Origin of the sequence: Ewingella sp. AOP9-I1-14, assembly GCF_052375995.1 — a bacterium.
GTDB classification, from domain to species: domain Bacteria; phylum Pseudomonadota; class Gammaproteobacteria; order Enterobacterales; family Enterobacteriaceae; genus Ewingella; species Ewingella allii.
In genome coordinates this window covers 1-57,362 of sequence record NZ_JBQSVA010000003.1, presented here as the reverse complement: position 1 = coordinate 57,362, position 57,362 = coordinate 1, and the positions used below count along the sequence as shown (strand labels likewise).

General features: G+C 53.9%; 52 protein-coding genes. 35 read left to right on the top strand and 17 right to left on the bottom strand.

Going from position 1 to position 57,362, the window contains the following annotated elements; translation table 11 throughout:
• Nucleotides 1–425: 425 nt before the first annotated feature.
• From fhuA to fhuB, 4 genes are all read left to right on the top strand, one after another.
• Nucleotides 426–2,654, top strand: coding sequence for a ferrichrome porin FhuA (fhuA, locus tag ACT3RT_RS10240; RefSeq protein ID WP_496200538.1), 2,229 nt, complete (start codon nt 426–428; stop codon nt 2,652–2,654).
• 93 nt (nt 2,655–2,747) lie between these two features.
• Complete coding sequence (gene fhuC, locus ACT3RT_RS10235) at nt 2,748–3,590, top strand: Fe3+-hydroxamate ABC transporter ATP-binding protein FhuC (protein WP_496202940.1); 843 nt, start codon at nt 2,748–2,750, stop codon at nt 3,588–3,590.
• 1 nt (nt 3,591) lies between these two features.
• Nucleotides 3,592–4,494 (top strand): Fe(3+)-hydroxamate ABC transporter substrate-binding protein FhuD, encoded by a 903-nt coding sequence (gene fhuD, locus ACT3RT_RS10230; protein ID WP_496202939.1) that lies wholly within the window; start codon nt 3,592–3,594, stop codon nt 4,492–4,494.
• Entirely contained in the window at nt 4,491–6,479 is a 1,989-nt protein-coding gene (gene fhuB, locus ACT3RT_RS10225; protein WP_496202938.1) for a Fe(3+)-hydroxamate ABC transporter permease FhuB, read from the top strand. The genes fhuD and fhuB overlap by 4 nt, the downstream gene beginning before the upstream one ends.
• A gap of 63 nt (nt 6,480–6,542) precedes the next feature.
• Here the strand turns inward: fhuB and hemL are convergent, their stop codons facing one another.
• Complete coding sequence (gene hemL, locus ACT3RT_RS10220; protein WP_396131656.1) at nt 6,543–7,823, bottom strand: glutamate-1-semialdehyde 2,1-aminomutase; 1,281 nt, start codon at nt 7,821–7,823, stop codon at nt 6,543–6,545.
• A gap of 173 nt (nt 7,824–7,996) precedes the next feature.
• On the opposite strand from hemL, the gene clcA reads away from it, so the two are divergent.
• Both clcA and erpA read left to right on the top strand, forming a co-directional pair.
• A complete protein-coding gene (clcA, locus tag ACT3RT_RS10215; RefSeq protein WP_353501038.1) occupies nt 7,997–9,463 on the top strand; it encodes a H(+)/Cl(-) exchange transporter ClcA in 1,467 nt (488 codons plus the stop codon).
• An 88-nt stretch (nt 9,464–9,551) separates the two neighbouring features.
• On the top strand, nt 9,552–9,926 hold the full coding sequence (gene erpA / locus ACT3RT_RS10210) for an iron-sulfur cluster insertion protein ErpA (protein WP_072009848.1): 375 nt from the start codon (nt 9,552–9,554) through the stop codon (nt 9,924–9,926).
• A 109-nt stretch (nt 9,927–10,035) separates the two neighbouring features.
• Here the strand turns inward: erpA and ACT3RT_RS10205 are convergent, their stop codons facing one another.
• From ACT3RT_RS10205 to mtnN, 3 genes are all read right to left on the bottom strand, one after another.
• Nucleotides 10,036–10,284: a hypothetical protein gene (locus tag ACT3RT_RS10205; protein WP_353501039.1), complete on the bottom strand. Its 249-nt coding sequence runs from the start codon at nt 10,282–10,284 to the stop codon at nt 10,036–10,038.
• Nucleotides 10,285–10,633: 349 nt separating this feature from the next.
• Nucleotides 10,634–11,446, bottom strand: a complete 813-nt coding sequence (gene btuF / locus ACT3RT_RS10200; RefSeq protein ID WP_496202937.1) for a vitamin B12 ABC transporter substrate-binding protein BtuF — start codon at nt 11,444–11,446, stop codon at nt 10,634–10,636.
• A complete protein-coding gene (mtnN, locus tag ACT3RT_RS10195; protein ID WP_485903119.1) occupies nt 11,443–12,150 on the bottom strand; it encodes a 5'-methylthioadenosine/S-adenosylhomocysteine nucleosidase in 708 nt (235 codons plus the stop codon). Before mtnN ends, btuF begins: the two co-directional genes overlap by 4 nt.
• A gap of 198 nt (nt 12,151–12,348) precedes the next feature.
• Here mtnN and dgt point away from each other — a divergent pair, with 198 nt between their 5' ends.
• From dgt to ACT3RT_RS10165, 6 genes are all read left to right on the top strand, one after another.
• The gene (gene dgt, locus ACT3RT_RS10190) at nt 12,349–13,869 is read left to right on the top strand and encodes a dGTPase (protein ID WP_496202936.1); all 1,521 of its coding nucleotides are present in this window, start codon (nt 12,349–12,351) and stop codon (nt 13,867–13,869) included.
• Between the two features lie 233 nt (nt 13,870–14,102).
• Complete coding sequence (gene degP, locus ACT3RT_RS10185; protein WP_353501043.1) at nt 14,103–15,551, top strand: serine endoprotease DegP; 1,449 nt, start codon at nt 14,103–14,105, stop codon at nt 15,549–15,551.
• Between the two features lie 186 nt (nt 15,552–15,737).
• On the top strand, nt 15,738–16,895 hold the full coding sequence (locus tag ACT3RT_RS10180; RefSeq protein ID WP_496203049.1) for a CdaR family transcriptional regulator: 1,158 nt from the start codon (nt 15,738–15,740) through the stop codon (nt 16,893–16,895).
• A gap of 116 nt (nt 16,896–17,011) precedes the next feature.
• Nucleotides 17,012–17,932 carry a 2-hydroxy-3-oxopropionate reductase gene (gene garR / locus ACT3RT_RS10175; protein WP_496202935.1) on the top strand — a complete coding sequence of 307 codons (921 nt, stop codon included), beginning with the start codon at nt 17,012–17,014 and terminating at the stop codon, nt 17,930–17,932.
• A 95-nt stretch (nt 17,933–18,027) separates the two neighbouring features.
• On the top strand, nt 18,028–19,173 hold the full coding sequence (locus ACT3RT_RS10170; protein ID WP_496202934.1) for a glycerate kinase: 1,146 nt from the start codon (nt 18,028–18,030) through the stop codon (nt 19,171–19,173).
• A gap of 213 nt (nt 19,174–19,386) precedes the next feature.
• Entirely contained in the window at nt 19,387–20,664 is a 1,278-nt protein-coding gene (locus tag ACT3RT_RS10165; protein WP_496202933.1) for an amino acid deaminase, read from the top strand.
• Between the two features lie 80 nt (nt 20,665–20,744).
• Here ACT3RT_RS10165 and celB read toward each other — a convergent pair whose 3' ends face one another.
• The 3 genes from celB to barA form a co-directional block, all read right to left on the bottom strand.
• Nucleotides 20,745–22,094 (bottom strand): PTS cellobiose transporter subunit IIC, encoded by a 1,350-nt coding sequence (gene celB, locus ACT3RT_RS10160; protein ID WP_496203048.1) that lies wholly within the window; start codon nt 22,092–22,094, stop codon nt 20,745–20,747.
• 116 nt (nt 22,095–22,210) lie between these two features.
• Nucleotides 22,211–22,561, bottom strand: a complete 351-nt coding sequence (locus tag ACT3RT_RS10155; RefSeq protein ID WP_496202932.1) for a PTS lactose/cellobiose transporter subunit IIA — start codon at nt 22,559–22,561, stop codon at nt 22,211–22,213.
• Nucleotides 22,562–22,922: 361 nt separating this feature from the next.
• A complete protein-coding gene (barA, locus tag ACT3RT_RS10150; protein ID WP_485903124.1) occupies nt 22,923–25,670 on the bottom strand; it encodes a two-component sensor histidine kinase BarA in 2,748 nt (915 codons plus the stop codon).
• A 66-nt stretch (nt 25,671–25,736) separates the two neighbouring features.
• On the opposite strand from barA, the gene rlmD reads away from it, so the two are divergent.
• The 5 genes from rlmD to eno all read left to right on the top strand — a co-directional run bounded on the left by rlmD (nt 25,737) and on the right by eno (nt 33,635).
• Nucleotides 25,737–27,110: a 23S rRNA (uracil(1939)-C(5))-methyltransferase RlmD gene (gene rlmD, locus ACT3RT_RS10145; RefSeq protein ID WP_496202931.1), complete on the top strand. Its 1,374-nt coding sequence runs from the start codon at nt 25,737–25,739 to the stop codon at nt 27,108–27,110.
• Between the two features lie 27 nt (nt 27,111–27,137).
• The gene (gene relA, locus ACT3RT_RS10140; RefSeq protein WP_353501051.1) at nt 27,138–29,381 is read left to right on the top strand and encodes a GTP diphosphokinase; all 2,244 of its coding nucleotides are present in this window, start codon (nt 27,138–27,140) and stop codon (nt 29,379–29,381) included.
• A 93-nt stretch (nt 29,382–29,474) separates the two neighbouring features.
• A complete protein-coding gene (gene mazG, locus ACT3RT_RS10135; RefSeq protein WP_496202930.1) occupies nt 29,475–30,281 on the top strand; it encodes a nucleoside triphosphate pyrophosphohydrolase in 807 nt (268 codons plus the stop codon).
• A gap of 345 nt (nt 30,282–30,626) precedes the next feature.
• Nucleotides 30,627–32,264, top strand: a complete 1,638-nt coding sequence (gene pyrG / locus ACT3RT_RS10130) for a glutamine hydrolyzing CTP synthase (RefSeq protein ID WP_034787426.1) — start codon at nt 30,627–30,629, stop codon at nt 32,262–32,264.
• Nucleotides 32,265–32,339: 75 nt separating this feature from the next.
• A complete protein-coding gene (eno, locus tag ACT3RT_RS10125; protein WP_353501053.1) occupies nt 32,340–33,635 on the top strand; it encodes a phosphopyruvate hydratase in 1,296 nt (431 codons plus the stop codon).
• Nucleotides 33,636–33,722: 87 nt separating this feature from the next.
• Here the strand turns inward: eno and ACT3RT_RS10120 are convergent, their stop codons facing one another.
• Entirely contained in the window at nt 33,723–34,550 is an 828-nt protein-coding gene (locus ACT3RT_RS10120; RefSeq protein WP_485903148.1) for a MurR/RpiR family transcriptional regulator, read from the bottom strand.
• Between the two features lie 177 nt (nt 34,551–34,727).
• On the opposite strand from ACT3RT_RS10120, the gene ACT3RT_RS10115 reads away from it, so the two are divergent.
• The 3 genes from ACT3RT_RS10115 to queE all read left to right on the top strand — a co-directional run bounded on the left by ACT3RT_RS10115 (nt 34,728) and on the right by queE (nt 37,732).
• Nucleotides 34,728–36,281 (top strand): PTS transporter subunit EIIC, encoded by a 1,554-nt coding sequence (locus tag ACT3RT_RS10115; protein WP_485903127.1) that lies wholly within the window; start codon nt 34,728–34,730, stop codon nt 36,279–36,281.
• A complete protein-coding gene (locus tag ACT3RT_RS10110) occupies nt 36,278–36,976 on the top strand; it encodes an N-acetylmannosamine-6-phosphate 2-epimerase (RefSeq protein ID WP_485903128.1) in 699 nt (232 codons plus the stop codon). The genes ACT3RT_RS10115 and ACT3RT_RS10110 overlap by 4 nt, the downstream gene beginning before the upstream one ends.
• Nucleotides 36,977–37,060: 84 nt before the next feature.
• The gene (gene queE / locus ACT3RT_RS10105; protein ID WP_353503903.1) at nt 37,061–37,732 is read left to right on the top strand and encodes a 7-carboxy-7-deazaguanine synthase QueE; all 672 of its coding nucleotides are present in this window, start codon (nt 37,061–37,063) and stop codon (nt 37,730–37,732) included.
• Here the strand turns inward: queE and queD are convergent.
• Nucleotides 37,729–38,088 (bottom strand): 6-carboxytetrahydropterin synthase QueD, encoded by a 360-nt coding sequence (gene queD / locus ACT3RT_RS10100; RefSeq protein WP_353501056.1) that lies wholly within the window; start codon nt 38,086–38,088, stop codon nt 37,729–37,731. The genes queE and queD overlap by 4 nt on opposite strands.
• A 167-nt stretch (nt 38,089–38,255) precedes the next feature.
• Between queD and ACT3RT_RS10095 the strand changes: the two genes are divergently transcribed.
• From ACT3RT_RS10095 to ACT3RT_RS10080, 4 genes are all read left to right on the top strand, one after another.
• Nucleotides 38,256–39,317: a hypothetical protein gene (locus tag ACT3RT_RS10095; RefSeq protein ID WP_485903129.1), complete on the top strand. Its 1,062-nt coding sequence runs from the start codon at nt 38,256–38,258 to the stop codon at nt 39,315–39,317.
• A 342-nt stretch (nt 39,318–39,659) separates the two neighbouring features.
• Nucleotides 39,660–41,462, top strand: coding sequence for an NADPH-dependent assimilatory sulfite reductase flavoprotein subunit (gene cysJ / locus ACT3RT_RS10090; RefSeq protein WP_485903149.1), 1,803 nt, complete (start codon nt 39,660–39,662; stop codon nt 41,460–41,462).
• Nucleotides 41,463–41,489: 27 nt separating this feature from the next.
• A complete protein-coding gene (gene cysI / locus ACT3RT_RS10085; protein ID WP_353501058.1) occupies nt 41,490–43,226 on the top strand; it encodes an assimilatory sulfite reductase (NADPH) hemoprotein subunit in 1,737 nt (578 codons plus the stop codon).
• Nucleotides 43,227–43,256: 30 nt separating this feature from the next.
• Complete coding sequence (locus tag ACT3RT_RS10080; RefSeq protein WP_034787438.1) at nt 43,257–43,988, top strand: phosphoadenylyl-sulfate reductase; 732 nt, start codon at nt 43,257–43,259, stop codon at nt 43,986–43,988.
• Between the two features lie 115 nt (nt 43,989–44,103).
• On the opposite strand, the gene ACT3RT_RS10075 is transcribed toward ACT3RT_RS10080, so the two are convergent.
• Nucleotides 44,104–45,162, bottom strand: a complete 1,059-nt coding sequence (locus ACT3RT_RS10075) for an aminopeptidase (RefSeq protein ID WP_496200546.1) — start codon at nt 45,160–45,162, stop codon at nt 44,104–44,106.
• A 282-nt stretch (nt 45,163–45,444) separates the two neighbouring features.
• Here ACT3RT_RS10075 and cysG point away from each other — a divergent pair, with 282 nt between their 5' ends.
• From cysG to ACT3RT_RS10025, 10 genes are all read left to right on the top strand, one after another.
• Complete coding sequence (gene cysG, locus ACT3RT_RS10070; protein ID WP_485903131.1) at nt 45,445–46,869, top strand: siroheme synthase CysG; 1,425 nt, start codon at nt 45,445–45,447, stop codon at nt 46,867–46,869.
• Nucleotides 46,870–46,878: 9 nt separating this feature from the next.
• Nucleotides 46,879–47,787: a sulfate adenylyltransferase subunit CysD gene (gene cysD / locus ACT3RT_RS10065; RefSeq protein WP_034787444.1), complete on the top strand. Its 909-nt coding sequence runs from the start codon at nt 46,879–46,881 to the stop codon at nt 47,785–47,787.
• Between the two features lie 12 nt (nt 47,788–47,799).
• Nucleotides 47,800–49,227, top strand: a complete 1,428-nt coding sequence (gene cysN, locus ACT3RT_RS10060; protein ID WP_496202929.1) for a sulfate adenylyltransferase subunit CysN — start codon at nt 47,800–47,802, stop codon at nt 49,225–49,227.
• 1 nt (nt 49,228) lies between these two features.
• Nucleotides 49,229–49,849 (top strand): adenylyl-sulfate kinase, encoded by a 621-nt coding sequence (gene cysC / locus ACT3RT_RS10055; protein ID WP_353501062.1) that lies wholly within the window; start codon nt 49,229–49,231, stop codon nt 49,847–49,849.
• A 60-nt stretch (nt 49,850–49,909) separates the two neighbouring features.
• Nucleotides 49,910–50,266 carry a DUF3561 family protein gene (locus ACT3RT_RS10050; protein WP_353501063.1) on the top strand — a complete coding sequence of 119 codons (357 nt, stop codon included), beginning with the start codon at nt 49,910–49,912 and terminating at the stop codon, nt 50,264–50,266.
• A gap of 245 nt (nt 50,267–50,511) precedes the next feature.
• The gene (ftsB, locus tag ACT3RT_RS10045) at nt 50,512–50,850 is read left to right on the top strand and encodes a cell division protein FtsB (protein ID WP_034787453.1); all 339 of its coding nucleotides are present in this window, start codon (nt 50,512–50,514) and stop codon (nt 50,848–50,850) included.
• A gap of 2 nt (nt 50,851–50,852) precedes the next feature.
• Nucleotides 50,853–51,572, top strand: a complete 720-nt coding sequence (ispD, locus tag ACT3RT_RS10040) for a 2-C-methyl-D-erythritol 4-phosphate cytidylyltransferase (protein WP_485903133.1) — start codon at nt 50,853–50,855, stop codon at nt 51,570–51,572.
• The gene (ispF, locus tag ACT3RT_RS10035) at nt 51,572–52,045 is read left to right on the top strand and encodes a 2-C-methyl-D-erythritol 2,4-cyclodiphosphate synthase (RefSeq protein ID WP_353501065.1); all 474 of its coding nucleotides are present in this window, start codon (nt 51,572–51,574) and stop codon (nt 52,043–52,045) included. The genes ispD and ispF overlap by 1 nt, the downstream gene beginning before the upstream one ends.
• An 18-nt stretch (nt 52,046–52,063) precedes the next feature.
• Nucleotides 52,064–53,110: a tRNA pseudouridine(13) synthase TruD gene (gene truD / locus ACT3RT_RS10030; protein ID WP_496200562.1), complete on the top strand. Its 1,047-nt coding sequence runs from the start codon at nt 52,064–52,066 to the stop codon at nt 53,108–53,110.
• A gap of 179 nt (nt 53,111–53,289) precedes the next feature.
• Nucleotides 53,290–54,480: a tyrosine-type recombinase/integrase gene (locus ACT3RT_RS10025; protein ID WP_496202928.1), complete on the top strand. Its 1,191-nt coding sequence runs from the start codon at nt 53,290–53,292 to the stop codon at nt 54,478–54,480.
• Here the strand turns inward: ACT3RT_RS10025 and ACT3RT_RS10020 are convergent.
• The 7 genes from ACT3RT_RS10020 to ACT3RT_RS09990 form a co-directional block, all read right to left on the bottom strand.
• On the bottom strand, nt 54,461–54,643 hold the full coding sequence (locus ACT3RT_RS10020; RefSeq protein ID WP_486033960.1) for a helix-turn-helix transcriptional regulator: 183 nt from the start codon (nt 54,641–54,643) through the stop codon (nt 54,461–54,463). The genes ACT3RT_RS10025 and ACT3RT_RS10020 overlap by 20 nt on opposite strands.
• Nucleotides 54,644–54,861: 218 nt before the next feature.
• Nucleotides 54,862–55,422, bottom strand: a complete 561-nt coding sequence (locus ACT3RT_RS10015; protein ID WP_496202927.1) for a hypothetical protein — start codon at nt 55,420–55,422, stop codon at nt 54,862–54,864.
• Between the two features lie 59 nt (nt 55,423–55,481).
• Entirely contained in the window at nt 55,482–55,724 is a 243-nt protein-coding gene (locus ACT3RT_RS10010) for a hypothetical protein (RefSeq protein WP_496202926.1), read from the bottom strand.
• A complete protein-coding gene (locus ACT3RT_RS10005) occupies nt 55,721–55,960 on the bottom strand; it encodes a DUF4060 family protein (RefSeq protein ID WP_100935370.1) in 240 nt (79 codons plus the stop codon). The genes ACT3RT_RS10010 and ACT3RT_RS10005 overlap by 4 nt, the downstream gene beginning before the upstream one ends.
• Nucleotides 55,960–56,253, bottom strand: coding sequence for a DUF5405 family protein (locus ACT3RT_RS10000; RefSeq protein WP_496202925.1), 294 nt, complete (start codon nt 56,251–56,253; stop codon nt 55,960–55,962). The genes ACT3RT_RS10005 and ACT3RT_RS10000 overlap by 1 nt, the downstream gene beginning before the upstream one ends.
• On the bottom strand, nt 56,243–56,461 hold the full coding sequence (locus ACT3RT_RS09995) for a hypothetical protein (RefSeq protein ID WP_496202924.1): 219 nt from the start codon (nt 56,459–56,461) through the stop codon (nt 56,243–56,245). The genes ACT3RT_RS10000 and ACT3RT_RS09995 overlap by 11 nt, the downstream gene beginning before the upstream one ends.
• Nucleotides 56,462–56,521: 60 nt before the next feature.
• Nucleotides 56,522–57,046, bottom strand: coding sequence for a hypothetical protein (locus ACT3RT_RS09990; RefSeq protein WP_496202923.1), 525 nt, complete (start codon nt 57,044–57,046; stop codon nt 56,522–56,524).
• A gap of 97 nt (nt 57,047–57,143) precedes the next feature.
• Between ACT3RT_RS09990 and ACT3RT_RS09985 the strand changes: the two genes are divergently transcribed.
• The coding region (locus ACT3RT_RS09985) for a helix-turn-helix domain-containing protein (RefSeq protein ID WP_496202922.1) at nt 57,144–57,362 on the top strand (219 nt) is incomplete at its 3' end.

Sequence of the window (57,362 nt, the reverse complement as noted above, 5' to 3'; positions counted from 1 at the left end):
CTGCTAAAACGCAGTATCGCGCGGGGGAAGGGCCGTACTGTATTTTGTTTTCACAGGATGCTCAACGTTGTTTTATTGCTCTCTTTAGTCCTTTTAACCATTTCCATACTGTGAAACCGCGATTTTAAACGCTTTTTCACCCCCGCGACGATGCATTCAGCGCTTTGAAATTGGGGCATACATTCAGCAGCTAATTTTTACCCTTGGGTAACATTAAAAATATTTATTCTTCATCGGCTTCACATGCCATTTCGAACATTTACCCATCGTATTTACCCCTGTATTACATAGGGCTATTTTCTATTCGTTCACACTTTGTCCGGACTTAATGCGCTTGCAGAAGGGTATGGGTTACGCATATTATCCGACGTTCATAATAATAATTATCGTTTACATTCCCATTCAACATCTCCAGAGAACAGCAAATGGCACATCAGCGCACACTTTCAATGACTGCATCAAAAGGGTCTTTTCAGCGTGGAACTTTGGCATTAACTATCGCCGCCGCATTGGGAACGACAGCGTTTCAAGCCACCGCGGCTGAGACCAGCACCACCCCGGCGAAAAGCGATACTATCGTGGTCACCGGCAACGCCGCGGCTAACGTAGCGCCGGAATCAGCCTGGGGGCCTTCGCCGACCATCGCGGCGAAACACAGCGCCACCGGCACCAAAACCGACACGCCGATTGTTAAAACCCCGCAGTCAATTTCTGTTGTGACCCGTGAAGAGATGGACATGAAGCAGCCAACCACGGTGAAAGAGGCGCTAGGCTACACGCCGGGCGTGTTCGCCAGCCGTGGAAGCTCTGCTACCTATGACGCGATTGCCATTCGCGGGTTTACATCAGTAAACACCAACCAGTATCTGGACGGGATTAAGCTTCAGGGCGACAACTACTCTGAAGTTTCCATGGATCCGTACTTCCTTGAACGCGTTGAAGTGCTGCGTGGCCCATCTTCCGTGCTCTATGGCAAAAGTAATCCGGGCGGCGTGGTGGCAATGGTCAGCAAACGTCCAACAACTGAGCCATTGAAAGAAGTGCAATTCAAAATGGGTACAGACAATCTGTACCAAACCGGTTTTGATTTTAGCGATGCCATTGATGACGCGGGCATTTATTCCTACCGTTTGACCGGCGTCGCGCGTAGCCAAGATACTCAGCAGGTGATGTCGAAAGAGCAGCGTTACGCGATTGCTCCGTCATTTAGCTGGCGTCCGGATGATAAAACTGATTTCACCTTCCTGAGTAACTTCCAGAACGACCCGAATACTGGCTTCTATGGCTGGCTGCCGCGTCAGGGCACCGTGGTGCCTTACTATGATGCCAACGGCAAGCCACACAAGATTTCTACTGACTTCAACGATGGCGAAGCGGACAACAAACTGTCGCGCGATCAGAAGATGGTGGGTTACAGCTTCGCCCATGAATTTAACGATACGTGGACCGTGCGTCAGAACCTGCGCTATACCACGATCAGCAGCGATTTCCGTGGCGTCTATGGCAATGGCTATATTGCACCGGGCCAAATGAGCCGCGCATTTGTGCAGTCGAAAGAAGAACTTAACAACTTCGACGTTGATACTCAGGCGCAGGCCAAGTTCGCGACGGGTTCAGTGGATCACACCTTGCTGACCGGCGTGGACTACATGCGTATGCGTAATGACATCGACGCCTACTATGGCAGCGCGAACCCGCTGGACTTGGGCAATCCACAGTACGGCAATGCCGGCGTGAAGTTGAACTTCCCGTATCAGATTCTCAACCGTCAGGAGCAAACGGGTCTTTATGCACAGGATCAAGCTGAGTGGAATAACTGGATCCTGACCTTAGGCGGCCGTTACGACTTCGCTAAAACCTCAACGTTGACTCGCAGTGCAAACACCACTGCTGAGATTAACGATGAGCAATTCACTTGGCGTGGTGGTCTGAACTACCTGTTTGATAACGGTATTTCACCGTACTTCAGCTATAGTGAATCCTTCGAGCCAAACCCAGGTGCTTCCGCTGAAGGTAAACCTTTCGACCCTTCGATTGGTAAGCAGTACGAAGCTGGGATCAAATACATTCCTGACGATCGCCCAATTAGCCTTACTGCGGCGATCTATCAGCTGACTAAAACTAAAAACCTGACGGCCAATCCGGATCCAGCCTTCTCTTCCTTCAGCGTGCAATCGGGTGAAATCCGTTCTCGCGGTGTTGAATTGGAAGCCAAAGCTGCGGTAAACGCCAATATCAATTTGACGGCGTCATACACCTACACCAATGCGAAATACACCGAAGACACGGCTTATCAGGGCAAGCGTCCGGCAGAAGTGCCACGCAACATGGCGTCTCTGTGGGCTGATTATACCTTCCACGAAACGGCACTTAGCGGCCTGACTGTTGGTTCCGGTGTGCGTTATGTGGGGGATAGCTCCAGCTTCTATACCACTGGTGCGCAAAACAATCAGACTTTCGACGTGGCATCCTACACCTTGGTTGATGCGACCATTAAGTATGACTTAGGTCGCTTTGGTATGCCGGGTTCGTCTGTTGGCTTGAATGTGAACAACCTGCTGGATCGCGAATATGTCGCCAGCTGCTATCGTGATTATGCCTGTTATTGGGGTTCTGACCGTCAGGTCGTTGCCACAGCAACATTCCGCTTCTGATAGCCTGACGTAATAACGGAAAGTGGGCACGGAACCTCGTGCCCTTTTCCGTTTCATGTTTCTTCGAATCTGACGTAAAGAGCTGCTAACTGAATGTCTGAAAATATTAGGCCAAACAACGCCGTGAATCGTTCCGCCGCGCAAACTGACTCTCATGCGAATGACAGTACGTTCAGCCTGAAAGAGGTGAGTTTCACCGTTCCCGGACGCACGCTGCTTGCGCCGCTGTCGCTGACTTTCCCGAAGGGAAAAGTGTGCGGGTTAATTGGTCATAATGGCTCGGGCAAATCCACTTTGCTTAAAATGCTAGGTCGCCATCAGTCTGCTTCTGCCGGGCAAATTCAGTTGAATGACACCCCGCTTGAGCAGTGGGATAGCAAAGCCTTTGCGCGTCAGGTCGCCTATTTACCGCAACAACTGCCCGCCGCCGAAGGCATGACGGTGCAAGAGCTGGTGGCGATTGGCCGCTACCCCTGGCACGGCGCGTTGGGGCGTTTCAAACATCAAGATCGTGAGAAAGTCGAAGAGGCTATTTCACTGGTTGGCTTGAAGCCTTTCGCCCATCGTTTGGTGGATAGCCTGTCCGGCGGCGAACGCCAGCGCGCGTGGTTAGCCATGATGGTGGCGCAGGACAGCCGCTGCCTGCTGCTCGATGAACCCACTTCTGCGCTGGACATCGCCCATCAGGTTGATGTGCTGGCCCTGATCCATCGCCTCAGCCAAGAGAAAGGGCTGACGGTGATTGCCGTCTTGCACGATTTGAACATGGCGGCGCGCTACTGCGATTATCTGATGGCACTGCGCGGTGGCGAATTAATTGCCCAAGGCACGCCGGAAGAGATGATGCGCGGCGACGTGCTTGAGCAAGTTTATGGTATCCCGATGGGCATCCTCCCGCACCCAGCCGGTGGCGCACCGGTAAGCTTTGTATATTGATATGTCTGAGATTTTCCCTGCACCTGATCTAAATCGCCGCCGCCTGCTACAGGCGTTGGCGCTCTCTCCGCTGCTGGCGGCTATTCCTTCTTTCGCCGCCACGCGCCCTGATTTGAGCAAAATTATTGCCCTTGAATGGCTACCGGCCGAGCTGCTGATTGCCCTCGGCGTGACGCCAATGGGCGTGGCGGATATCCGCAATTACAACCTGTGGGTGGATGAGCCAAAACTGCCCGCTCAGGTGATTGATGTCGGCCAGCGCATGGAGCCGAACATGGAGCTGATGCAGCAGCTAAAACCCTCGTTGCTGCTGGTGTCCCAAGGCTATGGCCCGAATGCCAAACAGCTGGCGCCGATAGCGCCGGTGCTGGGTTTAACGGCCAACGACGGCAGCCCGAATCCGCTCCAGCAGGCGATTCGCTCGCTCAACAAGCTGGCAAATTACCTCGACTTGCAGGACCGCGCCGCCCAGCACCTGAAGATGTATCACGACTTGCTGGACACCACCCGCACTCAGGTGCAGCCCTTCGCGCAAAAGCCTATTCTGCTGTTCTCCTTCCTCGACACGCGCCATGTTTTAGTTTTCGGCAAGGGCAGCCTGTTTCAGGAGATCATGCTCGACTTAGGCCTGACCAACGCATGGCATGGCGAAAGCAGCTTCTGGGGTAGCGTGAGTGTCGGCATTGAACGTCTGGCGGCGGTTAAAAACGCCCATGCCATCTGCTTCGGGCACGGTGACGCCGACGTCTACGAGCAGGTTTCCCGCACGCCGCTGTGGCAATCCATGCCCTTTGTGCGCGAAAAGCAGCTAAGCATGGTGCCTGCCGTCTGGTTCTACGGCGCGACCTTCAGCGCGATGCGTTTTTGCCGCATTCTGACCGCCACGCTGGGGAAAGCATCATGAATCGTCGCTCTCTCAGCGTAACGCTAAGCTTACTTATCCTGCTGACGCTGGTCAGCGCGGCCCTCAGCTTCTACAACCTGCGCCAGCAACTGCCGTTCGATCAGTGGAGTCAGGCGCTGTGGCAGCCGAGCATCGATAACGTCAATCAGATGATGTTCCATTACAGCACGCTGCCGCGCGTGGCAGTGGCGCTGCTGGCCGGAGCGTCCTTGGGGCTGGTCGGGCTGTTATTCCAACAGGTACTGCGCAATCCGCTGGCGGAACCCGCCACCCTCGGCGTTTCGGCGGGTGCGCAGCTCGGCCTGACGGTATCCATTCTATGGGCACTGCCCGGCGGCGAGCTGACACAGCAATTTGCCGCAATGATTGGCGCGATAGTCATCGGGCTGCTGGTGTTTGGCATTGCGTGGGGCAAACGCATGTCGCCGGTGACGCTGATCCTTGCCGGATTGGTGCTCGGCCTGTACTGCGGCGCGATAAACGGCCTGTTCGGGCTGTTCAATTACCAGCGGCTGCAAAGCTTATATATGTGGAATACCGGCTCGCTGAATCAGCAAGACTGGAGCGTGGCGAGTTTCCTGCTGCCCCGGCTGATTATCGTTTGGGGGCTGGCGTTTGTGTTGCAGCGCCCGATGACGCTGCTCGGCTTGGATGACGGCATTGCCAAGAATCTGGGGCTGGGGCTGAACGTCGCGCGCCTCAGCGTGCTGGCGCTGGCGATTCTGATGAGTGCGCAGATTGTTAACGCCGTGGGCATAGTTGGCTTTATCGGCCTGTTCGCGCCGCTATTAGCGAAGATGCTCGGGGCGCGCCGCCTGACGTCAAGGCTGATCCTCGCGCCGCTGATTGGTGCTCTGCTGCTGTGGCTGACCGACCAAATCATGCAATATCTGACACAGGTCTGGATGGAAATTCCCACCGGGGCGGCCACCGCGCTGGTCGGCGCGCCGCTGCTGCTGTGGCTGCTGCCGCGTCTGCGCAACAGTATGTCGCCGCCGCCGATGGATCAGGGCGACCACGTTCCAGAAGAGCGCCACCACTTGGTGCGCTGGGTCGGGCTGGCGCTATTACTGCTAGTAGTGGGCGTTGCCGTCGCGCTGATGGCCGGGCGCGATGCTAATAGTTGGAACTGGTCCACTGGCGCGCAGCTTGATGCGCTGCTGCCTTGGCGCACACCGCGCGTGGTGGCTGCACTGTCTGCCGGGCTGATGCTGGCATCGGCCGGTGTGCTGATTCAGAAGCTAACCGGCAATGCCATGGCGAGCCCTGAAGTGCTGGGGATAAGCTCCGGCGCGGCCTTCGGCGTGGTGCTAATGCTGTTCCTCGTCTCCGGCGACGCCTTTGTCTGGCTACTGCCAGCGGGAAGCGCGGGCGCGGCCATTACGCTGCTGGTGATTCTGGTTTCATCCGGGCTGAAAAGCTTCTCCGCCGAACGCATGCTGCTGACCGGTATTGCGCTTAGTACGGCCTTCAGCACGCTGATGGCGCTGCTGCTGGCCAGCGGCGATCCGCGCATGGGCGGCCTGCTGACGTGGATCTCCGGCTCGACTTACTCGGTGACCATGGCACAGGCGTGGCGCACGGCGGCCATTGCTGCCGTATTGCTGGTGTTGGTGCCTTTCTGTCGCCGCTGGGTGAGTATCTTGCCGCTGGGCAGCGTGACGGCTAAATCGGTGGGCATGGCGCTGACGCCTTCTCGCTCGGCGATTTTGCTGCTGGCTGCGGTAATGACCGCGGCCGCGACGCTGACCGTCGGGCCACTGAGCTTTATCGGCCTGATGGCGCCGCATATGGCGCGGATGCTAGGCTTCCGCCGCGCTATTCCTCAGTGGATGGTCGCCAGTATTTTGGGTGGACTGCTGATGGTGTTTGCCGACTGGTGCGGGCGAATGATTATCTTCCCCGACCAAATTCCTGCCGGGCTATTGGCCACCTTTATCGGCGCGCCGTACTTTATCTATTTGCTGCGGAAGCAGGGAAGGTAGTATCCAACTCAGAAATACAAAAAGGGGCCAATTGGCCCCTTTTTTAATGCTGTTTTGCAACAATCAAAGCTTAGCGAAGCAGCGGCGCGCCGCGTCGATGGTGCGCTGAATGTCTTCCTGAGTGTGAGCCAGAGACATAAAGCCAGCTTCGAAAGCAGAAGGAGCCAGATAGACGCCTTCTTCCAGCATCAGGTGGAAGAACTTCTTGAAGCGCTCGACGTTGCACTTCATCACGTCCTGATAGCTGGTGACGGTTTCTGATTCGGTGAAGAACAGGCCGAACATGCCGCCAACGTGGTTTACCACGAACGGAATGTTCTCTTTCTGCGCGGCATCCACCAGACCTTCGGCCAGACGGGTAGTCAGCTCGGTGAGGGTTTGATGCACGCCCGGCTGGGAAACCTGCGTCAGACAGGCGATACCGGCGGCCATGGCAATCGGATTACCTGACAGCGTACCTGCCTGATAAACCGGGCCGGTTGGCGCCAGCGCGTCCATCACTTCACGGCGTCCGCCGAATGCGCCGACCGGCATGCCGCCGCCAATGATTTTGCCCAAGCAGGTCAGGTCAGGCATCACGTTATAGTGCTCCTGAGCGCCACCCAGCGCGACGCGGAAGCCGGTCATCACTTCATCGATAATCAACAGCGCGCCAAACTCGTCGCACAGCGCGCGCAGGCCCGGCAGGAATTCTGGCAGTGGCGGCACGCAGTTCATGTTACCGGCCACTGGCTCAACGATGATACAGGCCACGTCGTCAGGGTATTGCTCGAACACCGCGCGGACGGAATCCAGATCGTTATAGGTACAGGTCAAAGTATGCTTGGCGAAATCAGCCGGTACGCCCGGCGAATTTGGCTGGCCCAGCGTCAGTGCGCCAGAACCGGCTTTGACCAGCAGGCAGTCGGCATGGCCGTGATAGCAGCCTTCGAATTTGATGATTTTGTCGCGATGGGTGAAGCCACGGGCCAGACGAATAGCGCTCATGGTGGCTTCGGTACCGGAGTTCACCATGCGCACCATGTCCATGCTCGGCACCAAATCGGTGACCAGCTCGGCCATTTTGACTTCCATCTCGGTTGGCGCGCCGAAGCTTAAACCGCGCTGCGCCGCTTCGATCACGGCGTTGCGGATCTCGGCGTTGTTGTGGCCAAGCACCATTGGGCCCCATGAGCCGACATAGTCGATATACGCCTTGCCATCGGCATCAAACAGGAAAGCGCCATCAGCACGCTCAATGAATAAAGGGACGCCGCCCACGCCTGAGAACGCGCGAACCGGTGAGTTTACGCCACCTGGGATTAGCGCCTGCGCCTGCGAAAACAGGCTTTCTGACTTACTCATATACGGCTCCTGGATTGTGCTGCTTTTGTAGAAAAGGGAAATAATGCGCCCATTCTAAAGAAGTGGGGCGCGTTATGAAATCGCTTCGCGCCGTTGGTCTGGTATTCCGTTTTCCGAAATTGGGATTTTTGTGGTTAAATCTGCCCATCTTATTAGCCTATTCCTGCAAATTCATGACTGATACCTCGTCCCACGACTCTGCTAAAGATGCTGCTCTGCGCGGGCCCCGCAAGCGCAGCGATGTTCTGCGCTATTTTCTGCGTCGAGATAAAACGCCCGTCGCGATTCTGGTGGTCGCGGCGATAGTCGGCACCGTCGCCGGTCTGCTTGGCGTGGCTTTCGAAAAGGCGGTGGATTGGGTGATCCACCTGCGCCAATCGGGTTTAGGCGTGTTTAGCGATCATTGGATCTTGCTGCTGCCGGTAGCCTTTATCGCCTCGGCGTTACTGGCCATGCTGGGCTATTTTTTGGTCCACCGTTTTGCGCCGGAGGCCAGTGGTTCAGGCATTCCTGAGATAGAAGGGGCGCTGGAAGAGTTGCGGCCGGTGCGCTGGTGGCGGGTGATCCCGGTGAAATTTATCGGCGGTATGGGCACGCTTGGCGCAGGCATGGTGCTGGGTCGCGAAGGGCCGACGGTGCAGATGGGGGCCAATATCGGCAAGATGATGGTGGATATTTTCCGCCTGCGCAGCGCCGAAGCGCGCCACTCGCTGCTGGCAACCGGTGCGGCGGCGGGCCTTTCCGCAGCCTTCAATGCCCCTCTGGCGGGCATTCTCTTTATCATCGAAGAGATGCGTTTGCAGTTCCGCTACAGCCTGATTTCCATAAAAGCGGTGTTTATCGGCGTGATTATGTCGAGCATCGTGTTCCGCATTTTCAACGGCGAAGGCGCGGTGATTGAAGTCGGCAAGCTGGCCAATGCGCCACTCAACACCCTGTGGCTCTATCTGGTGCTGGGCATGGTGTTTGGCATGGTCGGCGTGGCGTTCAACGCGTTGATATTCCGCACTCAGGATATGTTCGCCAGAATGCACGGCGGCAAGCTGCGCAAAGTGCTGATCATTGGCGGCCTGCTGGGCGGTTTCTGCGGAGTCTTGGGGCTGTTCCTGCCCGAAGCCGCCGGAGGCGGTTTTGCGCTGATCCCCCTCGCGGCGGCGGGGAAATACACGCTGGGCATGCTGCTGTTTATCTTTCTTATACGAGTTGCGACCACGCTGCTGTGCTTTGCCTCAGGCGCGCCCGGCGGGATTTTTGCCCCCATGCTGGCACTCGGCACATTGCTCGGCACGGCCTTTGGTAGCGCCAGTCTGGCGATGTTCCCGCAGTACGGCATTGAGCCTGCCACCTTCGCGATTGCCGGCATGGGCGCGCTTTTTGCCGCCAGCGTCAGAGCGCCGCTGACCGGGATAGTTTTGGTGTTAGAAATGACGGATAATTATCAGCTGATTTTACCGATGATTATTACCTGCCTGGGTGCCACCCTTCTGGCACAGTTCCTTGGCGGTAAGCCCTTGTATTCCGCCATTCTTACCCGCACTTTACAGCGGCAGGAGCGGGAAAATGCTGCCAAGGCGGAGAGTAAAGAAGCTGACCAGAGCATAAATAGACAGGACGACGGCGCGAAAACCGCTCATACTTGAACCATAACGCTACCTATTAGATAATTAGGTCATTATTCAGACAGTCAATCCGGCGGCCTGAACAGAATACGGATTGGGAGTAAAAAAGATGAGTGAAGCAACAATGAGTGATCCAACCGAAGTGGAAACCAGTGCCTTGCCTCTGCAATTCACCGAAGCGGCTGCCCACAAGGTTAAAAACCTGATCTCTGACGAAGAGAATCCGGATCTGAAACTGCGTGTTTATATCACTGGCGGCGGCTGTAGCGGCTTCCAATACGGTTTCACTTTCGATGACAAAATCAACGATGGCGACATGACGATTGAAAAATCTGGCGTGGCGCTGGTGGTTGACCCGATGAGCCTGCAATATCTGGTGGGTGGCTCGGTTGATTACACCGAAGGTTTGGAAGGTTCACGTTTTATCGTGACTAACCCGAACGCTAAAACCACCTGTGGTTGTGGTTCATCGTTCAGTATCTAACGATTTGCTCATTTCTGAATCTGATTCGGCAAGAATTAAGAAGCATTAAGAAGAATTAAAAGTTTAAAAAGCCCGTTTGCCTTTCAGGTGAAACGGGCTTTTTTGTGCTTTACCATTCTATGGTCACTAACTTCGAGCCTACCGAAACCCCCGGAATAGCCTCTAATTGACTCTCACTGATGCGCGGCTGACCAAAACTCTGCTGCGCGCATCTTACCGAAGGTTGTGCATTTGCCACGCTGACTTCACAGGTTGGCAGGATGGTTAAACTGACTTGAATCTCTCCACTGGTCATGCCCGCCATCGCCGCGATAGGGCTCAGTATAATCAGCGTACTCAGCAATATTTTTCTTATCATGGTTCATTCCAGGTGTGTGTCGTCATCAAAATCTAAAAAAAACATCCAAACGCTGAAAACAGTTATCGGCCACTTACCCCGTCATCTTTAAATTTATTAAAGAAATACAAGGTTTTGGCATCAAGTTATAATGGGTTCTTGTGATGCGTATAATGAGGTGTATTTAGAGTTATCTTTTTGAAATTTATAAATATTTGAAAAATATTTATTGCTGTTTCTGGCAATTAATTTCAGGGCGACATCATACCAAATGCAGCGAATGATAATATTGATTTTGTGCAACAAATAATCAATTCAGAAAGGGACTACAGAAGGCGAGGAAGGGGACTACAAGTGAGTGAGCGGACACTCACTCTGGATCGATGGGCTGTAGCGTGCTACAAAGTTGTTGCGCTGCCAGGATGATGCGCGGGGCTGCGCGGCTAAACCAGTCGGCATTGAGGTTGACCACCGGGACATTCAGCGCGGGCTGCCAAAATTCGCTAATAGTTTGTTTTTGCTGTTTATCGCCGGTTATCACGATTGCGTGAGGCTGACGCACTAAAACCTGCTCTCTGCTCACTTGCGGCCAAGGCGCACGGCTATCTTCAAAAATATTTTTCCCACCACATAGCGAAACCACTTCACTTTGCAGCGTAGCTTTTGAAACGCTAAACAGCGGCTGGGTGCCAAACTGAATAAATACCGGCAGGGGCTTGGTTCGCGCATATTGCTGCTTTAACCGATCGCGCTGTTGGCGAAGCTGAGCCGCGGCGTTCTGCGCCAGCGTTGGATTTTCGCTGTAATCGGATAACTGTTCGAGAGTTTGCGCTATCTGTTCGATGCTTTCTGGGTCGAGATACAGTACGCGAATCCCCAATGAGGAGAGCTGATCGAGAGGGCGCTGCGGATTGCCGCCTCGCCAGGCTAAAACCAAGTCCGGCTTGAGGGCTAAAATTCGTTCGACATTGACACCTTGCCAGCTGGCGACCTGTTCAATGCTTTTGGCCTGCGGCGGGAAGTCGGAGTAAGCGCTCACGCCGACCAGCTTGTCACCCAGACCTGCGGCGTAAGCCAGTTCAGTCAGGTTAGGTGCCAGGCTGATGACGCGCTGGGCAGGCTGTGCAATGGCCACCGTCGGCAGCCATAAGCACAAGATTATGCACAGAAACCTTGGGATCACGCGCGGTCGCTGTTGGCCAGAGAGGTCAGCATCGCGTCGATCATCAGGCTTGATTGCTCAGCCGCAACAACTAAGAACTCTTCGAAGCTCAGGTGTGATTCAGCATCCGCCACGTCGGAGATCGCGCGAACCACCACGAACGGCGTACCGAACATATGGCAGACGTGGCCGATAGCGGCGGCTTCCATTTCGACCGCGGCAACGGACGGGAAGGTTTCACGAATACGAGCCAGTGGCGCTGCACCGTTAATAAAGGCATCGCCGCTGCACACTAAGCCGCGCACTGCGTTGAGGTCTAACTGGCGAATGCAGGTTTCAGCCAGTTCAATCAGCTCTGAGTCCGCGACGAAAGCCGCCGGGCAGCCCGCCATCTGGCCTGGCTCATAGCCAAAAGCCGTCACGTCAGCATCGTGATAACGCACTTCTTCGGAAACCACGATATCGCCCACTTTCAGCGTTTTCGCCAACCCGCCCGCAGAACCGGTGTTGATCACCACGTCCGGCTTGCAGTGTTCCAGCAGCAGCGTGGTGCCCATGGCGGCGGCAACTTTACCGATTCCTGATTTCAACAATGCCACTTCGACGCCATTTAGCTGGCCGGTGTAGATTTCACAACCCGCGCGCTCGATGGTTTTACGATTAGTGATTTTGTCGCGCAGCAGGGTGACTTCTTGTTCCATTGCGCCAATGATGCCAACTTTCATAGTAATACTCGCAGATGAGGTGGAAGGGGGCCGCTATACCCTGCAACTTGAATGATTTTGGGTACATATGTGCGGAATTGAAGCTTTTATAACAAGCACATTAAGCGATAGTCTATCATGGCTAGTGGCAAGATAATGCGTTTGGGAAGCTGGTAGGATGTCAGGTTGACACGTGAGTGGCTGAAAAGGGTAGCAAATATGTCCGGGATAGATTTTAAGAGTAAATTCAATTTCCAGCGTCCTTTCAGTCCGCCGGTTGCTGAGGCGCGTGATGAATATGACGTAGTTCGCCACTTTGAAAGCGATCGCGGCAGAATCATTAACTCGGCCGCCATCCGGCGATTGCAGCAAAAAACGCAGGTTTTCCCGCTGGAGAAAAACGCCGCGGTGCGCAGCCGTTTGACTCACTCGCTGGAAGTGCAGCAAGTGGGGCGGCACATTGCCAAAGAGATCCTCCATCGTCTACGCCGTCAGGGCAAACTCGACAAGCTTGGTCTCACGGAATTCACCGATCCCTTCGAAAGCGTGGTTGAGATGTCCTGCCTGATGCACGACATCGGCAACCCGCCTTTTGGCCATTTTGGCGAGTCCGCCATTAATAACTGGTTCGCCAAACGTATGGATACTGCCAGCTGCGGCACGGTCCCGCAGAGCAGCGACAACTGTACTTTTGACTTCTTACGGTTGCAGGAAGGCGAGGAGCAGGAGAACCTGCTGCGCAGCAATATTCGCCACGATCTGTGCAACTTCGACGGCAACGCGCAGGCCATTCGGCTGGTGTTTACCCTGCTGAAGCTCAACCTGACGTTTTCCCAAACTGCCTGCATTTTGAAGTACACCCGTCCCGCCTACTGGGCCGCGCCGATCCCGGAAGGGCAGGCTTATCTGATGAAAAAGCCGGGCTTCTATTTGGCCGAAGAGCCTTTCATTCAGCGGCTGCGCGGTGAATTAAACATGGGCGAATTCAGCCGATTCCCGTTGACCTATATCATGGAGGCCGCCGACGATATCTCTTACTGCATCGCCGACTTAGAAGATGCCGTCGAGAAGAACATTTTCACCGTCGAGCAGCTGTTTGAGCATCTGGAGCGCGAGTGGGGCGAGTGCGAAGAGAATGACTGGTTTGAGAAAGTGGTGCGCACCGCCTATCAGAAAATGGACCGGGCTAAGACTTTTCGTAACCCGGTAGATTATTTCTTTATGGAACTGCGCGTCCAGACCGTGAAGCAGTTGGTTCCTCACGCCGCCATTCGTTTCATTGATAATCTTCCTGCCATATTTGCCGGTAATTTTAATCAGGCATTATTAGAAGATGTAAGCCAAGCTAATAGATTGTTAAAAACATATAAAAGTGTGGCATTTAAACAGGTGTTTAATCATCACGAAGTCGAAGAGTTGGAATTACAGGGCTATCGGGTAATAAGTGGATTGCTGGATATTTACAGCCCGATTCTGGATATGCCTTTGGATGAATTCCGCCAGTTGGTTCGCGATGACACCCATCGCAAGTACCCCATTGAAACCCGACTGTTCCACAAATTGTCCGCCAAGCACCGTCTGGCCTATAATGAGGCGATTACCAAGCTGGAGTCGCAGTCTGAAAGTCAGAAAATTATTAGCGAATTTTATTATCGTGCGCGCATGATTCAGGACTATATCAGCGGAATGACAGATCTTTACGCTTACGATGAATATCGACGGTTGATGGCCGCTGAATAATATATTTAGCCGTATTTGCGGGGTGGTTAAGGTAAAGAAATCTCTATTTTTATAATGGACTGGTTAAAAAATAGGCTTTTGTAAATAACCACAATATTTTTTTACCATTGTCATTTCGACCTTAATGAACTTCCCGCTTTTAATTAAATCTCAGTATCACGACTACCGAGCAAGGTGATGCTTTCGTGTCACCATAAATAATTTTAAAAGCATATTTAAAGAGAATTCGACTGATGAAAAAAACTACTCTATTCCTGAGCGCTTTGGCGTTAAGTGTTGGACTGGCTGTGGCCCCTGTTTCATCGGCATTTGCCGCAGAAACGGCGTCTTCCAGTACCACTCAAGTTCCAAGTCTGGCACCTATGCTGGAAAAGGTGATGCCTTCCGTTGTTAGCGTAAACGTTGAGGGTAGCGCACCAACTAAAACGCCACGCATGGGCCAGCAATTCCAGCAATTCTTTGGTCAAAACTCGCCGCTGTGTCAGGACGGCTCGCCGTTCCAAGGCTCTCCGGTCTGTCAGGGCGGCCAAGGGGATGACGACTCTCAGCCAGCGCCTGAAGCGCAGAAACAAGAGTTCCGCGCACTGGGGTCAGGTGTGATCATCGACGCCGATAAAGGCTATGTGGTCACCAACAACCACGTGGTGGATAACGCCACCAAAATCAGCGTTCAGCTCAACGATGGCCGTAAATTTGAGGCGAAAGTGATCGGTAAAGATCCGCGCTCAGATATCGCAGTGATTCAGCTGATTGATGCCAAAAACCTGACCGCGATTAAAATTGCTGACTCCGAGCAGCTGCGCGTGGGTGACTACACCGTCGCCATCGGTAACCCATATGGTCTGGGCGAAACCGCGACTTCGGGCATCGTTTCCGCACTGGGCCGTAGCGGTTTGAACATCGAAAACTACGAAAACTTTATCCAGACCGACGCCGCCATTAACCGTGGTAACTCAGGCGGCGCTCTGGTGAACCTTAACGGTGAACTGATTGGTCTGAACACCGCGATCCTTGCGCCAGACGGCGGCAACATCGGTATCGGTTTTGCTATCCCAAGTAACATGGTGAAAAACCTGACCAAGCAGATGATCGAATTCGGTCAAGTGAAGCGCGGCGAGTTGGGCATCATGGGGACCGAGCTGAACTCTGAACTGGCGAAAGCCATGAAGGTCGACGCCCAGCGCGGTGCCTTTATCAGCCAAGTTATGCCGAAGTCTGCCGCTGAAAAAGCCGGTATCAAGGCGGGTGACGTGATCCTGAGCATGAACGGCAAACCAATCAGCAGCTTCGCCTCCTTCCGCGCTGATATTGGCACCCTGCCAATCGGCACCAAAGTGACGCTGGGCCTGCTGCGCGACGGCAAGCCGGTCAATGTTGAAGTGACTATTGAACAGAGCACGCAAACGGCCAAAGTTGACTCCGGTAATATCTTCACCGGTATTGAAGGGGCTGAGCTGAGCAATGGTCAGGTTGGCGATCAGAAAGGCGTGAAAGTCGATGCCGTGAAGCCGGGCAGTAAAGCAGCACGCATCGGCCTGAAAAAGGATGACGTGATTCTGGGCGTTAACCAGCAGAAAGTCGGCAATTTGGGCGAGCTGCGTAAAATCCTCGACAGCAAACCTTCCGTGCTGGCGCTGGATATTCAACGCGGTGACACTTCAATCTACCTGTTAGCGCAATAATCACGCGCTGATAAATCAGTCTATAAAGGCACGCTTCGGCGTGCCTTTTTTATTGGCGGCGGTGCAACGATGAAAGTTGGCGGAGTTCTGCGCGACGTCTCGCATTTCGCCGACATGAACCTGCCCATCGCCCGACGAATGAGTATGCTGGCAGCCAAGGGAAAACACGCAGGAGAGCGCAGGGAGATGGCGGCATATTTATTCGATCAACCTTTGGCGCAGCAAATCGTTGATCGCACAATGAAAATCATTGATAGCAACGTCAACGTGATGGACAGCCGGGGAAGGATTATCGGCAGCGGCGACGCCGAGCGCCTTGGCGAACTGCATGAAGGCGCGCTGCTGGCGATTTCCCAGCAACGCATAGTGGACATTGATAACGAAGTGACGCGCCATCTGCACGGCGTTCGTCCCGGCGTTAACCTGCCGCTGCGGGTTGACGGACAGATTGTCGGCGCCATTGGGCTGAGTGGTGACCCGATGCGTCTGCGGCAATATGGCGAGCTGGTCTGTATGACGGCGGAAATGATGCTCGAGCAGGCGCGCTTGCTCAATATGCTGGCGCACGACAGCCGCATTCGCGAAGAGCTGGTGCTGAATTTGATTCGTGCCGAGCAGCCCCCTGAGGCGTTAGCGAAGTGGGCGCAGCGGTTGGGCATCGACTTGCACCAGCCGCGCGTTGCCGTGGTGGTGGCGGTAGACGGCGGGCAGCTTGGCGTCGAGCACGCTATGGCAGAGCTGCAACAGTTACAGGTTTTGCTCTCAACCCCGGAGCAGGACAATCTGATTGCCAGAGTTTCTCTAACCGAAATTGTGGTACTCAAACCCGCACTCGGTGCGGCCAAACGCTGGGACCCACAGGCTCAGCGCCAGCGGATAGACGCCCTGCTGTTACACATGCAGCAAAACAGTGACCTGCGAATTCGCGTGGCGCTCGGCAACTATTTCACCGGGCCGGGCAGTATCGCGCGGTCCTACCTCACGGCCAAAACCACCCTGGCGGTGGGGAAACGGCGCGCGCCGGAGCAGCGCAGCTACTGCTATCAGGACCTGATGCTGCCAGTGCTGCTAGACGGTTTGCGCGAAGGCTGGCAGGCTGACGAACTGGCTCTGCCGATGGCCCGCCTGAATGCCGAAGATAGCAGTGGCCTGCTGCGCCGCACGTTAAACCTCTGGTTTGCTCATAACGTTCAGCCCGTCGCCACGGCTAAAGCTCTGTTTATTCATCGCAATACTCTCGAAAATCGTCTAAACCGCATCTCTGGCCTGACCGGGCTGAACTTGTCGAATTTTGATGACCGCCTGCTGCTGTATATCGCCCTGCAACTCGATAACACGGCCTAAACCTGCATAACGGGATAGGTCTCACAGAGCATTGTGCAAATGCCAGACGAAAGAGGCGAACTTCGCCGTCGGCTTTGGGCTTCTGCCCACTGCCGGCGGGAAGGCCGTTTTTTATAATGGCTATCTTCTTGATACTCAACGAGGCTCGCAGCATGAAAATTGGATTTATTGGTTTAGGGATAATGGGCAAGCCCATGAGTAGAAATCTGCTCAAGGCGGGTTATCAACTGGTGGTGTTGGACCACAATCATGAGACGACGCAGCAGCTGGTGAAAGCCGGAGCCACCAGCGCCGCCACGCCAAAAGCCGTGGCCGAGCAGAGCGACATTGTTATCACCATGCTGCCGAACTCTCCACAGGTAAAAGAGGTGGTGCTGGGTGAGAATGGCATCATCGAAGGGGCGCGTGCCGGGCTGGTGGTTATCGATATGAGCTCTATCGCGCCGCTCGCCAGTCGGGAAATCAGTCAGGCGCTGGCGGAAAAGCAGGTCGCGATGCTTGATGCGCCGGTGTCCGGCGGTGAGCCAAAGGCCGTAGACGGCACGCTGTCGGTGATGGTTGGCGGCGATAAAGCCGTGTTCGAAAAATGCTATGAACTGATGAAAGCCATGGCTGCCTCGGTGGTGCATACCGGTGACATAGGCGCAGGTAATGTCACTAAGTTGGCGAATCAGGTGATCGTGGCGTTGAATATCGCCGCCATGTCCGAAGCGCTGGTGTTAGCCACCAAGGCGGGCGTCGAGCCGGAGCTCGTTTTTCAGGCCATTCGCGGCGGGTTGGCGGGAAGCACGGTGTTAGAAGCTAAAGCGCCAATGGTGATGGACAGAAACTTCAAGCCTGGGTTTCGTATTGATTTGCATATCAAAGACTTGGCTAACGCGCTGGACACTTCACACAGCATTGGTGCGCAGTTGCCACTCACAGCTCAGGTGATGGAAATGCTGCAAGCTTTGAAAGCCGATGGGTTGGGGCAGTCTGACCACAGCGCAATTGCACGCTATTATGAAAGCTTAGCGAAGATAGAAGTGACCCGGTAGTTAACCGAGAAAGCGGCGCTAAACTGGCGCCGTTTTCTTGTGTGACTAGATACATTCATCAACAGGACGCTTTTCTCGAGCGGCGCGTGTCGTGCATGAAGATAGTTATCGCACCTGATTCATTTAAAGAAAGCTTATCGGCGCTAGAGGTAGCGAAAGCCATTGAAAGCGGTTTTCGGGAAATTTTCCCCGACGCCCACTACGTCAAATTGCCGGTTGCCGACGGCGGCGAAGGCACGGTGGAAGCCATGGTGGCCGCGACTCATGGCAAAGTGGTGAAAGTCAAAGTGACCGGCCCATTGGGAGAGCCGATTGAGGCATTCTTTGGCCTGTCTGGCGATAGTAACGTCGCCTTTATCGAAATGGCGGCGGCCAGTGGCTTAGAAAGCGTGCCGCAGGCGAAACGCAACCCGCTGAAAACCACCTCTTTCGGTACCGGCGAGCTGATTCGCCATGCTCTGGACCATGGTGTCAAACATTGCATCATCGGCATTGGCGGCAGTGCCACCAACGACGGCGGCGCGGGCATGGTGCAGGCGCTGGGAGGGAAGCTGTTGGATACGCAAGGCCAGCAGATTGGTCAGGGCGGCGGCGCGCTGGAGCAGCTTAGCAGTATTGATATCAGCGAACTGGACCCCAGAATCAAAGATTGCCGATTCGAAGTGGCCTGTGACGTGACCAATCCGCTGACGGGAAAAAATGGCGCATCGGCGATTTTCGGCCCGCAAAAAGGGGCGACGCCAGAAATGGTCAAGCAGCTTGATGGCTATCTTGCTCACTTCGCCAAGCTGATTAAGGGCAGCCTTAATATTGATGTGGACAGCCTACCGGGGGCGGGTGCCGCCGGAGGTATGGGGGCCGGGCTGCACGCCTTTTGCGGGGCGCAGTTACGTCAGGGGATTGAGATTGTGACCGAAGCGCTGGGGCTAGAGGCGTTAGTGAAAGACGCCACGCTGGTGATCACCGGCGAAGGGCGCATTGATAGCCAAAGTATCAATGGCAAGGTGCCAATCGGCGTCGCGCGGGTGGCGAAACGCTATAACAAGCCGGTCATTGGTATCGGCGGCAGCCTGACCAAAGATGTAGATGTGGTTTTCGACCATGGCTTGGATGCGGTGTTTAGCGTGCTTTCTTCTATCTGTACCTTGGAAGACGCGCTGGCGAATGCCGCCGAAAACCTACACAACACGGCGCGCAATATCGCCGCCACCATCAAGCTGGCGCAGACGCTGCCTGAATGAGTGCCCGCCAGCCAGCCCCTGAATTGGCACCTGATAACTCGGCGTGCCGATTTTTGGGCTTTACCCCAGACCTGCGCGTGCGCTAGGTTTGCACTATTGATTCGCAGATAACGCCAAACGAGAGCCATCATGTCCGAGCCTGACTTCTCCCAGCCGTATGATTTTTCATAACTCTATGATTTATCTTCGCTTTATGACTTCTCCTCCCAGCCGGTGAATACCCAAACCAAAGGCTTAGGCACCTTGCCGGATGAACCGCAGATGGCGGACATCGGCCAGCAGGGTTGGAATATTCTGCGAGAAGAGGTCAGCCTGCCGGTGGCGGTGCTGTTGGATGAGCGCATAGAGCATAATTTGGCGTGGATGAGCGAGTTCATTAGCCGCTACCACCTCAAGCTGGCGCCGCATGGCAAAACCACCATGAGCCCCGAGCTTTTCCAGTTACAGCTTGATAGCGGCGCGTGGGGTATTACGCTGGCGACGGCGCCGCAGGTCAATGCGGCGTTTCAGCACGGCGTGCGCAGGGTCATCATGGCTAATCAGCTGGTCGGCAAAGCCAATATGGCCGTGATCGCCGGGCTGTTGGCACAGGACAGCGAGTTTGATTTCACCTGTATCGTTGACTCAGCGGCCAACGTCGACGCCCTCGGCGAGTATTTTACTTCTCGCCAGCAGACGCTGCGGGTGCTGTTGGAATATGGTCTGGCCGGCGGGCGCACCGGCGTGCGCAACGCCGAGCAGGAGCTGGAGGTGTTAGAGGCTATCCAGCGCTGGCCGCGGGCTATTTCGCTGGTGGGGGTAGAAATTTACGAAGGGGTGATTAATGAAGAAGCGCCCATTCGCGCTTTCCTGCAACACGTGATGCAACGCACCGAGGCTCTGGCGCAGAACGGTGCCTTTGCCGAGCCGACGGTGATTCTCACCGGCGCAGGCTCCGCGTGGTTTGACGTGGTGGCCGAAGAGTTTAGGCGTGATAGCCAGTATCTGGACAGCCAGCAGCGTTTCACGCTTGACGTTATCTTGCGTTCAGGCTGCTACCTGACCCATGACGCCGGTATTTATCAGCAGGCTAATCAGCGAATTCAGGCCCAAAATCCGGTGGCGCGCCAGATGAACAGCAGCCTGCAACCTGCGCTACAGGTGTGGGCTTACGTACAGTCACTGCCTGAGCCGGGCAGGGCGATCATCGGTCTGGGCCGTCGCGACGCCGGGCCGGATGCGGGTTTCCCGGTCGCTGCCGGGCATTTTCGCCCGCAAAGCAGCCATTCGGCAGGCTACACTACGGTTGTGCCGGTAAATAAGTCATGGGAAATCATCAAGATGATGGACCAACACGCCTTTATGACCGTGCCCGCAGGGGCCGATATTCAGGTCGGCGACATGCTGATTTTCGACATTTCCCACCCTTGCCTGACCTTCGACAGATGGCGTCAGCTGCTGCGAGTGAATGAACAGTGGGACGTGACCGGCGCGGTAACTACCTGGTTCTAACAAGTTTGAAACCTAAAAGCCCGACGCTGGCAGACAGTCGTCGGGCTTTTTTGTTTCTTCAGTTTGCTACAGCAGTAGTATCAGCGGGCGGTTAATTGCCCTGCGGCGGTTTGCGCTTTCTCCGCTTCTAACTGCGCGGCCTGATGCTCTTCTTTATACTTCAACTTGTCCCAGGCGCGGAAGAACGGATAGTAAATCACCAGCGAAATCCCCAAATTCACCACCTGAATCACTGTGCCAGAAATATGCCCGCCGGTGGCCAGATAGCCACTGATGAAGATTGGTGTCGTGAACGGTAGCGCAATCCCTACCGGCGGCGTCACCAGCCCGGTAGCCATTGCGGTATAGGTGACAATCACCAGAATCACCGGGGTCAGAATAAACGGAATGGCGAAGTACGGGTTCATCACCAGCGGAATACCAAACACCATTGGCTCGCTAATATTAAACAGGCAGCCCGGCGCGGCAATTTTCCCCAGCTGTTTCATCTGCGCGCTGCGGGCGCGCAGCAGCATGAAGATAACTAGCCCCAGCAAGGCTCCGGTGCCCCCCGGCGCTATCCATAAGTCGTAAAACTGCTGAGTAATAATGTGCGGGATCGGCTGGCCGTTCTGGAAGGCCGTCAGGTTTTCGGACATGTTAGACAGCCACACCGGCTGAATAAACACCAGCACGATGGCGTCGCCGTGCAGCCCCACCATCCACAGCAAACCTATCAATATCACCGAGAAAATCATCCCCGGCAGCGTACCGCCAATGTGGTGCATCGGGATGCCGATAAGGGTGGCAATCATATTGTTGATATTGCCGAACGGCGTGGCTTCAACCCCCAAACGCAGGGCCAGCACCACCGCCATGACGGCAAAGCCCGGGATCAGCGCCAAAAAGGATTTCGCCACCGCCGGTGGCACGCCCGCAGGCATGTTGATCACCAGATTGCGGTCGTGGACGAAACGATAGATTTCAGTCGAAAGAATCGCGATGACGATGGCCACAAACAGCCCCTGACTGCCGATGAAATTCATTGGCAACACGCCTTTAACGATCTGTTCAGTCGCGCCATTCAGTGGCTGGAAAAGGGTGTTTTGCGGAATGGTCAGAATGAACGCCACCAGCGAGACGGCGCCGGTGGTCAGCGGGTCCAGCGTTTTGTATTTCTCCGCCAGTCGGTAGGCGATGCCGAAGCTGGAGATAATCGCCATGATGTCGTAGGTCGCTTTCACCGGGTAAAGCAGCTTTTCGCGCCAAGCCGCGCCGAACACCTCGCCCATCATGTTGGCGTAGCTTGGAATTGGCAGGTAGGCGAAAATCAGGAAGAAGGAGCCAATCAGCATGAATGGCATGTTCAAAATGATGCCGTCGCGCACCGACAGGACGTGCTTTTGCGAGGCTATCTTCAAAGCAAAAGGCAAAACATAACGTTCGAGCAGGACATTCGGTTTAGACACTACACACCCCCGAGCGGATTATTTCCGCATTATTATTTGTTAATGGCTATTTTTGTCAGTGCTTGGCTAATTAAAACGATGTATTGCGTGAGGTCAGGCTAGCAATGGCTGGCCTGAAATGTGTTTACCTTAGTTGTAGGTGCTGGCGGTAAACGGCGGTAAAGCTCAATCATATCAATGGCTAAATCCTGAATGACCATCGCATTCATCAGGTGGTCCTGCGCGTGGACAGTGATTAGATTGACCGGGATTTTGCCGCAGCCTTCATCCAGACCGATAAGCTCAGTTTGCATGCCGTGGGCTAAAGATACGGCCTGACGCGAGTCGCCCATGGCCTGCTCTGCGGCAGGGAAGTCACCACGGCGGGCGTGTTGTAACGCCATCATGGCATGGCTACGGGCGCTTCCTGCGTGAACCAACAACTCCATGATTGTGTTTTCCAGATCCATGCGTTTTTCCTCTACTTAAATCAGAGACAGTCATCGGTGGGATTGTCTGGTTTCAGGTCTCGTCGTCAGGAAGACAGACTACGATTGGCGCCTCATAAATAAAAAGAGAGCGCTCTCATTTTTGAATCAAAAAAATCAGCTCGCGCAAAAATACCGACTTCAGCCCAGAAATAGAGTGAGGGAAAACTGCGCAACTGATGAATAGAGTTAAACCAAAGTGATCGGGAGTTGTAAATACCTCCCGACCATAGGATTTTTATATGAGGAAAAAATAACGCTTAATTTCAGCGGGTTAGTGTGGACGCGAACAGAAACTATTTTCCGTAAGTGAGATCTCAAGCAAATGTTGATGTCGCATAATTTACCGTTTCAGGTGCAGTTGCGCTTCGCGGGTCACATTTTCAATTTCGTCCAGCAGCTCGAACCATTCCGGCTCCAGGTCGCTCGCTGGGATGTTTTTACGCAGTTGCTGTTCAAGGTAAAAACAGAGCTGTTTCAAACGCGGCACGCCGCTGTAACTACAGCTGCCGTGCAGCTTATGGATCAGCGACAGAATGTCTTCGTCCGGCTCACCCTGCGCCACGGCGTTCACCCGCTCAGTGACCTGCGGGAGAAAATCGACCAGCATTTGCAGCAGATCGCGCGCCAAATCCTCTTTGTTAGCAGACTGGCGCAGGGCCAGTTGCCAATCCAGCGTGCTCATCGGCATGCTGCCGCTCTGCTGATTCAGCGGGGATTCCTGCGGCGTCTGGTGGGAGTAATGGCGCGCCAGCACGCGTTTTAGCATGCTCTCATCAATAGGTTTCGCCAGATAATCGTCCATGCCCACTTTGAGCAGCTGTTCACGCTCGCCACTCAGCGAGTGGGCGGTGACGGCGACAATAGGCGTTTTTGCGTGGTGCGGCATCTGGTGAATGATTTCACTGGCGCGAATACCATCGATGTTTGGCATCTGAATATCCATCAGGATGATATCCAAATCGTTATTACGTGCCATGTCGATGGCTTCTTCGCCGCTATGGCAGAGCAGGGTGGTTTCCACCAATTCTTCCAGCAGAGTCCCAATCAGCTTGAGGTTCGCCGGGTTGTCATCCACCGCCATGGCCGTCAGGGGCAGGCGGTCAGAACGCGCGCCGTCCACGTTCAGGAGTGGCGGGGAATAAGGCGTTGCAAGCAGCAGCGGCAGCAGGCGAATACTGGAGATAGGCTTGATTAAACAGGCTCGTACCCCACGATTTTTAAGGGACTCAGCATCAACCTGGAATTCGCTCGGCAGTGCCAACATCAGCCTGTCAGTCATCTTTAACACTTTCTGCAGGCGCTCGTCGTAGTCAGAAAGTTGGTGGTCGAGTTTCACCGGAATGCTGCACAGCATCAGGTCGTAATAAGGGTCAGGCAGTGCTTGAATGGTCGTGCGATGCACCACGTCGAGCGGCGTGGATTGCAAGATTTCCAGCGTGGCTTTCGCCGCCGCTGGGTTGGCTTCCACATAGGCCAGGCGCTTACCTTCCAGACAGGACATGGAAAGCGGCGTGATGTGTCGGTTGTCATTCAACTCAAGGGTGATGTGGAACCAGAAGGTCGATCCGCGATTAATTTGGCTGTAGAAGCTGATGTCGCCGCCCATCTCCTTGACCAGCCGCTGAGTGATAACCAGCCCCAGCCCGGTGCCGCCGTGGCGACGGGAAATACTGGCATCGGCCTGACGGAATGCCTGGAAGAGCTGCGATTGTTGGCGCTCAGATATTCCGATCCCTGTGTCATGAATTTGTACTTCCAGCTCCACTTGCAAATTGTTCTGCGAGCGAACTTCCACATTGATATCAATGTTGCCATTTTCGGTGAACTTGATGGCATTACCGAGTAAATTAGTGACAACTTGCTGCAAGCGCATCGGGTCGCCAAGGACACTTTCCGGCACGTTATTGTGCACATTGAGCGTCAGCTCTAGCCCTTTTTCATGGGCAGTGTGTGCCAGCAATACCACCACTTCATCCAGCATTTCACGCAGGGAGAACGGGATATGCTCCAACACCAGTTTGCCGGCTTCCAGTTTCGAGAAGTCGAGCACGTCGTTAATAATTGTCAGCAGGTTATTGGCAGAACGTTCAATGGTTTGCAGGTAATCGGCCTGCGTCGGCGACAGCGGCGTTTTCAGGGTCTGGCGAGTGAAGCCAATCACCCCGTTGAGCGGGGTACGCAGCTCGTGGGACATATTGGCGAGGAACTCGGACTTAATACGGGCAGCTTCCTGCGCACGCTTTTTCGCCAGATCCAGTTCCACGTTTTGGATCTCCATCTGCTCCAGCGTCTCTCGCAGATCCGAGGTGGCCTGATCGATGTTCTGTTGCACCTCTTCATGGTAGGCAGTCAACGACATGGCCATCGAGTTAATGCCGTTTTTCAGCATGCTCAGCTCACCCAGCATGTTGCCTTCGACGCGGCTATCGAGCTGGCCGCGACGAATACGGTCAACGGTATTGACCATGTTGCGAATTGGGCCAGTCACGTCGCGCATCAGGCGGTAAGCGAACAGCGTGGCGATACCCAGACAGAGCAGCAGCAACATGGTGGAGACAAAGGCCTCCTGATACTGCTGTAGGCGAACAGAGCTGAGATCCAGATCAATAGCGATGTAGCCGAGAGTGCGCGCAGGCGAGGTGTGGAAGGCGTCGTCATCCGCCGCCGTGTGGTTTTCCGCCAAAATCGGCGTGCGCAAAATCAGTGAGTCTCCCATGCGTTTTTGGGTGAGTTCGCGCGGAATATCGCTAACTGAAGCCACCTGCAACTTGTTGCCTTCGCGCAACGAGTTTGAGGTAGCAAAGAGTTTGTTTTGCCCGTCGAACACGCTGATGGCGCGAACAATCTCTGAATGGTTGCGATGCAGTCGGCTGATTAAACGCGTTACCGGCTCTCGCTCACGGAAGGTCATGCCATATTCGCTGGCGACGGCCAAAGGCTCAATAATGCTGGAACCGGAGTCCGTTAATTGCTTCTGCAACTCGTTATAACGATGCACCACAAAGAAGGTGCTGAGCAGCAGACCAATCATCAAAGTCGGTGCCAGAATTAAAATCATCATCCGTGCGCGAAGGCTATATTTGGTCATGAGGTTCCAATGTGGGAGAATCAGCAGCTGAAAGACCTTAATTGACTCAGCGTGCAATCAACAATAATGGCCCAATTCTACTCTCCGAATCGTCGCGTGACGACCCGGCAAACAATAACTGTGACTGCCACCGACCTTGATGCATTTGGTCAGGGTGTGGCGCGCCACAATGGTAAGGCGATATTTATCAGCGGCTTGCTGCCCGGCGAACAGGCCGAGGTGACGCTCACCGAGGATAAACGCCAGTATGCCAAAGGGCGTGTAAAACGCCTGCTGATCACCAGCGAACAGCGCGTGAAACCGGCCTGCCCACATTTCACTACCTGCGGCGGCTGTCAGCAGCAACATGCCAGTGAAGTATTACAGCAACAGAGCAAATCTGCGGCCTTATTACGCCTTATTTCACGCGAAACTGGGGTAGAAGCGCAACCTCAGCCGGTGATCGCTGGCCCGCAATATGGCTATCGTCGCCGCGCGCGACTGGGTTTACAGATTGCCGGAAGTGGGAAAGGCGGCGGGAAAGGCAAAAATAAAATGGCGTCTTCCTCATCTTCTTCTACGCTGGTGATGGGTTTTCGTCAGGAAGGCTCGAATGATCTGGTGGGGATAAATCGCTGTCCGGTGCTACGCCCTGAGCTGGAACGTCTGTTGGTGCCTTTGCAACACTGTCTTTCTCACCTCTCAGCGGCCCAACGTTTGGGGCATGTTGAACTGGTGCTGGCCGAAAATGGTCCATTAATCGTGTTGCGCCATCTCGATCCGCTGAAAGAGCAAGACCGCGCCAGCCTGTTGGCCTTCGGCGCAGAACACGGCGTGGCGGTATGGCTGGCGGCAGAAAGCGACAGTTTAGCGCTGCTGTGCGGCGAGCCGCCGTTCTATCAAATTGATGGCCTGACGCTGAAATTCAGCCCGCGTGATTTCATTCAGGTGAATGATGACGTCAACCAGCAAATGGTGGCACAGGCGATTGAATGGCTAGATCTCAATTCCGACGATCGCCTATTGGATTTATTCTGCGGCGTGGGTAATTTCACCCTGCCTTTAGCCAAGCGTGTAAAGCACGTCACTGGCGTAGAAGGTGTTGCCACGTTGGTGGCGAATGGGCAAGATAATGCCATTCGAAATAATTTGAACAATGCTGAATTCTTCCATGAAAATTTGGAAGAGGATGTCAGCCAGCAACCTTGGGCGGCACAGGGCTTTAATAAAGTGCTGCTGGACCCTGCAAGGGCCGGTGCTGCTGGCGTTATGACACATATTATTAAGCTGAACCCGCAGCGCGTGGTGTATGTCTCATGCAACCCCACGACTTTGGCGCGGGACAGCAAAATTTTGTTGGAGGCGGGTTATCGCTTAGCTCAGGTTCGCATGCTGGATATGTTCCCGCACACTGGGCATCTTGAGTCGATGGCTCTGTTTATCAACCCGTCTGTCGCCTGAATGGCAGCAGAAATGTAGGGAGAGGGTATGGTTGCGGTAAGAAGTGCACATTTGAACACGGCAGGCGAGTTTGCGCTCGACGACTGGATAACCAGTTTAGGCCTTTCTAGCCAGCAGTCATGTGAGCGTTTAGCCGAAACCTGGCGCTACTGCGAACAACAGACACAAGGCCATCCGGATGCCTCGCTGCTTTTATGGCGCGGGCTGGAGATGGTCGAGATCCTCTCTACCCTGAGCATGGACAACGACAGTATGCGCGCCGCGCTGCTGTTCCCCCTGGTTGATGTTGGCATTATCGATGAAGACACGCTGACCCAGCAGTTTGGCAAAAGCATCACCGATCTGGTGCATGGCGTGCGCGATATGGACGCCATCCGCCAGCTAAAAGCCACGCAAAACGACTCCATGGCCTCCGAGCAGGTGGATAACGTTCGCCGCATGCTGCTGGCGATGGTGGAAGATTTCCGCTGCGTGGTGCTCAAGCTTGCCGAACGTATCGCTCACCTGCGCGAAGTGAAAGACGCGCCGGAAGAAGAGCGCGTGTTGGCGGCGAAAGAGTGTACCAACATCTATGCCCCGCTGGCTAACCGTCTGGGCATCGGCCAGTTAAAATGGGAGCTGGAGGATTTCTGCTTCCGTTACCTGCATCCTGACGAATACAAAAGAATCGCCAAACTGCTGCACGAGCGTCGCATCGATCGTGAGCAGTATATTGACGATTTTGTCTCCACCGTGCGCGGTGCGATGGCCGAAGAGGGCATCAAAGTTGATGTCTATGGTCGTCCGAAACACATCTACAGCATCTGGCGTAAGATGCAGAAAAAAGCGCTGTCATTTGACGAGCTGTTTGACGTCCGCGCGGTGCGTATCGTGGTCGAGCGCCTGCAAGATTGCTACGCGGCGCTGGGTATTGTTCACACCCATTTCCGCCATCTGCCTGACGAGTTTGATGACTACGTCGCTAACCCGAAACCTAACGGCTATCAGTCCATTCATACCGTGGTTCTCGGGCCGCGAGGCAAAACCCTTGAAGTGCAAATCCGTACCCGCCAGATGCACGAAGATGCCGAACTGGGCGTGGCCGCGCACTGGAAATACAAAGAGGGTACTGCCGTGGCCGGTGGCCGCAGCGGTGGCTACGAAGGCCGCATTGCATGGCTGCGTAAACTGATTGCGTGGCAGGAAGAGATGGCCGATTCGGGCGAAATGCTCGATGAAGTGCGCAGTCAGGTGTTCGACGATCGCGTCTACGTGTTTACCCCGAAAGGCGACGTCATTGACTTGCCGATGGGCTCCACGCCGCTCGACTTCGCCTACCACATCCACAGCGATGTCGGTCACCGCTGTATCGGGGCTAAGATTGGCGGGCGCATCGTACCGTTCACTTATCAGCTGCAAATGGGCGATCAGATTGAGATCATCACCCAGAAGCACCCGAACCCAAGCCGCGATTGGCTGAATCCGAACCTCGGCTATGTCACCACCAGCCGTGGGCGGTCGAAGATCCACAACTGGTTCCGCAAGCAGGATCGCGACAAGAACATTATTGCCGGCAAACAGATCCTCGATGACGAGCTCGATAGACTGGATATCAGCATCAAAGATGCCGAGAAACTGCTGCTGCCGCGCTACAACGTCAACTCGCTGGATGAAGTGCTGGCGGCCATCGGTAACGGCGATATTCGCCTGAACCAGATGGTTAACTTCCTGCAATCTCAGTTGAAAAAGCCGAGTGCGGAAGAGTTAGACAAAGAGGCGCTGCGCCAGTTGACTCAGAAAACCTCTGCGCCGCCGCCGCGCAGTACAGGCAAGGACAATGGTCGCGTGGTGGTGGAAGGCGTGGGTAATCTGATGCACCACATCGCGCGTTGCTGCCAGCCGATTCCAGGCGATGAGATTGTGGGTTATATCACCCAGGGGCGTGGGATCTCTATTCACCGCGCTGACTGTGACCAGTTGGAAGACCTGCGCCAGAATGCGCCGGAGCGCGTGGTTGACGCCGTGTGGGGCGAAAGCTACTCCAGCGGTTACTCGCTGGTGGTCCGCGTGGTCGCCAATGACCGCAGCGGCCTGCTGCGCGACATCACCACCATTCTTGCCAACGAGAAGGTTAACGTGCTCGGCGTTGCCAGCCGTAGCGACACCAAGCAGCAGCTGGCGACTATCGATATGGACATCGAAATCTACAACCCGCAGGTGCTGGGGCGCGTGATTGCCAAGCTCAACCAACTGCCGGATGTGATTGACGCCAAGCGCCTTCACGGTAACTAATTGCTTTGATTTTACAGGCCCGCTTGTCGGGCCTTTATTTTTTACGGTTGGCGCTCAGACGCCCGCCGCTCAATAAGAAACGGACAGTCCGCCATGACAGAATCAGCCCTGCAACGCTTGCTCACCATCATGAAAACCCTGCGCGACCCGATTGCCGGATGCCCGTGGGACAAGGAGCAGACCTTTGAAACTATCGCGCCTTACACTTTAGAAGAGGCTTACGAAGTGCTCGACGCTATCGCTCGTAAGGACTACGACGACGTGCGCGACGAGCTGGGTGACTTACTCTTTCAGGTGGTGTTTTATGCCCAAATGGGCAGCGAGCAGGGGCTGTTTGCCTTCGACGATATCTGCAATGCCATCTCCGATAAGCTTGAGCGCCGCCATCCTCACGTTTTCGCCAATGCCGGCAGCCCGCAAAAGGAGAAGAGCAGTCAGGATGTGTTAGCGAAATGGGAAGCGCGCAAGTCGCTGGAAAGAGCAGAGAAGTCGCTGCATTCCGCGCTGGATGATATTCCACAGGCTTTGCCAGCCCTGATGCGCGCGCATAAAATCCAGAAGCGCTGCGCCAATGTCGGCTTCGACTGGACCACCCTCGGCCCGGTGCTGGATAAAGTCTATGAAGAGATAGACGAAGTGATGCACGAAGCGCAACAGGTGGTTATCGATGAAGAGAAGCTGGGCGAAGAGATTGGCGACCTGCTGTTTGCGACCGTCAATCTGTCGCGCCATCTGGGACATAAAGCGGAAGATGCACTACAGGCCGCTAACCGTAAGTTTGAGCGCCGCTTCCGTCAGGTTGAACAGATTATTCGTGAGCAAGGCTTAACCATGGAGGGCGCAACCTTGGATCAAATGGAAGAGGCGTGGCAGCAAGTGAAGCAAGGCGAGGCGCACTGACGTCCGCTCGGACTTTGATCGGCGACAATATCTGTCAGTGCTGAAACGGTTAAGCTCAAACTTAGTCAACCAAGTATTGCTTGGCCTGAGAGAGCAAAGTCCAACAAATTGAAATCTAAGAGATTTTATTGGGCTACGGCAGCAAGTTAGCGAATCATAATGGTTAACTTGTTGTTTTTAAAAGAATCAGAGACAGGGGCTTGAAGAGTTAACTCTTCTGAACTGAGGCGAAGAAAACGATGATAAACAGCAAAACCTTTATTTGTGGCGCGCACAAGGTTCCGGTATACTGTTTTCCCGTCTTGGTTATTCCATCGTCTTTAAACCTAACCTCTCAGGTTCAGCATGACAACTAATTATATTTTTGTGACCGGCGGGGTCGTATCCTCTCTGGGTAAAGGCATTGCCGCAGCCTCTCTGGCGGCTATTCTCGAAGCCCGTGGCCTCAACGTGACTATCATGAAACTGGACCCGTATATCAACGTGGATCCTGGCACCATGAGCCCAACTCAGCACGGCGAAGTGTTCGTCACCGAAGACGGCGCTGAAACGGATCTCGATTTAGGTCACTACGAGCGCTTCATCCGCACCAAAATGACTCGTCGCAACAACTTCACTACGGGCCGCATCTACTCTGACGTACTGCGCAAAGAACGCCGTGGCGACTATTTGGGCGCGACTATTCAAGTTATCCCACACATCACCAACAACATTAAAGAACGTATCATCGAAGGTGGCGAAGGCCATGATGTGGTTCTGGTTGAAATTGGCGGTACCGTTGGCGATATCGAATCTCTGCCATTCCTGGAAGCTATTCGCCAGATGGCGGTAGAAGTCGGCCGTGAGCACACGCTGTACATGCACCTGACTCTGGTTCCGTACATGGCAGCCGCCGGCGAAGTGAAAACCAAACCAACCCAGCACTCTGTTAAAGAACTGCTGTCGATTGGTATTCAGCCAGACGTGCTGATCTGCCGTTCAGACCGTGCCGTACCGGCCAACGAACGCGCGAAAATCGCCTTGTTCTGTAACGTGCCAGAAAAAGCGGTTATTTCACTTAAAGACGTTGATTCCATTTATAAAATCCCAGCCCTATTGAAATCTCAGGGTCTGGACGACTATATTTGTAAACGATTCAGCTTGACCCCGCCTGAAGCCAACCTGTCCGAATGGGAGCAGGTAGTGTATGAAGAAGCGAACCCAGGTGGCGAAGTGACCATCGGGATGGTGGGTAAATACGTTGAGCTGCCAGATGCTTATAAGTCTGTTATCGAAGCGCTCAAGCACGGCGGGCTGAAAAATCGTCTGACCGTCAACATCAAACTTATCGACTCACAAGATGTCGAAACGCGTGGTGTAGAAATTCTGAAAGGGTTGGACGCTATCCTGATCCCTGGTGGCTTCGGTTACCGTGGTGTGGAAGGGAAAGTGATGACCGCCCAATATGCGCGCGAAAACAACATCCCTTACCTGGGTATTTGTTTAGGTATGCAGGTCGCGTTGATGGAGTTTGCCCGCCACGTTGTTGGCATGGAAAACGCCAACTCAACCGAATTTGTGCCAGACTGTAAGTTCCCGGTTGTGGCATTGATTACCGAATGGCGTGATGAGAACGGCAATGTAGAAGTCCGTTCTGAAGAGAGTGATTTAGGCGGCACCATGCGTGTCGGTGGGCAACAATGCCACCTGACTGACGGTAGCCTGGTTCGCGAGATGTACGGCGAGCCGACGATTGTAGAACGTCATCGTCACCGTTACGAAGTAAACAACATGCTGCTCAAACAGATCGAAGCCGCGGGTTTACGCGTTGCAGGACGCTCTGGCGACAAGCAACTGGTGGAAATTATCGAGCTGCCAAACCACCCATGGTTTGTGGCTTGCCAGTTCCACCCGGAATTTACGTCAACGCCGCGTGATGGTCATCCGTTGTTTGCAGGCTTTGTTAAAGCTGCCGGTGAGTATCAGAAGCGTCAGGTAAAATAAATATAGGAGAAACAGCGTGCCATTTGGCACGTTGTTTGTCTGAAGCTTTAGTTAACTTGTACTGAGGAAATCCTAATGTCCAAAATCGTTAAAGTGATTGGTCGTGAAATCATCGACTCCCGTGGTAACCCTACTGTAGAAGCTGAAGTTCATCTGGAAGGCGGTTTCGTAGGTTTGGCAGCGGCTCCATCAGGCGCATCTACTGGTTCTCGCGAAGCGCTGGAACTGCGTGACGGTGATAAATCACGTTACCTGGGCAAAGGCGTTACTAAAGCCGTTGCTGCAGTAAATGGCCCAATCGCTGACGCTGTTAAAGGCAAAGACGCGAAAGACCAGGCTAACATCGACAAGATCATGATCGATCTCGACGGTACTGAGAACAAATCTAAGTTCGGTGCTAACGCGATTCTGGCTGTTTCCCTTGCTGCGGCTAAAGCTGCTGCTGCCTCTAAAGGCATGCCGCTGTACGCGCACATCGCTGAACTGAACGGCACCCCAGGCAAATACTCTATGCCTCTGCCAATGATGAACATCATCAACGGTGGCGAGCATGCTGATAACAACGTTGATATCCAAGAGTTCATGATCCAGCCTGTTGGCGCGAAAACCCTGAAAGAAGCCATCCGTATGGGTTCTGAAGTTTTCCACACTCTGGCTAAAGTTCTGAAATCTAAAGGCATGGGTACTGCTGTTGGTGACGAAGGTGGCTACGCGCCAAACCTGGGTTCTAACGCTGAAGCTCTGGCTGTTATCGCTGAAGCTGTTAAACAAGCGGGCTACGAGCTGGGCAAAGACATCACTCTGGCGATGGACTGTGCTGCGTCTGAATTCTACAAAGACGGCAAATACGTTCTGGCTGGCGAAGGCAACAAAGCTTTCACTTCTGAAGAGTTCACTCACTTCCTGGAAGACCTGACTAAACAGTACCCAATCGTTTCTATCGAAGACGGTTTGGACGAGTCAGATTGGGATGGCTTTGCTTACCAGACTAAAGTTCTGGGCGACAAAATCCAGTTGGTTGGTGACGATCTGTTCGTAACTAACACCAAGATCCTGAAAGAAGGTATCGAAAAAGGTATCGCTAACTCCATCTTGATCAAATTCAACCAGATCGGTTCTCTGACCGAAACTCTGGCAGCGATCAAAATGGCGAAAGATGCTGGCTACACTGCAGTTATCTCTCACCGTTCAGGCGAAACTGAAGACGCTACCATCGCTGACCTGGCTGTTGGTACTGCTGCAGGCCAGATCAAAACGGGCTCTATGAGCCGTTCTGACCGTGTTGCTAAATACAACCAGCTGATTCGTATCGAAGAAGCGCTGGGTGATGCAGCACCGTTTAACGGTCTGAAAGAAGTTAAAGGCCAGTAATTACTGCGCTTTAGAACACTTTCCTAAAAACCCGCTTCGGCGGGTTTTTTTATGCCTAAAACAGATGAAATCTCGCCATGCAGAATGCTAGAGCAAGAGAGAAAGCGTCGCGCTGGCGCTTTGTTGGCTGGCTTGAAGGTAATCAGGAGAGAGGGTTAGCAGCTGATTTATCAGCAGTTCTACCAGCAGCATTCCGCCGATTTTCGAGGTCAGCAAACCCGCCGTCAATGGCCCTTCAGGTTTAGCGGCCACCAGCAAAGTATCAGCCAGAGAAGAGAGCGGGCTGCGTAGCGTGTTGCTGATACCAATCACTTTGGTGCCCTGACGCTTAGCCAGTTCAGCGGCATGGAGCACGTCCTTTGTCGAGCCGGAGCTGGAAATCACGACCACAATGTCTTGTTTGTCCAAACTCACCGCATTCATTGCCGCGCGATGCATATCGGAGAAGCACTGCGATGCTTTGCCTAAGCGCAGCAGCTTGTAGCCCAAATAATCCGCCACGATCGCGCTGGCAGCCACGCCATAAATTTGTACGGATCGGGCGTTATGAATGTCTAACGCGGTATCAGCCAGAGTTTGCCGATCGAGTAATTTCCCCGTATCTCGCAGCGCGGTAATGCTGTCGTCAATGACCAACTGCACTTCATCATCCCCGTCAGTGGCCTGACGAGCTTGGCTTTGGCGAGTTTCCAGAGCAAGACCCATCTTGAATTCTGTAAAGCCTTTACAACCTAGCTGGCGGCAAAGTCGGGTGACGCTGGCCTCGCTGGTATCACTCTCGCGCGCCAATTCGGTAATGGTCAGATAAAGCACTCTTTCTGGTTGCTCGAGCACAAAGTTGCCGAGCTTATGCAGTGTCGGGCTGTAATTCTCCAACCCTTGGCGCAATCGCAGTAATAGCGTGCCCGTTTCCATGGTCTGACTCACTCGGCTCTCCTCTGATTAATTGACCTCTCTAGTTTGGCTGATGTGACGCAGTTAACGCCAGAAGAATTCCATATGGATAACTCGCCTTATTGGGTGGTAATTATTTTTATATAAATATAATGTGGTGAAAATAATTACCAAAACAACCTAACGCGGAGTTATCTCATGTCGATCTTCAATGGTTCAGGCGGTGGAACTTGGTTTGAAAGGGCGCAGAAATTTGGCAAGTCTTTCATGTTGCCTATCGCGATTTTGCCAGCGGCGGGTTTGCTGTTGGGGATTGGCGGGGCGCTCTCGAACCCCAATACCCTGACGGCATACCCGTTTCTGAATATTCCGGCGCTACAGGCCATCTTTACCGTGATGGCCAGCGCGGGCTCCATTGTTTTTGCCAATCTTGCGGTGCTGTTTGCCGTCGGAGTCGCGGTTGGGCTGGCGCGAAGTGACAAGGGAACCGCAGGGCTATCCGCGCTGCTCGGCTATTTAGTCATGAACGCTACTATTAATGCCATTTTGATCCTCAAGGGGCAGTTGGCGGCCAGCAATCTCAGTGCGTCGGGGCAGGGAATGGCGTTGGGCATACAGACTCTGGAAACGGGCGTTTTTGGCGGCGTGGTGATTGGATTAGTCACCTGGCTGCTGCATAGCCGCTATAACAAAATTCAACTGCCGCAATTCCTCGGATTTTTCGGCGGCTCACGCTTTGTGCCTATTATTACTTCGGTGGCGTCAATTGTTGTCGGGGCGCTGATGTTCTTCATCTGGCCTCATTTCCAAAAAGTGATTTTTGGCATGGGCGGGCTGGTGGATGCCACGGGGTATTTGGGAACCTTTATCTACGGTTTTGTCCTGCGCATGCTCGGGCCTTTCGGCCTGCATCATATCTTTTATCTGCCTTTTTGGACCACAGCACTGGGCGGCAGTGAGGTGGTAAACGGGCATCTGGTGGAGGGAACCCAGCGTATCTTCTTTGCCCAGTTGGCCGATCCTTCAACTCAGCATTTTTACGTCGGCACGTCGCGTTTTATGTCCGGGCGTTTCATTACCATGATGTTTGGTCTGGTGGGGGCCTGTCTGGCGATGTACCACACCGCGCGGCCTGAAAATAAAAAGAAAGTGGCCGGTCTGCTGCTTTCTGCGGCGCTAACTTCTTTCCTCACCGGTATCACTGAGCCGATTGAATTCTCATTCCTGTTTGTCGCGCCGATGCTGTACGTGCTGCACGCGGTGTTTGACGGGCTGGCTTTCATGATTGCCCATATTCTGCATATCACCATTGGTCAGACATTCTCTGGTGGCTTCATCGACTTCCTCCTTTTCGGGGTTCTACAGGGCGAAGGCAAAACCAATTGGATGTACGTGCCATTGGTGGGTGTGCCTTGGTTTGCTCTCTACTACTTCTCTTTCCGCTATCTGATCACCCGTTTCAACTTTAAAACGCCAGGTCGAGATGACGCGGAAGTAGAACAAGCCAGCATCACCACCGACCGTGCCGGGCTGATCATTGAAGCATTGGGCGGTGCTAGCAATATTGCCGAGCTGGACTGCTGCGCAACACGTCTGCGGATAAGCGTGCATCAGGCCAACATGGTGAATGAAAGCCAGTTGAAGTCGAGTGGCGCGAGGGCGGTACTGATTCGTGGGAATGGGATTCAGGTCATTTATGGGCCACATGTCACGGTGATTAAAAACGAAATTGAGGAGATGTTGGGAGTATGAATCAGTCAATGTTAGCGGCCATAAAAGGAAAACTGGTGGTGTCCTGTCAGGCACTGGACGATGAACCCTTACACAGCGATTTCATCATGAGCCGCATGGCGCTGGCCGCCATGCAGGGCGGGGCTGCGGGGATCCGCGCCAACAGCGTTGCCGACGTGCAGGCGATTCGCGCCACCGTGACTCTGCCGGTCATTGGCATTATCAAGCGCGATTATCCCGACAGCGAAGTCTATATCACCGCAACAATGCAAGAGGTTGACGAGCTGATGACCGCAGGTCCGCAAATGATCGCGCTCGATGCCACCTTGCATCGACGTCCGGGGGAGTTGCAGTTGGCGGCCTTAGTGCAACAGATTCGGCAGAAATATCCCTCTTTGTTGCTGATGGCCGACATCGCTAGCGTCGAAGAGGCGGTCAATGCTGAGGCCTTAGGCTTTGACTGCATTGGCACCACTTTACACGGGTATACCCCGGAAACCGCGGGCTGCAAGCTGTGGCAAGATGACTTCGCCTTTTTGCGCCAGGTGCTCTCACAGTGCGGCGCTCCGGTCATCGCCGAAGGCAATGTGGACACGCCTGAAATGGCCGCGCGCTGCCTGACGCTGGGGGCGCATTCCGTGGTTGTGGGCGGTGCCATCACCCGGCCTCAACAGATCACTCAACGCTTCACCGAGGCCATCAATCACCTTTACTGACAAATCTGCTTGGGTCGAAGTTTGGAACAGCGTGCACTATCTGTGATAATGCGCGCTGATTTTTTAGAGATGATTGAGAAAACCATGCAGTACCCGATTAATGAAATGTTCGAAACCCTGCAAGGGGAAGGTTATTTTACCGGCGTGCCGGCTATCTTTATTCGCCTGCAGGGCTGCCCGGTGGGCTGTAGCTGGTGCGACACCAAACATACCTGGGACAAAATCGCCGATCGGGAAGTCGACGTACAACGCATTTTGGTGAAGACCGAAGAGAGTGACGCCTGGGGTAACGCCACGGCAGAGCAACTGCACGAGATTATTCTTCAGCAGGGCTATACGGCGCGTCACGTGGTGATCACCGGCGGAGAGCCGTGCATTTACGATTTAATGCCGCTCACCACGCTGCTGGAAAAAAATGGTTTTAGCTGCCAGATAGAAACCAGCGGGACCCATGAGGTGCGCTGCTCGGTGAATACTTGGGTGACGGTGTCGCCAAAGGTCAACATGCGCGGCGGCTATGACATTCTGCCGCAGGCGTTGAAACGGGCTGATGAAGTGAAGCATCCGGTGGCGCGTCAGCGCGATATCGATGCCTTGGAAGCGTTACTGGCGACATTGACTGACGAAAAAGCGCGAATCATCGCTTTGCAGCCCATCAGTCAGAAAGAAGAAGCCACCAAATTGTGCATTGCGACCTGCATTGCAAAAAATTGGCGGCTGTCGATGCAGACCCACAAATACCTAAATATCGCTTAGCCTTTATAGACGCAGCCCGCGGTGCAAGTCTCTTTGACGCGTACGGCGGAAAGCAGGGGCAGCTTAGGCTTCATCTCATTCCAGATCCACTCGGCCAGCACTTCACTGGTCGGGTTCTCTAAGCCCGGAATATCGTTGAGATTATAGTGGTCGAGACGGTCCAATGTCGGGGCGAAAGCCGCTTTTAAATCAGCAAAATCCATTACCCAACCCGTATGCGGATCCACTTCACCGGTGATTTCTAATCTTACCGAGAAAGAGTGCCCGTGCAGGCGGCCGCATTTGTGGCCTGCTGGAACGTGAGGTAAATGGTGCGCGGCTTCGAACTGAAAATCTTTAAAGAGTGTGGTGGTCATGGTGCTGTCTCGTTGCTCAAAAAACGCGGCATAGTAACGGAAATCCGGCGTTCGCGCCACGAAATCCACGGTACATAGCTGTACAAGGCGTTACCAACCACTGCTTTACTCAGCCTGATTTACTGACTTAAAGTGGCAGCAGTGAGACTAACCTATTGAGTGTTTGCATGATTACTGTGCTGCGTTTGGCCATATTGTCGGTGCTATTCACGGCGAGCGTCGGTGCGGAAACGCTCCCCCAGCCAGCCGCGCCTGCTTCCACCGATGCCAAGTCTACGGACTCAAAGCCTGCGGAATCTAAGGCTGCTGGCCCTAAGCCTGCTGACATCAAACCTGCTCAAACTGAGCCGAAAACCGCCAAGCCTGCCGTTGCTGCTAAACCTGTTGCCCTGACCTTCCCGACGGGCGCGGGCAGTTTACATATTCTGGTGGCGCAGGGGAAAAAGACGCTGGACGTTTTCACCTATCAACCCGAGGGTGCTGATGCCACAACGCCTATCGTGATGGTGATGACTGAAGGCGATCGTAACGCCGTCAATGCGCGCAATGAATGGATCACCATGGCGAACCAGTACCATTTGCGCGTGGTGGTGCCGAAGTTCAGCGAGCAGGACTTCCCCGGCGCGGCGGGTTATAACCTTGGCAATCTGGTTGATCCCAAAACCCATCGCAAGCTGCCCGCGTCGCAATGGACTTTCACGCTGGTCGATTCGCTGTTCAGCCAGTTGCAGAAGCAGGGCGTCACCAGCCAGTCGCAGTTCTACCTTTTCGGCAACAGCGCCGGATGCCAAGTTGTTCACCGCATGCTGACATTATTGCCGCAGCCGCAAGTGAAAGCCGCCGTGTGCGCCGCGCCGACGTGGTGGACCTTGCCTGATACCGACCAGCGCTGGCCTTATGGGTTGCGCGAGTCGCCGATAAGCGTGAACCAGCAGCAGCTCGCCAGTTACTTTGCCAAGCCGATGCTGATTGCCGTCGGCAGTGAAGATGATAATCCTGAAACGCGCGCGCAGCGTTTGTCCAAGCAGGTGATGGCACAGGGGAGCAACCGCCTTGATCGCGCCGAGAGCTATTTCACCACCTCACAGCAGCGCGCCGAGCAGAACAACACGCCGTTTAACTGGCACTTTGTCGATTTGCCGGACACCGGCCACAGCAGCAGCAAGATGTCAGTCTTTGCCGCCGGGCAGTTCGCCTGGTTCGAAGAACATGGCCAGTTCCATCTATAAAATCTGCTGCTGATAAAGTATTTTCACCCCGCTCCGGCGGGGTTTTTCTTTATATAACAAACTGTTTTGCCTAGTCGGATAAATGTCTGCCGATTTTCATAGCTATTTCAGTAAGATAAAAAATCACTACTTACCACTTTTAGTGGTTATGGCTATCTCTAAAACCACTTAGTCATTTTGGTTATTTAATATTTCCATCACTTCTTTAATTGTTATCATCAGCCTCGTTAACCTTACAAACTGCAGCCTCCGTCGCTTTTCTACGTGGGGTGATTTACGGTCTTTCTTGTGCACGAAGGCCGGATTGATGACTGGCTTATGCATAAGGGAATTCGTACCGCGATGACGACTCAGGCTCCTCCAACTTCTATCTTGCCTCTTTCACCAGAGCAACTGGCTAAGCTCCAGTCTGCCATTGGTGAATACTCACCAACGCAGCTGGCATGGCTATCTGGCTATTTCTGGGGAATGGTGAATCAACAGCCGGGCGCTGTTCCGGCAGCTGCACCTGCGCCCGCCGCGGCCGCTATTACCCTGATTTCCGCTTCCCAGACCGGCAATGCCCGTCGTTTGGCCGAGCAGGTGCGCGATGACCTGATCGCCGCAAAACTGAACGTCAATCTGGTTAACGCCGGTGATTACAAGTTCAAACAAATCGGCCAAGAAAAGCTGCTGCTGATTGTTGCCTCCACTCAGGGGGAAGGTGAGCAGGCCGAAGAGGCCGTCGCCCTGCATAAATTCCTGCAATCGAAGAAAGCGCCACAGATGAAAGATACGGCGTTTGCCGTGTTTGCACTGGGCGATACTTCCTATGAATTCTTCTGTCAGGCCGGTAAAGATTTTGATAACCGCCTTGGCGAGCTGGGCGCAGAGCGCCTGTTAGATCGCGTGGACGCTGACGTTGAATATCAGGCCCAGGCCGAAGAGTGGCGCAAACGCATTGTTGAAGTGCTGAAGCAGCGCGTTCCCGCAGAGGCGACGGCGCAGCCCGCCGCGACTCTGGCTGGCGCGGTCAACCAAGTTGACAGCAGCCCCTATACTAAAGAAGAGCCACTGACCGCTTTGCTGTCGGTAAACCAGAAAATTACCGGGCGCAATTCGGATAAAGACGTGCGCCATATCGAGATTGATCTGGGTGATTCTGGCCTGCGCTACCAGCCGGGCGACGCCTTAGGCATCTGGTTCGAAAACGATCCGGCCTTGGTCAAAGAAGTGGTTGAACTGCTCTGGCTGAAAGGCGATGAGTCGGTTGAAGTTAACGGCAAAACGCTAGCGCTGAGCGAAGCGTTGCAGCATCACATCGAGCTGACCCAAAACACCACGCCCATCGTCGAGAAATACGCCGCAGCGTGCCGTGATGAGCAGCTGAACGCGCTACTGGCCGACAAGCATGCCTTGCAGCAGTTCGCGCAAAACACGCCGTTCGTCGACATGGTGCGTCAGGCGCCGACCGAGCTGGATGCCCAGCAGTTGGTTGATTTGCTGCGCCCGCTGACGCCGCGCCTCTACTCCATCGCCTCCTCTCAGGCCGAGAATGAGTCCGAAGTGCATATCACCGTCGGCGCCGTGCGCTACGAAATCGACGGCCGCGCCCGCACCGGCGGTGCATCGGGCTATCTGGCTGACCGTCTGCAAGAAGATGGTGAAGTTCGCGTATTCATCGAGCATAACGACAATTTCCGCCTGCCAGCTAACCCGGATGCGCCAGTGATTATGATTGGCCCGGGCACCGGCATCGCGCCATTCCGCGCCTTTATGCAGCAGCGCGAAAACGACGGCGCCGGGGGTAAAAACTGGCTGTTCTTCGGCAACCCGCACTTCACCGAGGACTTCCTATATCAGGTTGAATGGCAGCGCTACGTCAAAGACGGCTTACTGACCCACATTTCTCTGGCTTGGTCGCGCGATCAGGCTGAAAAGGTCTACGTTCAAGACAAGCTGCGCGAAAACGCCGCCGAAGTCTGGCGCTGGCTGCAAGAGGGCGCGCACGTCTATGTCTGCGGCGATGCCAACCGTATGGCGAAAGACGTCGAGCAAGCGCTGTTGGAAATTATCTCCCAGCAGGGGTCGATGGACCTGGAAACCGCCGACGAATTTTTAAGTGAATTGCGTATGGACCGCCGTTATCAGCGCGACGTCTACTAATAAAATTTAAGCAATGAGTGAGCACTTATGAGCAATAAGTTGTGGAGTGAACAGAATCCCGGTCCTGGCCCGTTAATCGTTGATGCGCCGCTGGTTGATGCTGAACGTCTTAAAAAGGAAAGCAATTTCCTGCGCGGAACCATTACTGAAGATTTGCAAGATGGCCTGACCGGCGGCTTCAACGGTGACAACTTCCTGTTGATCCGCTTCCACGGCATGTACCAGCAGGATGACCGCGATATCCGTGCCGAACGCGCCGAGCAGAAGCTGGAGCCGCGCCACGCGATGATGCTGCGCTGCCGCCTGCCGGGCGGCGTGATGACGCCAGACCAGTGGCTGGGCATTGATAAATTCGCTGAAGAGAGCACGCTGTACGGCAGTATTCGTATTACTAACCGTCAAACTTTCCAGTTCCACGGTATCCTCAAACCTAACGTAAAACCGGTTCACCAGCTGCTGAATAAGCTAGGTCTGGACGCGCTGGCGACCGCCAACGACGTTAACCGCAACGTGCTGTGTACCTCGAACCCGGTGGAGTCAGAGCTGCATCAGGAAGCCTACCAGTGGGCGAAGAAGATCTCCGAACACCTGCTGCCGCGCACCCGCGCTTACGCCGAGGTGTGGCTGGATCAAGAGAAAGTCGAAACCACGGATGAAGAGCCGATCCTTGGCCCAACCTATCTGCCGCGTAAATTTAAAACTACGGTGGTGATCCCGCCGCAAAACGATGTCGATCTTCACGCCAATGATCTGAACTTCGTGGCGATCGCCGATAACGGCAAGCTGGTTGGCTTCAACGTGCTGGTCGGCGGCGGCCTGTCTATCGCCCACGGCGACAAGGCAACTTACGCCCGCACCGCCAGCGAACTGGGCTTTATTCCGCTGGATAAAACCTTGGCCGTGGCCGAAGCGGTAGTGACCACGCAGCGCGACTGGGGCAACCGTACCAACCGTAAAAATGCTAAAACCAAATACACCCTTGAGCGCGTTGGCGTGGAAGTGTTCCGCGACGAAGTGGCCAAGCGAGCAGGGATCGAATTCGAAGCAGTTCGCCCTTATGAATTCACCGGACGCGGCGATCGCATCGGCTGGGTGAAGGGGATCGACAAGCAGTGGCACCTGACGCTGTTTATCGAAAACGGCCGTATTCTGGATTATCCGGGCAAGCCGCTAAAAACCGGTCTGGCAGAAATCGCTAAGATCCACAAAGGGGATTTCAGGCTTACTGCTAACCAGAACCTGATCGTCGCCGGTGTCTCGGAAAAAGATAAAGACGCGATCGAAACGCTGGCCCGCAACCATGGCCTGATCGACGACAGCGTCACCGAGCAGCGCAAAAACTCCATGGCCTGCGTCTCATATCCGACCTGTCCGCTGGCGATGGCCGAAGCAGAACGCTTCTTGCCAGAGTTTGTCACCAAAGTGGAAGGCATCATGCACCAGCACGGGGTGGGCAAAGAGCACATTGTCCTGCGTGTGACGGGTTGCCCTAACGGCTGCGGCCGCGCGCTGCTGGCTGAAATCGGTTTGGTGGGTAAAGCCATGAACCGTTACAACCTGCACCTTGGCGGTAACCGTGAAGGGACGCGTATTCCAAGAATGTATCGGGAGAACATCTCTGATACTGACATTCTGGCGATTATCGACGAGCTGGTCGGCCGCTGGGCGAAAGAGCGTGAAAACGATGAAGGCTTTGGTGATTACGTGATCCGCGCTGGGATTATTCGCCCAGTGCTGGATCCGGCCCGCGACTTCTACGACTAACGCTGCTGTAACGTGAAGAATGGAGAGTTTATGAGTTTGCTCACTCTTGCTGAACTGAATGAAATGCCGAAATCAGGTCAGGCCCTGGCATTGGCGGAAACCAATGCCCAGCTTGAAAAACTGTCGGCACAGGATCGTGTCATCTGGGCACTAGAGAATTTGCCGGGCGAATTCGCGCTCTCCTCAAGTTTTGGCATTCAGGCTGCGGTCTGTTTGCATCTGGTGACTCGCCAGCAGGCGGATATCCCGGTGATCCTCACTGACACCGGCTACCTGTTCCCCGAGACTTACCAGTTCATCGATCAACTCACCGAACAGTTGAAGCTGAACTTGCAAGTGTTCCGCGCAGCCGAAAGCCCGGCGTGGCAAGAAGCGCGTTATGGCAAGCTTTGGGAGCAGGGCGTTGAAGGCATCGAGCGTTACAACAACATTAATAAAGTTGAACCGATGAACCGCGCTTTGGCGACGCTGGGCGCGCAAACGTGGTTTGCTGGTCTGCGCCGTGAACAGTCTGGCAGCCGCGCCAATCTGCCGGTGTTAGCCGTGCAGCGCGGCGTGTTCAAAATCCTGCCGATCATCGATTGGGATAACCGCCAAGTGTTCCAGTACCTCAAAGAGCACGGCCTCAGCTATCACCCGCTGTGGGATCAGGGCTACCTGTCGGTTGGCGATACCCACACCACCAAGAAGTGGGAAGAGGGCATGAGCGAAGAGGAAACCCGTTTCTTTGGGCTTAAACGCGAGTGCGGCTTACACGAATAAATCCCTGTCATACTTCGAGCCAGAGGTGCGTCGGCTTGCCGCGTTACTTGGCCTATTTCCAGCAAAGCCCCTAAGGGGGCCGCTGCAAGCAGATTTGTCCTCTGACTCGAATTATTTAAGGGATGGCGTTACCGCCTTGTAAAGCATCAGCCGGTTTTGCCAGCTCTTTCAGCAGCGGCAGTAAAATTCTCACGCTATCTTTCGAGCGTTTGTCTATCCGGCCTGGCAGGACGCGGTCGAGATACTGTAAGTTATCCAACTGGCCCTGATGGCGCGAGGTGCCCTGCGGGAAATGCGCGCTGATTGCCCGCTGCTGCTGGCCGTCTTTCTTGCCCAACGCATAATCCGTGGCCGTCACCATTAATAATGGAATATGCGCGTCGTCCAGCGCCTGCATGCCATTACAGCAATCCTTTCCACTGTATGCCTCGGCGGCGATACCTGCGTGACGCGCTAGCGCCACGGCGCGGTCGCGTGTCAGCTTAGTGACGGCCTGAGAGGTATTTTTGCCACTCTTGAAGTAGAGCTTATCGCCAACAATCAGCGAATCGAGATTGACCACCAGCAGGGTGTTTAACTTCTCCTCCGGCGACATGCGCTGCACATAGTCTGCGGCACCCTGTGCGCCCGTCTCTTCGGCACTAAGCGCCACGAAGCGCAAGCTGTAGTGGGTTGGCTCCTTACTGAGTCGTTCGGCCAGCTCCAGCATCACACCGACGCCTGACGCATTATCATCAACCCCCTGCAGGGTAAGACCGCCCAAATTATGGTCGGAGTCGGCGTCGCTTTGTGGCAAATAAGTATCAAAGTGCGCCATCACGACAATCTGCTGAGGCACGATACCGGCGCGGGCGGCGATCACGGAGGTCGAATGCACATCATGCCAGCTCTGCTTGCCATCCCGGCTGGTGTAGAGATAACGCGTATCAAAGCCGCGAAGATCACTCTGATAGCCGAGTTTGGCAAAATACTGTTGCAGGTAATCTGCGGCGATTAACTCCGCCGGACTACCGGCCATGCGGCCCGGAAAATAGGTGGCGATATGGCGAGTTTGTTCGGCAGCAATTTTACCGAGGGCGGGCGCGGCAACCTGCTGCACGGCCGCGTGCGTAAAACCGGCACAGCCCAGGCCAAAGGCCAGTAGCGCCAGTTTCATGCGAGAAAGGGATAGCATGGACAAAAAATCCTTATTCGTGGGTCAAAGACCGGAAAGCTTTCAATCGGGCAGGCCGCGTTATGCGGTCATTATTGCGCAATAGTATGCGATTGTGACGGCAATTAGACAATTTCCCCTTATCTCAAATGGCTCTTTTTGTTGCATCTTTCTGCGTCTGGAAAGTGAGGTTGGCGAATCTATATTCCATTTGGTAACTATTCATTCCATTTCGTCATTTCAATTCAATAATTGCCACCACGTATAGTCTTGTTATTACTCTTCGCTATCAAAAAGGCCGTTGTGGACTATCTACCAATATTTGCCGACCTAAGACAACGTCCAGTATTGGTCGTCGGCGGCGGCGAAATCGCTGCACGCAAAATAGACCTTCTGCTGCGTGCTGGCGCTGCTGTCCGCATTGTCGCGCTGTCACTCTCCTCAGAACTTGAGCATCGTCTCCAGCAGTCGCAAGTCAGCTGGCTGGCGAAGCAATTTGAGCCACAGCAGTTGGATGACGTGTTTCTGGTGATTGCTGCCACCGACGACGCCGAGCTGAATGCCGAGGTGTTTGAGCAGGCCAATCGCCGCCAGCTGCTGGCCAACGTGGTCGATGACCAGCCGAAGTGCTCCTTTATCTTCCCTTCCATCGTCGACCGTTCGCCGATTGTGGTGGCTATTTCATCCAGCGGCACGGCCCCGGTGCTGGCGCGCATGCTGCGGGAAAAGCTGGAAACGCTGTTACCGACCAGTTTGGGCAAGATGGCTGAGATTGCTGGCAGTTTCCGCGACCGCGTGAAGCAGCGCTTCACCTCAATGACGGCACGCCGTCGCTTTTGGGAGCAGACCTTTGATGGTCGCTTTGCCTCGCTGGTGACTGCGGGACAGATTCCAGAAGCTGAGCAAGTGTTGCAACAACAGTTAGATAATCCGGAATCCATCGCGAGAAACGGTGAAGTGACGCTGGTCGGCGCGGGGCCGGGTGATGCAGGATTACTGACATTACGCGGCTTGCAGGTGATGCAGCAGGCAGACGTGGTGTTGTATGACCATTTGGTCAGTGACGAGATTTTAGATTTGGTGCGCCGAGACGCCGACCGTATTTGCGTCGGCAAGCGCGCTGGCAGCCACTCGGTGGCGCAGGAAGAGACAAACCGCATGCTGGTCGAACTGGCGCAGCAGGGCAAAAAAGTGGTGCGCCTTAAAGGCGGCGACCCGTTTATTTTTGGTCGCGGCGGTGAAGAGCTACAGGCCGTTTCGGCGGCGGGCATCCCTTTCCAAGTGGTGCCAGGCGTGACGGCAGCCGCGGGCGCGACGGCCTACGCGGGGATCCCTCTCACCCACCGCGACTACGCGCAGAGCGTGATGTTTATTACCGGCCACTCTCGTCCCGATGGGAATGGCATGCAGTGGGAAACGCTGGCGAAGGGCAACCAGACACTGGCCATTTATATGGGCACGGTGAAGGCGGCTGAAATCAGCCAGCAGCTGATTGCTCATGGCCGCGCGGCGAGTACGCCGGTGGCTGTCATTGGCCGTGGTACGCGGGTCGATCAGCAGGTGCTGACCGGCACGCTCGACAACTTAGAACTCTTGGCTCAACAGGCACCATCACCCGCATTACTGGTTATCGGCGAAGTGGTCGCACTTCACGATAAGCTCGCCTGGTTTGGGCATCAACCACAGACTGACGACGCAGTTCGCCCGTCGGTCGTGAATTTGGCTTAAGGATCTGTTATGGACGAAAAACGACTCACACATTTGCGTCAACTGGAGGCGGAGAGTATCCATATCATCCGTGAAGTGGCGGCTGAATTTGCTAACCCGGTGATGATGTACTCCATCGGTAAAGACTCCTCGGTGATGCTGCATCTTGCGCGCAAGGCCTTCTTCCCGGGAACGCTGCCTTTCCCGCTACTGCACGTGGATACCGGCTGGAAGTTCCGCGAAATGTACGACTTCCGCGACCGCACGGCGAAGAACTACGGTTTTGAACTGCTGGTGCATAAGAACCCGGAAGGCGTCGCGATGGGCATCAACCCCTTCGTCCACGGCAGTGCCAAACATACTGACATCATGAAAACCGAAGGCTTGAAGCAGGCGCTGAACAAATACGGTTTTGACGCTGCCTTTGGCGGCGCGCGTCGTGATGAAGAGAAGTCGCGTGCTAAAGAGCGTATTTACTCGTTCCGCGACCGTTTCCACCGCTGGGACCCTAAAAACCAGCGCCCGGAGCTGTGGCACAACTACAACGGCCAGATCAACAAAGGCGAAAGCATCCGCGTGTTCCCGCTCTCCAACTGGACTGAGCTGGATATCTGGCAGTATATCTTCTTGGAAAATATCGAAATTGTTCCACTGTATCTCGCAGCGCCGCGTCCGGTTCTCGAACGCGATGGCATGCTGCTGATGGTGGATGACGATCGCATCGACCTGCAACCGGGCGAAGTGATTGAGCAGAAAATGGTGCGCTTCCGTACTCTCGGGTGCTGGCCGCTAACGGGCGCCGTGGAGTCTGAAGCTCAGACTCTGCCGGAAATCATCGAAGAGATGCTGGTGTCAACCACCAGTGAGCGTCAGGGGCGGGCAATTGACCGCGATCAGGCGGGTTCGATGGAACTGAAAAAACGTCAGGGCTATTTCTGAGGAGCGACCAAAATGAACAATGCAATTGCACAACAAATTGAAGAACAGGGTGGCGTCGAGGCCTACCTGCACGCCCAGCAACATAAAAGCCTGCTGCGTTTTCTGACCTGCGGCAGCGTGGATGATGGCAAAAGTACCCTGATTGGTCGCCTGCTGCATGACACTCGCCAGATCTATGAAGATCAGCTCTCGTCGCTGCATAACGACAGCAAGCGTCACGGCACCCAAGGTGAAAAACTCGATCTGGCGCTGCTGGTGGATGGTCTGCAAGCCGAGCGCGAGCAGGGGATCACCATCGACGTGGCCTACCGCTACTTCTCCACCGAAAAACGCAAATTCATCATTGCTGACACGCCGGGGCATGAGCAGTACACCCGCAACATGGCAACCGGTGCGTCCACCTGTGATCTGGCGATTTTGCTGATCGACGCCCGCAAAGGCGTGCTGGATCAAACTCGCCGCCACAGCTTTATCGCTACTCTTCTGGGGATCCGCCACTTGGTGGTGGCGGTCAATAAGATGGATCTGGTGGATTACAGCGAAAGCGTTTTCGAAGAGTTCAAAGCCAACTATCTGGACTTCGCCCAGCAGCTGCCAACCGATTTGGATATCAAATTCGTGCCGCTGTCGGCGCTGGAAGGCGACAACGTTGCTACGACGAGTGAGAAAATGAGCTGGTATACCGGCCCAACCCTGCTCGACGTGCTGGAAACCGTGAACATCATTAACATCCGCGAACAGCAGCCGATGCGTTTCCCGGTGCAGTATGTTAACCGCCCGAACCTCGACTTCCGTGGCTATGCGGGCACGCTGGCCTCTGGCTCAGTGCGCGTCGGGCAGAAAGTCAAAGTGTTGCCGTCCGGCGTTGAGTCAAGGGTGGCACGCATTGTGACTTTCGACGTTGATTTACAAGAAGCTTGGGCCGGTGAAGCTATCACGCTGGTGCTGGCCGACGAGCGCGATATCAGCCGTGGTGACCTGCTGGTCGACGCGGATGAAACCGTGAAAGCGGTGCAGAACGCCAAAGTGGATATTGTCTGGATGGCCGAGCAGCCGCTCAGCGTTGGCCAAAGCTACGACATCAAAATCGGCGGCAAAAAGGCCCGCGCTCGGGTTGAAAACATTGAGTATCAGGTTGAAATTAACTCGCTGACCCAGCGTATTGTTGAGAGCCTACCGCTAAATGGCATCGGCCTGGTTGAGCTTACCTTCGATGAGCCACTGGTTCTGGATAACTACCAACACAACGCGGTGACCGGCGGGATGATCTTTATCGATCGCCTGACTAACGTCACCGTCGGAGCAGGGCTGGTTCGCGAAGCCGTAGAAAGCGTTTATCAGGAACAAGATTCCTACAGCGCCTTCGAGCTGGAGTTAAACAGCCTGGTTCGCCGTCACTTCCCACACTGGGGTGCTCGCGACCTGCTGGGTGGGAAATAATATGGCGTTACCCGACGCAAATTTGAAAGATGAAAACGTCGTCTGGCACCCGCACGCGGTAACGCGTGCGGACCGTGAGCTGAAACATGGCCATAAAGGCGTGGTGCTGTGGTTCACAGGCCTGTCAGGTTCAGGCAAATCCACGGTCGCTGGCGCGCTTGAGCAGGCGCTACACGCACTTGGTGTCAGCACCTACCTGCTTGATGGCGACAATGTGCGCCACGGTCTGTGCCGCGATTTGGGCTTCTCTGACGACGACCGGCGGGAAAATATCCGCCGCGTTGGTGAGGTCGCTAAGCTGATGATAGATGCCGGGCTGGTGGTGCTCACCGCCTTTATCTCTCCCCATCGTGCCGAGCGAGATATGGTGCGGGAATTGCTGGATAAAGATCAGTTTATTGAGATCTTTGTCGATACCCCGCTGGCCATTTGCGAGGCGCGAGATCCCAAAGGCTTATACAAGAAAGCCCGCGCCGGCGAGCTGAAAAACTTCACCGGCATTGACTCTGTTTACCAAGCGCCAGAAGCTCCAGATGTACACCTCGATGGCGAACAATTGGTAACACATTTAGTCCCGCAATTATTAGATGTACTGCGCCGCCACGCTATTATCAAACCCTGAAGGTTTCCGGCCGCTGGTTAAACAGCGCGCCGGTTTACACTGAACTACAGGGATCACTTTATGCAGGCATTACTTCACCGAATAGTGAGTCGGATCCGAGACGAGGGCACAAGCGCCACGTCCGACGATCGGGCTGTGGATGCTGAAGCTCCCTCGTATTCTATGTTTGGCGGTACGGCAGGTTTTATCTTCTACTGGCTAGCCTTTGCCATTCCCTTTGTGATGTACGGCTCTAACACGCTGTTTTTCTTTCTCTACACCTGGCCGTTTTTCCTCGCTTTAGTGCCTATTTCCGTGTTGATTGGCATTGCATTTAGCATGCTGTTTGGCGGTAACTGGTGGCGCACGCTGGCGGCGACGGGCGTGGTGGTCATTGGTATGTTTTGGACTATCTTTTCATTCCTCTCCGGCTGGTAACTTCCCCTGTTTTCTCACTCACTGAAAATCTTCACGTGTTCACCAGATTCACGCGCTCACCGTGGTTTTACGTTGGCAGAGGTTCTGGGTGTTTTATCGTCAATTTCTTATCTCTATGTAAGTCATTGTGTCATTCTCACCCATAATTACCTGCTTAAGTCTGAATCTCACCGGCATTTTCCCTCTCAGTGTGGAGTCGGAATGAAAGTTGTGGGATGATTGTTCGGCTTTTTTAGGGGGCGGGGATGGGCAAATTAACGCTGCTGTTATTGGTTTTGCTTGGCTGGTTACAGTATTCGCTGTGGCTGGGTAAGAATGGTATTCACGATTATGTTCGTGTGAATGATGACGTTCAGGTACAGCAGGCCAACAACGGCAAACTCAAGTCACGGAATGATCAACTCTTTGCAGAAATCGATGACTTGACCGGTGGTCAGGAAGCTATCGAAGAACGCGCACGTAATGAACTGGGCATGATTAAGCCCGGTGAGACTTTCTATCGTCTGGTGCCTGACCAATCCAAACGAAATGCAGGTATGAGTTCTTCTCAAAACAATGCTTCGCAAAACAACCTAAAACAATAGCTATGAGCGACATCGCAGTTTCCTCTCCAGAGATTATTGCTGTCCTGCCCGCTGCCGGTATCGGCAGCCGTATGCAGACAGAGTGTCCAAAGCAGTACCTTTCTATTGGCGGCAAAACGTTGATTGAACACTCAATCAACGCGTTACTACGCAGCCCGCAAGTCACTAAAGTGGTGGTTTCCCTTAGCCCGCACGATACCCAATTCCAACATTTGCCTATTGCGCAAGATGCTCGCATCCAGTGCGTTATAGGTGGCGCTCAGCGAGCCGACTCGGTCATGGCCGGGCTGGAAGCCGCTGGCTCTCACGGCTGGGTGCTGGTGCACGACGCCGCGCGCCCTTGTCTGCACATCGACGACCTTAATCGCTTATTGGCGATTTCAGCCACCAGCCGCGTGGGCGGTATTCTGGCCGCGCCGGTGAGAGATACCATGAAACGCGGAGAGCCTGGCGTGAGCGCCATTGCCCATACTGTGAATCGCGAAGATCTGTGGCACGCGCTGACGCCGCAATTTTTCCCGCTCGAATTACTAAAAACCTGTTTGCGCCGAGCATTAAATGAAGGGGCAACCATCACAGATGAAGCGTCTGCAATGGAATATTGTGGGTTTCATCCTATGCTGATTGCCGGGCGCTCAGACAATATTAAAGTCACACGGCCGGAAGATTTGGCCTTGGCAGAATTCTATTTAACCCAGTTGTATCAAAAGGAGAACGCATAATGCGTATCGGTCATGGTTTTGACGTGCATAAATTCGGCGGCGAAGGCCCATTGGTGATCGGCGGAGTGCGTATCCCTTATCCGCAAGGTTTGCTGGCTCACTCAGACGGCGACGTCGCGCTGCATGCAGCCACTGATGCCATTCTGGGAGCGGCGGCCATGGGAGACATCGGCAAGTTGTTCCCAGACACTGACCCTGCCTACAAAGGCGCGGACAGCCGCGAACTGCTGCGTGAAGCTTATCGCCGCGTGCGCGCGAAGGGTTACTCCCTGGGCAACCTGGATATCACTATTATCGCTCAGGCACCTAAAATGGCGCCGCACATCCCGCAGATGCGCGTGTTTTTAGCCGAAGACTTAGAGTGTCATATGGATGAGGTGAACGTAAAAGCCACCACAACCGAACAATTAGGTTTCACTGGCCGTGGTGAAGGTATCGCCTGCGAAGCCGTTGTCCTGCTGATCAAGGACTGAGTTTTGGAAAATAACCCGATGGATATGTCCCGCCTGACCTGGCTCAATGGTGAACCTGTTTCGACTGGCAAGCTGAAAGCCAACCCGGAAGATTTCATTGTTGAGGAAGATCTCGGCTTTGAGCCTGACGGCGAGGGTGAGCATCTGCTGGTGCGTATCCGCAAGAACGGCTGCAACACTCAGTTTGTGGCCGAACAGCTGGCGCGATTTGCGGGCATTCATCCGCGTTCCGTCAGCTACGCGGGTTTGAAAGACCGCCACGCGGTAACCGAACAGTGGTTTTGCGTGCACCTTCCCGGCAAAGAAGACCCTGATTTAAGCCAATTCGCGCTGGAAGGCTGCGAGATTGTTCGCGCCGCGCGTCATCGCAAGAAAATGCGTATCGGTACCTTGAAAGGCAACGCTTTTACCTTGGTGCTGCGCCAGCTGAGCGATATCGCCGATGTCGAAGCGCGTTTGCAGCAGGTGGCAGAGCAGGGCGTGCCGAACTATTTTGGCGAACAGCGTTTTGGCCGTGGTGGCAACAACCTGATTCAAGCCGCGCGTTGGGCGAATAACGAAATTCGGGTCAAAGAGCGCCCTAAGCGCAGTTTCTACCTTTCGGCCAGCCGCAGCGCGATGTTCAACCTTATCGCCAGCCAGCGTTTAGCCGATGGCACGCATCGTCAGGTGATGCTGGGCGATGCTTTACAGTTAAGCGGGCGCGGCAGCTGGTTTGTGGCCAAGGAAGATGAATTTGACACGCTCCAGCCACGTGTTAATAGTAATGAATTGCTGATAACCGCCCCCTTACCGGGTGATGGCCCGCTGGGAACCACTGACGCCGCTGAGGCGTTTGAGCAGGGCTGTCTGGCGGAGTGCGCCACGTTATTATCATTAATTAAGCGCGAACGCGTTGAACCGGCTCGCCGTGCGGTGATGCTCCAGCCTTTAGATATCAGCTGGAAGCGTTGGGACGATGTCACACTTGAGCTGAAATTCTGGCTCCCTGCTGGCAGTTTTGCGACCAGCGTGGTGCGAGAACTGATGCGTCAGGAAAATATTGATGCGGATATTACTGAGTAATAAATATCAGTGAATCATCCGATCTCATGCTGTCGCATTTTCCCCGCAATAACCCCTACCCATAAGTGATTGCTGTCTCATGTTGTCGCATGATGAACATTGACAGCGCAACACAAACCGGACAACCTGCCGGATAACTTTCGTCTTTCACGCGTTGTTATCCTGTTGGGTTATCCGGTATGCCACTCACTGACACCAAAATCAAAAACGCAAGACCTCAAGAAAAACCATACACGCTTCAGGACGGCCAAGGCCTCTATCTGGAGATACGCCCATCAGGCGCGAAGTTCTGGCGCTATCGCTTCTGGCTTACCCCGACAAAAGACGGTCGGTACACCATTGGTGAATATCCCTCTGTCAGCCTGTCTGAAGCCCGCAAAGAAAGAGAATGGGCCAGAGAGAAGGTTAAGCTTGGTCATAACCCTACAGACATCCGCAAGCGGCAGAAACAGCAGAACGTCGCTGAGGCTTCCAATACCTTCAAGCTTGTTGCCGAAGAGTGGATAGACAGAAAGTCTCACACTTGGAAGTCGGCAACAAAAGAGCAGGTTGAGTCGTTTCTCGCCATCAACGCTTACCCGGCATTTGGGCACAAGCCAATTCGAGAAGTCACGGCCCACGAAATTCTTGCAATGCTGCGAGGCATGGAGAAGCGCGGATCGGTATCCTCCGCCTTAAAGGTGAGGCAGTGGTGCTCTGCCATATTCTGCTTTGCCGTGGCAACGCTGCGAGCCGACTCCGACCCTGCCGCCGCCCTGAAAGGGGCGATAATCCCTAAGCGGATAAAGCACTCGCGTGCGCTTGATTCCGGGGAGATCGCCGAATTTTACCATCGGATAGAGGAATACAAAGGATTTACCGCGACCAGAGTTATTCTCCAGTTGCTTCCATACGTCTTTGTCCGGCAAGTCGAGCTGAGAAGCGCCGAGTGGAGTGAATTCGATTTAGAAAGCGCTCTATGGGTTATCCCTGCCGACAAGATGAAGATGGGTCGCGCTCATAGCGTTCCGCTTTGCCAGTCAGCTATAGAGCTGATCAAGTCGTTACATCACCACACAGGAAGCGGGAAATACCTTTTCCCGAACGTTAAAAATCCTGCGGCCGTAATGAGCGAGTCAACGATAAACCGAGCCATTGAATATCTCGGATACCCTTCAAAGCATTTAACCGCGCACGATTTCCGTGCGACGGCTTCTACCAGACTTCATGAGATGGGGTTTAGGCATGACGTGATTGAGCGGCAACTGGCACACGTAGAGCAAAACCGTGTGGTGGCTGCATACAATCACGCCGAATACATGCCAGAGAGGAGGGAGATGATGCGGAGTTGGGGGGAATGGATTGATGCGCTCAGGACTGGCGCTGCTTAGCCAGTTTTTCAATGTAAGGCGCTATGTCTTCTTCTAGCCACTTGGAGCGCGGTCCGTCCTTCAGTGGCTTTGGTATTTCGCCAGATGCAATCTTTCGGTACAGCGTGGCGCGGTGCATATCGAGTCTGGCGCACACTGCTTTAGGGCTAAGTAAGCTTGCCATGGTTTACCTCTGCTATTTTCCATCAGCCACTCGACGCACCCAACAGGCAAGCCACATCCATACCTGCTTGCGATATCTAGCGGGAACGAATGGATATGCATCTGGTGAGTGCTTGTCGAGTATTTGGCGGTAGGTGAGATTGTTGGATTTACTGCGGCGTTCGGTGAGTATCTTTTTGGCTATTGCGCGGGATGCTATCTCTTGCTCGGGAGTCATGGTTACTCCACTTTGCGATATCCTGCGTCGTACAGTGCCGCTACAAGTTCATGTGGTTGATATGAGTCAGGCATCCCGCCTTCCATCATCAACATTTCACTAATCGCCTCATCCCTTGCCACATCTTCAGCTGAGCGGATAGGGCGGAACTCGAATGCTGCATCACTGAAGAAAACCAATCGGTAATCGTATGACCATCCAAATGCAAATCCATCTTTATGGGCAATAATGTCTACAGGAATCCATTTGCACTCGTCATTCTGCATCTCGCACTCAATCCCAACAGGCGGCAACCCTTCGCCAGACCACTCAGTATTCAACTGCTGGTTTACATCTGGCTCGGTGATTGGGCGACGCTCGGACTCAATGTAATTCCTATGGCCATATTCGCCACCCCAAAAATCAGGCTTTGTATGACATGCTGGGTTAAACATTGTGCTTGTCGCTGGGTTTAACCAGTAAACGAAGTGACCACTCCCCTTGTCACACCATATGCACTGAGTCGCCCATTCGGGCGCACCCTCGAAGTCATCCTCACTACATTTCAAAATTTCCCATTTCATGACTTTTCTCCCAGTGCTTTAGCTATTGCGAGGTTAGCGTTAATTAGCTTTTTCCTTGCTTATGAAGTAAATCCAAGCCGCCCAGAGTTATCGTCATCGATAACGGGGAACATGCTCATAACTGATATCAGTGCTTCCAGCAGCTCAGGCGCAGCAGATATAAGCATCGCGTTTTCTGGCATGTTGTCGCCATAAGTTGCAGCCACAATCTGTCCTTCACCCAGCGGCCTATCCGTAACCACCATGTCCTTTTGTCCTTCCGCCAATCGCCAAGGCCCCTTTGTTCCCTTAAACTCGCTCATGCCACTTCTCCATAATGAACTTTCGTTAGCTGTCTATGACCCGTAATGACATGGGCCAGATGATGTTTGTTGGTATTGGTGACTTCGATTTGATAGCTCTTGTTGCGGTATTTGATGCTGTAGATTCTTCGGTGATGCTTATTGCCAGTGCCGTACTTTTCCCTGTGAGCATCGATAGCTTTATGGGCTGCAACTAAGTGCGCTGGCTCGGTGTCACCTTTGATGAGTGGTTTCATCAGGCTGGTTCTGCATTGAGGTCTTCAGATGTTAACTCCGCGAAAGCTTTCTGGCACTCCTGGCTTACGCGCTCGATTTCACTGCGCATTTCTTCGAGTGTCTGCACGTCAGAGGCGCGAACTTCTTTCAGGATTAACGAGGAGATTAACTGGTCAATCTTCGGGTGGAATGTGGTGTTCTTCAGCACTGCTTGGCCAGCGTTCTTTCCTTCTTTGGCAATGCCTTTCTCCTGAAGAATGAACTGATACTTGTCGCTGGTGATAAGCCATTTCTCGCCGATTTCAATTTTCATGATGCTCTCCAATTTTCAGTATTTCGGTAACCGAACCGATGTCACAGCCGGCAGCTAGAATCTGTGTCCCTTCATGCAATGAAACGCTCACATCTGCTGGCTCGACTCCTGTCATCTTCCACAATCCCTGTCGTAAAACTGCTGCCAGTTCAGACGTGTCTACTCGACCCGCATAGTAATAAGCGCGGGGTAATTTGACTGTGATCATCGGTGGTTACCTCGGATTAAGGCGTAAAAAAGGCCGCCGATTGGCAGCCAGATTTAGTGGTTATTCTTGGTTCTTGGTAGCCGATAAATACCCATGGAGAAAGGTGCACGCCCCATAAAGATTCTCTTCCTGTCCTTGAAGGTTATAGGACCATTTTCTTCCATGAAATAAATTATGCCTAAGGCGGATAATTATTCGGAAAACACACTCCGCTATTTCCTTCTCCGTTGCTGATTTATTTTGCATTACTCCCAAAATAAAGGTTTTTGAGTCCGTATCGTGACTGCATAAATCATCTAGGTTATTGGAATGGTCTGGTCTAACGGTATACCTATCAAGGAAGTATGTGTAAATCTTTTGAGCTGATAGGCCTGCAACATCAATATAATGGGTTGCATAAACATTAGACATTCTTGTTCTCGCATTTTCCCCCATAAGCCTGTGCTCAGTCATGGAAAATAGTAGTGTGAAATTGAAAACTGCATCTAAAAGTGGCCCTTCGACTCTTGCTCCGCCATTTGTTAATTCGTTTATATATTGATAACTGCTGATTTTAGTTTCTTCATCAAATTTGGCTTCAGTCATATATCCTCCATTGTTGGGAGAATTATAGCACTGGCTTCCATGCTCATTGGGCTAAGATTTTTTGTATTTTATTAGCAACTCCTGTAATTTTGTACACATGAAATGCGCTTATAAGTACCGATTCTATCCATCACCAGAACAGGCTGAGCTTTTGACTCAGACTTTCGGCTGCGTGCGTTTTGTCTACAATTCGGTATTGCGATGGCGATCAGATGCTTTCAAGAACCGTCAGAAAAAGATCGGCTATTCTGATGCTTCGGCGTACTTAACTTCTTTAAAAAAATCTCCTGATTTAGTTTGGTTAAATGACGTTTCA

Bases quoted from the DNA above. Each gene is read 5' to 3' on its own strand.
- ACT3RT_RS10080 (WP_034787438.1), top strand. From the start codon at position 43,257: ATGAGTTTGCTCACTCTTGCTGAACTGAATGAAATGCCGAAATCAGGT.
- pyrG (WP_034787426.1), top strand. From the start codon at position 30,627: ATGACAACTAATTATATTTTTGTGACCGGCGGGGTCGTATCCTCTCTG.
- queD (WP_353501056.1), bottom strand. From the start codon at position 38,088: ATGACCACCACACTCTTTAAAGATTTTCAGTTCGAAGCCGCGCACCAT.
- ACT3RT_RS10120 (WP_485903148.1), bottom strand. From the start codon at position 34,550: ATGGAAACGGGCACGCTATTACTGCGATTGCGCCAAGGGTTGGAGAAT.
- eno (WP_353501053.1), top strand. From the start codon at position 32,340: ATGTCCAAAATCGTTAAAGTGATTGGTCGTGAAATCATCGACTCCCGT.
- ispD (WP_485903133.1), top strand. From the start codon at position 50,853: ATGAGCGACATCGCAGTTTCCTCTCCAGAGATTATTGCTGTCCTGCCC.
- ACT3RT_RS10095 (WP_485903129.1), top strand. From the start codon at position 38,256: ATGATTACTGTGCTGCGTTTGGCCATATTGTCGGTGCTATTCACGGCG.
- ACT3RT_RS09990 (WP_496202923.1), bottom strand. From the start codon at position 57,046: ATGACTGAAGCCAAATTTGATGAAGAAACTAAAATCAGCAGTTATCAA.
- cysD (WP_034787444.1), top strand. From the start codon at position 46,879: ATGGACGAAAAACGACTCACACATTTGCGTCAACTGGAGGCGGAGAGT.
- fhuD (WP_496202939.1), top strand. From the start codon at position 3,592: ATGTCTGAGATTTTCCCTGCACCTGATCTAAATCGCCGCCGCCTGCTA.
- ftsB (WP_034787453.1), top strand. From the start codon at position 50,512: ATGGGCAAATTAACGCTGCTGTTATTGGTTTTGCTTGGCTGGTTACAG.
- relA (WP_353501051.1), top strand. From the start codon at position 27,138: ATGGTTGCGGTAAGAAGTGCACATTTGAACACGGCAGGCGAGTTTGCG.
- ACT3RT_RS10115 (WP_485903127.1), top strand. From the start codon at position 34,728: ATGTCGATCTTCAATGGTTCAGGCGGTGGAACTTGGTTTGAAAGGGCG.
- fhuC (WP_496202940.1), top strand. From the start codon at position 2,748: ATGTCTGAAAATATTAGGCCAAACAACGCCGTGAATCGTTCCGCCGCG.
- ACT3RT_RS10205 (WP_353501039.1), bottom strand. From the start codon at position 10,284: ATGATAAGAAAAATATTGCTGAGTACGCTGATTATACTGAGCCCTATC.
- ACT3RT_RS10015 (WP_496202927.1), bottom strand. From the start codon at position 55,422: ATGAAATGGGAAATTTTGAAATGTAGTGAGGATGACTTCGAGGGTGCG.
- garR (WP_496202935.1), top strand. From the start codon at position 17,012: ATGGCTATCTTCTTGATACTCAACGAGGCTCGCAGCATGAAAATTGGA.
- ispF (WP_353501065.1), top strand. From the start codon at position 51,572: ATGCGTATCGGTCATGGTTTTGACGTGCATAAATTCGGCGGCGAAGGC.
- fhuA (WP_496200538.1), top strand. From the start codon at position 426: ATGGCACATCAGCGCACACTTTCAATGACTGCATCAAAAGGGTCTTTT.
- fhuB (WP_496202938.1), top strand. From the start codon at position 4,491: ATGAATCGTCGCTCTCTCAGCGTAACGCTAAGCTTACTTATCCTGCTG.
- ACT3RT_RS10020 (WP_486033960.1), bottom strand. From the start codon at position 54,643: ATGGCAAGCTTACTTAGCCCTAAAGCAGTGTGCGCCAGACTCGATATG.
- ACT3RT_RS10110 (WP_485903128.1), top strand. From the start codon at position 36,278: ATGAATCAGTCAATGTTAGCGGCCATAAAAGGAAAACTGGTGGTGTCC.
- queE (WP_353503903.1), top strand. From the start codon at position 37,061: ATGCAGTACCCGATTAATGAAATGTTCGAAACCCTGCAAGGGGAAGGT.
- ACT3RT_RS10010 (WP_496202926.1), bottom strand. From the start codon at position 55,724: ATGAGCGAGTTTAAGGGAACAAAGGGGCCTTGGCGATTGGCGGAAGGA.
- truD (WP_496200562.1), top strand. From the start codon at position 52,064: ATGGATATGTCCCGCCTGACCTGGCTCAATGGTGAACCTGTTTCGACT.
- erpA (WP_072009848.1), top strand. From the start codon at position 9,552: ATGAGTGAAGCAACAATGAGTGATCCAACCGAAGTGGAAACCAGTGCC.
- cysJ (WP_485903149.1), top strand. From the start codon at position 39,660: ATGACGACTCAGGCTCCTCCAACTTCTATCTTGCCTCTTTCACCAGAG.
- cysI (WP_353501058.1), top strand. From the start codon at position 41,490: ATGAGCAATAAGTTGTGGAGTGAACAGAATCCCGGTCCTGGCCCGTTA.
- ACT3RT_RS10170 (WP_496202934.1), top strand. From the start codon at position 18,028: ATGAAGATAGTTATCGCACCTGATTCATTTAAAGAAAGCTTATCGGCG.
- ACT3RT_RS10000 (WP_496202925.1), bottom strand. From the start codon at position 56,253: ATGAAAATTGAAATCGGCGAGAAATGGCTTATCACCAGCGACAAGTAT.
- rlmD (WP_496202931.1), top strand. From the start codon at position 25,737: ATGGCCCAATTCTACTCTCCGAATCGTCGCGTGACGACCCGGCAAACA.
- clcA (WP_353501038.1), top strand. From the start codon at position 7,997: ATGACTGATACCTCGTCCCACGACTCTGCTAAAGATGCTGCTCTGCGC.
- barA (WP_485903124.1), bottom strand. From the start codon at position 25,670: ATGACCAAATATAGCCTTCGCGCACGGATGATGATTTTAATTCTGGCA.
- ACT3RT_RS10180 (WP_496203049.1), top strand. From the start codon at position 15,738: ATGGCGGCATATTTATTCGATCAACCTTTGGCGCAGCAAATCGTTGAT.
- ACT3RT_RS10025 (WP_496202928.1), top strand. From the start codon at position 53,290: ATGCCACTCACTGACACCAAAATCAAAAACGCAAGACCTCAAGAAAAA.
- mazG (WP_496202930.1), top strand. From the start codon at position 29,475: ATGACAGAATCAGCCCTGCAACGCTTGCTCACCATCATGAAAACCCTG.
- ACT3RT_RS10050 (WP_353501063.1), top strand. From the start codon at position 49,910: ATGCAGGCATTACTTCACCGAATAGTGAGTCGGATCCGAGACGAGGGC.
- mtnN (WP_485903119.1), bottom strand. From the start codon at position 12,150: ATGAAAGTTGGCATCATTGGCGCAATGGAACAAGAAGTCACCCTGCTG.
- hemL (WP_396131656.1), bottom strand. From the start codon at position 7,823: ATGAGTAAGTCAGAAAGCCTGTTTTCGCAGGCGCAGGCGCTAATCCCA.
- cysN (WP_496202929.1), top strand. From the start codon at position 47,800: ATGAACAATGCAATTGCACAACAAATTGAAGAACAGGGTGGCGTCGAG.
- degP (WP_353501043.1), top strand. From the start codon at position 14,103: ATGAAAAAAACTACTCTATTCCTGAGCGCTTTGGCGTTAAGTGTTGGA.
- dgt (WP_496202936.1), top strand. From the start codon at position 12,349: ATGTCCGGGATAGATTTTAAGAGTAAATTCAATTTCCAGCGTCCTTTC.
- ACT3RT_RS09995 (WP_496202924.1), bottom strand. From the start codon at position 56,461: ATGATCACAGTCAAATTACCCCGCGCTTATTACTATGCGGGTCGAGTA.
- ACT3RT_RS10155 (WP_496202932.1), bottom strand. From the start codon at position 22,561: ATGGATCTGGAAAACACAATCATGGAGTTGTTGGTTCACGCAGGAAGC.
- cysC (WP_353501062.1), top strand. From the start codon at position 49,229: ATGGCGTTACCCGACGCAAATTTGAAAGATGAAAACGTCGTCTGGCAC.
- ACT3RT_RS10005 (WP_100935370.1), bottom strand. From the start codon at position 55,960: ATGAAACCACTCATCAAAGGTGACACCGAGCCAGCGCACTTAGTTGCA.
- ACT3RT_RS10075 (WP_496200546.1), bottom strand. From the start codon at position 45,162: ATGCTATCCCTTTCTCGCATGAAACTGGCGCTACTGGCCTTTGGCCTG.